The organism is Pseudomonas sp. AC463 (assembly GCF_979253585.1).
Map to the genome: position 1 here is coordinate 1 of NZ_CEEDDZ010000003.1, position 57,671 is coordinate 57,671.

Genomic DNA, 57,671 nt, shown 5'->3' on the forward strand with positions numbered 1-57,671 from the left:
CCCGATGGCAGTGGGTCAGCTGCAGATTTATCAGCTGACACACCCTCATCGGGGGCAAGCCCCCTCCCATAACGTTCAGCGCAACCCCAAAACACCCAATGGCCGCTGCATGAAACCCAACGGAACTTTGCCAGGAAATAACCGCCTGAATCCGGTAGGCTCACCCTTTTTACTCAAGGAGTTACTCCCCATGGCCAAAGCCACCGCCCGTCACATCCTCGTTTCCACTGAAGATAAGTGCAACGAACTCAAGGCCCAAATCGAAGGCGGCGCTGATTTCGCAGAAGTCGCCAAAGCCAACTCCAGCTGCCCGTCCAGCCGCCAAGGCGGTGACCTGGGTTCGTTCGGCCCAGGCCAGATGGTGAAAGAATTCGACACCGTCGTGTTCAGCGCCCCGGTCAACACTGTGCAAGGCCCGGTGAAAACCCAGTTCGGTTATCACCTGCTGGAAGTGACCAGCCGCCAGGACTGATCCTGCCTGTGCTGATGCAATAAACAACGGCCCGCCTTCTGGTGGGCCGTTGTGCATGTGATGACTGGCGACGCGGGTGCCGTTAGCGTACAAATCCCTATTCCTCTTTACCCGGCATGCAAGGCTGATAATGCGATTGGCTTTTTCCAGACTGCTCAGTTCCTCCCTGGCCCTGCTGCTGGCCAGCACCGCCGTGATCGCGGCGCCCCAACCTTCCCTCACGGTGTACGGCGAACCGGCCAAGTACCCCGCCGGCTTTACCCATTTCGACTACGCCAACCCCAACGCCCCCAAGGGCGGCAGCCTGCGGCGCTCGGCGCTGGAGATTGGGCGCTTCGACCATGTGTTGCCGTATATCGACAAAGGCATCGGCGTGTCCCAGGTCGACGGCTGGTTGTATGCGCCCCTGGCGCTGCGCTCGCTGGATGAGCCCTACACGGTGTATGGCCTGGTGGCCGAGAAGATGGAGCGCGCCGACGACGGCCTGTCGCTGCGCTTTTACTTGAACCCCAAGGCGCGCTTTGCCGATGGCAAGGCGATCACCGCCGAAGACGTGCGCTACAGCTTCGACTTGCTGATGACCCAGGGCAGCCTGCGCTTTCGCACCCTGTTTGCCGACGTCAAGCACGTCGAAGTCGAAGGCGAGCGCCAGGTGCGCTTCGATTTTTCCAGCAATGAAAACCGCACCCTGCCCCTGGATATCGCCACCCTGCCGGTGTTCCCCGAGCACTGGTGGAAAACCCGCGACTTCGCCAACGGCGGCGGTTACGAAGCCCCGCTGGGCAGCGGCCCGTACAAGGTCAGCAAGATCGATTCGGGCAGCACCATCACCTTTACCCGCGACCCGAACTGGTGGGGCAAGGACTTGCCGGTCAGCCGTGGCCTCTACAACTTCGATCACCTGAGCCTGGAATATTTCGGCGACACCGAAGTGGCCCGCCAGGTTCTGCGCGGCGGCGCATATGACTTCAACCGTGAGTTTTCCGCCACTGGCTACTCCATCGGCTACAACGGCCCGGCCCTGGACGACGGCCGCCTGCAACGTGCGCACCTGGCCAAGGAAATGCCGCAACCGGCCCAGGGTTATGTATTCAACGTGCAAAAACCGGTGTTCAAGGACCGCCGCGTGCGCCAGGCGCTGGCAATGCTGTGGGATTTCGAATGGGCCAACCGGCAGATGATGCGCAATATGTACATCCGCCAGCAGAGCTTTTTCTCCAACAGCCCGCTGGCCGCCACCCAGTTACCGACCCAGGAAGAACTGGCCATCCTGGAACCCTTGCGCGGCCAGATTCCTGACGAGGTGTTCACTCAGGTATTCAAGGCACCGGTCACCGACGGCAGCGGCATGATCCGCGACAAGCAACTGCAGGCGCTGGCCCTGCTGGAAGAGGCTGGCTGGAAGCCGGACGGCGACAAGCTGGTGAACGCCGAGGGTGAGCCGCTGGAATTCACCTTCCTTAACGCCCAAAGCGGCCTGGAACGCCTGCTGTTGCCCTACAAACGCAACCTGGCGCAGATCGGCATCACCTTGAACATCCGCCGCATCGATTCCTCCCAGTACGTGAACCGGCTGATGGCGCGCGACTACGACATGATCGTCACCGGCTTCCCGGTCACCACCTCACCGGGCATGGAGCTGTACAACTACTTCGGTTCCGCCGCCGCGTTTGACTCGGGCGCCAATAACTACATGGTGCTCAAGGACCCGGCCGTCGACACGCTGATCAAGGGCCTGGTCAAGGCCGACACCCAGGCGCAGATGCTCACCTACGCCCATGCCCTGGACCGCGTGCTCCAATGGAATTACCTGTGGATCCCCAATTACTACCCGCCTGGCACCTCGGCCGCGTGGTGGAACCGCTTCGGTCGCCCGGCCATCGAGGCCAGGAACGACGAAGCCCTGGAAACCTGGTGGGAAATCAGCCCCACGCCGCTGACGAATGAGCAAATGAACGCCGAACTGAAAAAACGCGCGGGGGCCCGCTGATGTTTGCCTATATCGTGCGGCGCCTGCTGCTGATCATTCCAACGCTGGTGATCATCCTGTTGGTGAATTTCGTGATCGTCCAGGCCGCACCCGGCGGGCCGGTAGAACAAGCCATCGCCCACCTGCAAGGCATCGGTGGTGGTGGCGTCGGCGGCGGTTCGGGTGAAGGCCTCAGCAGTGGCTCCCGCGCCAGCCGTGGCCTGGACCCGAAGCTGATCAAAGACATCGAGAAACAATACGGCTTTGACAAACCTGCCCCGGAACGCCTGTGGCTGATGCTCAAGAGCTATGCCCAGCTGGATTTCGGTAACAGCTTCTTTCGTGGCAAAACCGTGATCGACCTGATCCTGGAAAAGATGCCCGTCACCATTTCCCTCGGCCTGTGGGCCACGCTGATCACCTACCTGGTCTCCATTCCCCTGGGGATTCGCAAGGCGGTACGCCATGGCAGCAGTTTCGATGTATGGAGCAGCACCGCCATCGTGATCGGCTATGCCATGCCGGCATTCCTGTTCGCGATGTTTCTGATCGTGGTGTTTGCCGGAGGCACTTCGTTGAACTGGTTCCCGGTGCGTGGGCTGGTTTCGGAGAACTTCGAGGAACTGAGCACGGTCGGCAAGATTGCCGACTATTTCTGGCACCTGGTCTTACCCGTCACCTCGCTGGTGATCGGCGGGTTCGCCACGCTGACCATCCTCACCAAGAACTCCTTCCTCAATGAAATCACGCGCCAATACGTGGTCACCGCGCGGGCCAAGGGCTTGAGCGAACGGCGCGTGCTCTACGGCCATGTGTTCCGCAACGCCATGCTGCTGGTGATCTCGGGCATTCCCCAGGCGTTTATCAGCGTGTTTTTTGCCGGTTCCCTGCTGATCGAGGTGATCTTCTCCCTCGATGGCCTGGGCCGCATGAGCTATGAAGCCGCCGTGTCCCGCGACTACCCGGTGGTGTTCGGTTCGCTGTTTATCTTCACCTTGTTTGGCCTGCTGATAAAACTCATCGGCGACCTCTGCTACACCCTGGTGGACCCGCGTATCGACTTCGCCGCGAGGAACGCCTGATGCTTAATCTGTCTCCGGTGGCGCGTCGGCGCTTCGAGCGTTTCAAGAAAAACCGGCGCGGCTGGTGGTCGCTGTGGCTGTTTATCGGCCTGTTTATCCTGACCCTCGGCGGCGAGCTGATCGCCAACGATAAACCCCTGGTGCTCAGTTACAAGAACGAGCTGTATTTCCCGGTGTTCAAGCGCTACACCGAACAGCAGTTCGGCGGGCAGCTGCCGTTCCAGGCCGATTACCGTAGTGACTACGTGCAAAAGCTGATCAAGCAGGACGGCGGCTGGATGCTGTTCCCGCCCATCCCGTTCAGCGACGACACGCCCAACTACGAACTGACCCGCCCTGCCCCCAGCCCGCCCTCGGCGGTGAACTGGCTGGGCACCGACGATCAGTCGCGGGACGTGCTGGCCCGGGTGATCTTCGGCGCGCGCGTATCGATATTATTTGCCTTGGCCCTCACCGCCATCAGCGCCGCCATCGGTATCGCCGCCGGCGCCTTGCAGGGCTATTACGGTGGCTGGGTGGACTTGATCGGCCAGCGCGTCCTGGAAGTGTGGTCGGGGTTGCCGGTGCTGTACCTGCTGATCATCCTGTCGGGTTTTGTCGAACCGAATTTCTGGTGGCTGCTGGGGATCATGGCGTTGTTTTCCTGGCTGGCCCTGGTGGACGTGGTGCGCGCCGAATTCCTGCGCGGGCGCAACCTGGAATACGTCAAGGCCGCGCGGGCCCTGGGCCTGGGCGACGGCAAGATTATCCGCCGGCATATCCTGCCCAATGCCATGACCGCCACGCTGAGCTATCTGCCGTTTATCCTCACCGGGGCGATTTCGACCTTGAGCGCCCTGGATTTCCTCGGCTTCGGCATGCCGGCGGGCAGCGCGTCGCTGGGCGAGTTGATCGCCCAGGGCAAGCAGAACCTGCAAGCGCCGTGGCTGGGCCTGACGGCGTTTTTCACCCTGGCGCTGATCCTGTCGCTGCTGGTCTTTATCGGCGAGGCGTTACGTGACGCCTTCGACCCACGCTCATGAGTGAACGCGTATGAACCTCATCGAAATCCGCGACCTCAGCGTCGCCTTCAGCGGCCAGACCGTGGTCAGCCAGCTGTGCCTGGACGTGCGCCCCGGTGAGTGCCTGGCGCTGGTGGGCGAGTCGGGCTCGGGCAAATCGGTAACCGCCCATTCGATCCTGCAATTGCTGCCCGAGGCCGGCACCCAAACCAGCGGCTCCATCCAGTATCGCGGCCAGGAGCTGATCGGCGCTTCGGCCGCCACCCTGCAAAAGCTGCGCGGCAATCGCATTGCGATGATCTTCCAGGAGCCGATGACGTCCCTCAACCCGTTGCACAGCATCGAGAAGCAGATCGGCGAAACCCTGCTGCTGCACAAGGGCCTGGGCGGCAAGGCGGCGCAGGCGCGCATCCTCGAATTGCTTGAGCTGGTGGGCATCCAGAAACCCCAGGAACGGCTCAAGGCCTACCCACATCAACTGTCCGGCGGCCAGCGTCAACGGGTGATGATCGCCATGGCCCTGGCCTGCGAGCCAGAGTTGCTGATCGCCGACGAACCGACCACGGCGCTGGACGTGACCGTGCAGCGCAAGATCCTGTTGCTGCTCAAGTCCCTGCAACAACGCCTGGGCATGTCGCTGCTGCTGATCAGCCACGACCTCAACCTGGTGCGCAGCATTGCCCAGCGCGTGTGCGTGATGCGTGCCGGGGAGATTGTCGAGCAGGCCGACTGCGAGGCCTTGTTCACCGCGCCGCAACATCCCTATAGCCGCTTGCTGCTGGACGCCGAACCGTCCGGCGATGTGCTGTGCAGCGATCCGCGCGAGACGGTGCTGGAAGTGGAAGACCTGAGCGTACAGTTTCCCCTCGGCGGCGGGCTGTTTCGGCGCAAGACCTACCTGCGCGCGGTGGACGGCATCAGCCTCAGTGTGCAACGCGGCAAGACCCTGGGGATTGTCGGCGAGTCCGGCTCGGGCAAATCCACGTTGGGCCAGGCGATCCTGCGGCTGCTGGATTCCACCGGCAGCATCCGCTTCCAGGGTGAAGCCCTCGACCCGCTGAACAACCAGCAGATGCGCCCGTGGCGCAAGCAGATGCAGGTGGTGTTCCAGGACCCTTACGGCAGCCTCAGCCCGCGCATGTCGGTACAGCAGATCATCAGCGAAGGCCTGGAAGTGCACGCGCCGTGCAGCCTGGCCGACCGCGATGCGCAAGTGATCCAGGTGCTCAAGGACGTGGGCCTCGACCCCGCCAGCCGGCATCGCTACCCCCACGAATTTTCCGGCGGGCAGCGCCAGCGCATCGCCATCGCCCGCGCCTTGGTGCTCAAGCCGGCGCTGATGCTGCTCGACGAACCCACCTCGGCCCTCGACCGCACGGTGCAGAAACAGGTGGTGGCGCTGCTGCGTGAACTGCAGGAAAAATACGGCCTGACCTACCTGTTTATCAGCCATGACCTGGCGGTAGTGCGCGCCATGGCCCACGACATGATTGTGGTCAAGGACGGAAAAGTGGTGGAGCGCGGCGCGAGCCATGATGTGTTCGAATCGCCGCAGCACCCCTACACCAAAGAGCTGCTGGCGGCGGCCGGCGGGCTGTCGACATGAGCACCAGCCTCACGGACTACCAACAGGTTCGCGGCCTGGCTATCCAGTCGTTGTTCGAGATTATCGAGCAGTCCAGCGAAGGCACGGTGATCGTCGACCGCGACGCGAATATCGTCTGGATGAACGAGCGCTACGCCAAGCGCTTCGGCCTCAACAGCGCCGATGAGGCTATCGGCCTGCCCTGCGAGCAGGTGATCATCAACAGCCTGTTGCGCCAGGTGGTGCGCACCGATCAGCCGATCCTACTGGATATCCAGGACACGCCCAAAGGCCCGTTGGTGGTTATGCGCCTGCCGATCCACAACGACGCCGGCGCGGTGATCGGCGCGATTGGTTTCGCCTTGTTCGATGAGCTGCGCAGCCTGTCGCCACTGATCGAGCGTTACCTGAGCATGCAACAGGAGCTGGCCTCCACGCGCTCCTTGCTGCGCAAGCGCCAGAGCAAGTACACCTTCGCGCATTTTATCGGCACCAGCGCCGCCAGCCTCGAAGTCAAACGCCGGGCACGTCGCAGTGCGAGCGCCGAATCACCGGTGCTGCTGCTGGGCGAAACCGGCACCGGCAAGGAGCTGCTGGCCCAGGCGATCCATGGTGCCTCAAGCCGTGCGCACAAGGCGTTCGTGAGCATCAACAGCGCCGCGATCCCCCACGACTTGCTGGAGGCCGAATTTTTCGGCACCGCGCCGGGCGCGTTTACGGGCGCCGACCGCAAGGGCCGCCCCGGCAAATTCCAGCTGGCTCAAGGCGGCACATTGTTCCTCGATGAAATCGGCGACATGCCGCTGGCACTGCAAAGCAAATTGCTGCGCGTGTTGCAGGAAAAGGAATTCGAACCGGTAGGCTCCAACGAGATGCTGCACAGCGATGTGCGGGTAATCGCCGCCACGTCCATCGACCTGGAGGCGGCGATCAAGCGCGGTGAGTTTCGTGCCGACCTGTATTACCGGCTGAATGTGCTGCCCATCCAGGTACCGCCGTTGCGCGAGCGGCTGGAGGATATTGCGGCGCTGAGCGAGGCGATCCTGGAAGAACTGCGCAGCCAGCATGAGCTGGCCCCTGAAGCCCTGGCGCTGCTGGGCCAGCACGCGTGGCCGGGGAATATCCGCGAGCTGCGCAATGTGCTGGAGCGCGCGGCGTTGCTCAGTGATGACCTGGTGCTGAATGACACTCAGATTCGCGCCGCCATCGGCACGTTCAGCCCGGTGGCGCGGGCTGCGGTGGAGGCGGTCGAGGGTGAGACGTTTGCGGCGGCGCGGGAGCGTTTTGATCGGCAGGTGATTGTGGCAGCGCTCAAGGCCTGCGAGGGGAATGTGGTGGAAGCGGCCAAGCGCTTGGGCCTGGGTCGATCAACCCTGTACAAGAAAATGGTCGCCCTCGGCATCGCCTGATCTCACTTTAGAGACACAATTCTCAATACGCAGATATTCAATGTGGGAGGGGGCTTGCCCACGATGGCAGTGGGTCATTCACCCTATTTTCTGGCTGATGTACCGCTATCGGGGGCAAGCCCCCGCCCACATTGGTTATCTATTTGTCTCTATACCGAGACAAAAATCGGAATACCTAGCCAAGCACAAAGCAACATCCTTATATTTCAATGACTTATAGATATGGCACACATCTCGCTATAGCCCCTTCCTACAGCACCACCCCACAAAAATAACAACTCGTTGGAGACACACCATGAGTGTGATCATTGCCCTGGCAGCCCTGGCGCTGCTGATGCTGGCTGCTTACCGTGGCTATAGCGTCATCCTGTTTGCCCCCATCGCCGCCCTCGGCGCGGTGCTGCTCACCGACCCGTCCGCCGTCGCCCCAGCGTTTACCGGGGTGTTCATGGAAAAAATGGTCGGCTTTATCAAACTGTATTTCCCGGTATTCCTGCTCGGCGCGGTGTTCGGCAAGCTGATTGAGCTGTCGGGCTTTTCGCGCTCGATTGTGGCTGCGGCGATTCGCCTGCTCGGTACCCGCCAGGCGATGCTGGTGATTGTGCTGGTCTGCGCGCTGCTCACCTACGGCGGCGTGTCGCTGTTTGTGGTGGTGTTTGCGGTGTACCCGTTCGCCGCCGAAATGTTCCGCCAGAGCAACATTCCCAAGCGCCTGATTCCGGCGACCATCGCCCTCGGCGCGTTCTCGTTCACCATGGACGCCCTGCCCGGTACGCCGCAGATCCAGAACATCATCCCCAGCACCTTCTTCAACACCACCGCCTGGGCCGCGCCGTGGCTGGGGTTGATCGGCACGATTTTCGTGTTCTGCACCGGCATGCTCTACCTCGCGCGCCAGCGCAACAAGGCCCAGCGCGCCGGTGAAGGCTATGGCACCGATTTGCGCAACGAGCCGGAAACCGCCGAGAACCTGGCCTTGCCCAACCCGTGGGTCGCCTTGTCGCCACTGATTCTGGTCGGAGTGATGAACCTGTTGTTCACCCACTGGATCCCGCAGTGGTACGGCAAGACCCACAGCCTGAGCCTGCCGGGCATGAGCGCGCCGGTGACCACTGAAATAGCCAAGCTCACCGCGATCTGGGCGGTGCAGGCCGCGCTGCTGGTGGGCATCCTCATGGTGCTGGCGTTCGGTTGGTCGGCGATCAAAAGCAAGCTCGCCGAAGGCAGTAAAAGTGCAGTCAGCGGCGCGCTGCTGGCGGCGATGAACACCGCGTCGGAATACGGCTTTGGTGCGGTGATCGCCTCGTTGCCGGGCTTTCTGGTGCTGGCCGACTGGCTCAAGGGCATCCCCAACCCGCTGGTCAACGAAGCGATTACCGTGACCCTGCTGGCCGGTATCACCGGTTCGGCGTCGGGCGGCATGAGCATCGCGCTGGCGGCCATGTCCGAAAGCTTTATTTCGGCGGCCCATGCGGCCAATATCCCCCTTGAAGTGCTGCACCGGGTCGCGGCCATGGCCAGCGGCGGTATGGACACCCTGCCCCACAACGGCGCGGTGATCACCTTGCTGGCCGTGACCGGGCTGACCCACCGCGAAGCCTACAAGGACATTTTCGGCATCACGATCATCAAGACCCTCGCGGTGTTCGTGGTAATCGGTACTTTCTACGCCACCGGCATTGTGTGAGGTTTTCATGACGACATTGAATGGCAAGACCGCCCTCGTTACCGGCTCCACCAGCGGCATCGGTTTGGGCATCGCATTGAGCCTGGCCAAGGCCGGCGCCAACCTGATCCTCAATGGCTTCGGCGACGCCAGTGCGGTGATCGCCCAGGTGCAGGCGTTTGGCGGCAAGGTCGGACACTACCCGGCAGACGTCAGCGACCCGGCGCAGATCGCCGACATGTTCGCCTACGCCGAGCGTGAATTCGGCGGCGTGGACATCCTGGTCAACAACGCCGGCATCCAGCATGTGGCCGCCGTGGAAGACTTCCCCGTGGAGCGCTGGGATTCGATCATCGCGATCAACCTTTCCTCGGTATTCCACAGCACGCGCCTGGGCCTGCCGGGCATGAAGGCCAAGGGCTGGGGGCGTATCGTCAATATCGCTTCGGTTCACGGCCAGGTCGGCTCGGTGGGCAAGGCCGCGTATGTGGCGGCCAAGCACGGCGTGATCGGCTTGACCAAGGTGGTAGGCCTGGAAACGGCGACCAGCAATGTGACCTGCAACGCGATTTGCCCAGGCTGGGTGCTGACGCCGTTGGTGCAGAAGCAGATCGACGATCGCATCGCCACCGGGGTGGACCCCCAGCAGGCGCAGCATGATTTGCTTGCCGAAAAACAACCGTCGCTGGAGTTTGTGACGCCGCCGCAACTGGGTGAGCTAGTGCTGTTCTTGTGCAGTGAAGCGGGCAGCCAGGTGCGGGGCGCGGCGTGGAATATTGATGGGGGCTGGTTGGCGCAGTGAGCCCCGCTCTCCAGGGATAGCGGGGCTTATCAGGCTTATCCGTCAGGAAAAATAACGCGGTTTGTAGGTGACTTTCCGCAACACGCTTCTAGGTGGCTGACCCACTCCCGCTGCGTTCATAAAAATCAGATTGCCGTGGCGCTTCTCAACTTTCACCGTCACCTTGTTCACGAACTCGCGCTGCAGTTGGGTATCCGCCAGCTGTTGTGCCCGTATCGGTGTCAGTTTCGGGTACTTGGCCTGAAAGTCACCCGTCAATTTGAGACGGCGATTGGTGACGGCGGTGGATCCAAGGTCAACGGCCACCGTGCCTTCAAACGCTTTCACCGGGCGGTTGATTTCTTTTTGAAAATGGCTGGCGAAAGAGCTGCTCTTTCCTTCTGCCGAGTGGCAAACCAGCAATCGAACATTGTCGTATTTCGATGGGTCCACGCCTTTACTCCTCAGCAGCGTTGCCAGTGCTTTTGCGTTGTACGGTTTACCATCTACCACCACTTCTGAGCTGTTGAGTAACAGCTTGTCCAACCAATCACGGCTGGTACCGTGGGCCACGATATTGAGCCGGTTTACTCCTTTATACGTGTCGGTGAAGGTATGAATTTCACTGCCGATCAGTTGCAGGTTTTGCATCGCTCCGCCCATCTGTACGATGTTATCCTGACTCAGGCCCTGTTCCAGCAGGCTTGGCGCAACAGGCGTTACGCCGGGGGTGCTAGCGGGAGCGGCAGAGACCTCGGGTGTAAAATCGCTCAACGGGGCGCCGTACGGCTTACCGGCGCGCGCATCGTAGGCATACCATTTTTGCGCAGCCTGATCGTATTGCGCGAGAACAGCCACCGATTCAGTGCCTGCCTTTACTGACCCCACTGCCACGTCCCCACGCTGCGCGAGTTGGCTCAACGCCTCAGGGCCCAAAATGTGTTGGCGATTTATGCCATGCCCCACTGACGACAATTCGCCTGCTCCATCTCCCAGCTTTACCGATGACGCCACTTCACCTTTGGCCCCCGAACTGGCAAGCGATTCGACTTCTCTGCTGCCGAGTTTCGCCAAAGCGCTTCCACCGGCTTCGATCAATTTGAGTTCGGGCGCCAGAAAGCCAAACGCGTCAAACGCAAGGTCTACCGCTGCCTCACCATAATTGCCGGCCTTCGCGTCTTGTGCAGCGGCGACGAGCGGGATCATCCTGATCAGCGTGTCTTTGAGGCTTTTATCAGTCTTCAGTTTTTGTTCATCGTCCTTCGCAGCTTTTGAAGTTTCCTTGACTGCCTCAAAACGCGCGACGAAAAAACCCGCCGCAGCGTTTGCCAGGCTTTTTGTGTGCTGGGTAAAGAAGCTTCTGGGCACACTGCCACTATTGGCGGGTTCATCAGCGGACGTCACCCCTGTGCCAGTTACACCTGAAACAGGCACCCTATCGAGAAAAAGATTGACAGAGGTCTTGCCCGCCTGAGGTCTACCCCCATTCTTATAGGCGTCGAAATCCAGCAAAAACGCATGCCCACCACTGTCACTCGATGGCAATGGATCCGGCAAACCGACGTATTTGCGCAACATCTTCTGGCTCGGGAACAGCTCGTAATCGGTTGGTGGTGACGTTCTTCGAGTACGAACGATCAGGCCAGAATCTCCTCCGCGCACGGCGTAAAGGTCGGGAGTGCCGAACTCGAAGTTCTTACGATCCTCCAGTGGCAACCGGGCGATCAGGTTGCGGATATTCAGGGCAACGCTGTTTTTTAGCCCTGCGCTGTAACTGTCCACTTTCGTTTGATAAAGCTGCTCTATATTTGGCAATGACGTGGCAGCTGCTTTTACGCGGTCGAATGGGATTTTCGGATCGACCGATTCCCACTTCAGCTCCGGCTGATTCAGTTGATCCGACAGGTAGAGCTCCAAAATTGAATATCGCGCATTCGCTTTATCCGTCAGCACGGAATTCGAAACGCCCCGCGTTCTAACCCACTCCACCAGACTGAATGAGCTGTCATGCTTAATTGACTTCTTTTCAAAATCTATATCGTTACCGAGCGCGGCCTTCAATTGCGCTAACGCCAAGCACTTGCGTGACGCAATAGCGGCCTGCTGTGCATCACTGGCCGTCGCCAGTTCGGCGCGCTGCTGATTGAATCGTCCTCGCGCCAATTCGATATCGCCGCTTGAATACACATTGTCCGAACGCTTGGTGATAAAGCCGTTGATGATGCCCCAATCCACAATGGCATCGCGTTGAGCCCCCGCTTGCATGTCATGCTCGCTGACCGAGATCGGCTGAGTGTGACCGAACTTCATGACCTCCTTGTAGGTCATGGACTGTGACGCGCCCGGTGCCATCTTTTCAATGCGCGCCACCGCCACGCTAAAGCTGAACCATGCATGGGAACCATACACAAGGGTGCTGGGCAGCTCGGCAACCAGAAACGCGGGAGCCATGCCGGCCAATAGCAAACGGCTGGCAGCAGGTGCCAGTCTCTCGCTGACTTTGCCTTGGTTGACCAAATGCTGTGTCAGGCCGCTGACGATCGACTGGGGCGTCAATCCCCAGTTGCTTTCCTTGTCCAGGGCGTAGCCTGCCACGCGATTGCGTTGTGTGCCGGCGGCCGGGTCAAGATAAAGCACCATGGCTGCCGCCGCCCAATCTGCGGTACTGGTCGATGTGGATTTGCCTCCCAGTTTCTTTCGTAGCGCTTCACCCACCGCATGCGCCTTCTCGCTGGAAAGTAGCAGTTCAAGCGTTCGCACCGGACCTCGGCTTCCAAGCGATCTATCGTAGCCGCCGAACAGGTCGACTATCCCGTACTTCGATGACCCGAGTGCTTCAGAGTTCGCCGCCGCCACCTGAGCGCGCTGTGTGCTGCTCAACAGGGGCTGGGCCAATACCCGCCAATAATTGCCCTGCTCAGGTGAATTCAACTGGGGGCTGCCCAACACTTCACGCAAGTTCGACAATTGCTCGCGATTTTTCGGGACACTCAAGCCACTGCCCTGAATGAACTGCTTCAGGCTTACGGGTTGACCCGCCCTTTCGGCGTGATGCTGCCCGAAAGATGAATTAGGATGCACCGGCATAATGGTGTTATCGAACAACGTGCTTAAAGCGTTGACTCCCCCTCCAGCAAAGGCCTTTTCCACTTCGATCAGGCGTTGAGTAACGTTATATTTGTCATGCAAGTTGCCTATTGCCAGTTGCTGGGCTTTAAGCGAATCCTCTGTGAGGCTGGCGCCCTTGCTGCCTCTGATGAACAAGTCAGGGTTATTGTCGATCTCATCTGCCGTGGAGGTTGCCCTTTCCTGAGTCTGGTCTACGACGCCATTATGAAAGAACGCCGCCACCACATTCAGGGGAGCAGAGTTTTCAGGGTAGCCAACAGGAGATCTTACGAAGGAGTGCTTGCTGAGTGACGCCACCACCGACGCCGCTCGGACCGACGCCAGCGCTTCTGATCCGCCGTTGTAACTGTCATGGACTGAGTCGTCGTCCCGCCCCCCGAACGTACCGTAGACTTGACGATAGCCAAGGGAAATACGCAACGTCGATATGTCAGCGTCACTCGCCTTAGCCCACGCCTGAAATTGTGGAGTTTCAAAGCTGTCACGATAAAGTTGCCACCATTGCCCAAAGGTCGAGTCTTTCGGTATGTCGGTGACAAGTGTCCTCTCGATGGCATTATAGTTGCCCCAGGGAGCGCTACGAATTACAGCGGCATATCGAGCAGCAAACAATCTATCAGCCTTTGCCCGAGCAGACTTTTCCGGCTGCCCTGTGACAACACTGTGGTGATCGTCAATTTCTGCGAGCACCTGCTGATGGGCCGCAAGTGCCCCTGGTCCACGTGCACCTTGCGAACGCTCGAGGTCGTCGGCCGCAGCTTTTTGGAACACTGCAGTTTTTTTCAGTTCTCGTGCCCGTGCCCGTGCCTGTTCGACGCTCAAGCCGGCATTTTGCTCACCATAAAAGTTACCCACCACCTCAAGCGGAACACCAGCATCGGGGTCTCTCAGGAAAACGGGTGGGTCACGACGCTTTGGCGCGAGTGCTCTCGCCGCAGTCAGGATCGGCCCCGCGACGTCCGACCAATCAGCATTCTTGTCCGGGTGCAGTACCTTGGTTTCACCGTGGAACTTACCCCTTAAAACCCCACTCCTTGGATTCAACCGGATGCTAGCAATGTTGAGGCCCACTTCCTTGCTCCATTGCACAAAAAGGGGGCTGCTCAAGGCATCGCGGTATTGCTGCCACCACAGTCCGAAGGTCGAGTTACTGGGGACATCCACGAGCTTGGTTTGTGCGTAGGAGACCGAATCGGTCCAGCCCGCCGACTCCAACCCTTTTATGTACTTCGCCAACACTACTTTGTCCGCATCCCCTTGTGTCCCCGGAACAGGTACCAAAGGCGCAACGACAGGCCGTGGACGTCGCGCTTCCCGCGTGAACCTTTGTTGAGCAGTAACATCCCCCGCAGATAGCGGGGGCTCAAGTGCAGGAGGATGGCTTGAAGCTGAAGGTTGGCTATTCAAACGATATGACGACAAAGATCCTACGCCGGAGAACGACATGTTACTTGCACCTCAGGGTTATTGACCTACACCTGATTGGTTGCTGACCTGGAAAAGGTTCACGCTAAATAGTACAAAGATATGTAATGCGTCCTACAACTGACCCAGCTTGAGCACACCACAAGAGTTCCCTAATGTCCGACATTCTTTGGCAGCCCAACGCCGAGCGTATCCGCACTACCCGGATGGATCAGTTCCGGCGTTTTATCAATGACCGCCACGCCTTGCAGCTCAGCGACTACCCTGCCCTGCACCAATGGAGCATCGACCAGCGCCCGGACTTCTGGCAGGCCATCATCGCGTTCTTCGACGTGCAATTTCGCACCCCGCCCACCTCCGTACTGATCGAAGACGCACAGATGCCCAGCGCCCAGTGGTTCCCCGGCGCGACCCTGAATTTTGCCGAGCACCTGCTGCGCCGGCGTGATGACCACCCGGCGATGGTCGCCATCGGCGAAGATGGCCAGCGCGAACAAATCACCTACGCCGAGCTGGCCACCCACGTCGCCGGCCTGCAACACAGCCTGCGCTCGGCCGGTGTGGGCCTGGGGGATCGGGTGGCGGCGTGCATGCCCAATACCTGGCAAACCCTGGTCGGCATGCTCGCCACCACTAGCCTGGGCGCGATCTGGTCATGTTCCTCGCCGGACTTCGGCACCCAAGGCGTGATCGACCGCTTCGGCCAGATCGAGCCCAAGGTGCTGCTCACCTGCGCCGGTTACCGCTACGCCGGCAAGACCATCGACCAGACGGCCAAGCTCAATGAAATCCTCGAACGGCTACCGTCCCTTGAGCAGTTGATTATCGTGCCGTACGCCCGGCCCCAGGCACGGGTAGAGGATTACCGGACCCACGCCCGCGTCGCGCTGTGGAACGACTTTTACCAACCCGGCGGCGAGCCTGAATTTGTTGCCGTGCCGTTCGACCACCCGCTGTATATCCTCTATTCCAGCGGCACCACCGGCGTGCCCAAATGCATCATCCATGGCACCGGCGGCGTGCTGCTCACCCACCTCAAGGAACACGGCCTGCATGCCGACCTGACGCGCGAGGACTGCCTGTTCTACTACACCACCTGCGGCTGGATGATGTGGAACTGGCTGGTGTCGGTACTGGCGATTGGCGCTACGGCCGTGCTGTACGACGGCTCGCCCTTTCACCCGGGGCCGGAACGTTTGATCGACCTGATTGACGCAGAAAAAATCAGCGTGTTCGGCACCAGCCCCAAGTTCCTCGCCACCCTGGAAAAAGCCGGGCTGCAACCGCGCCTGAGCCATGACCTGGGCAGCCTCAAAGGGCTGATTTCCACCGGCTCGCCGCTATCGCCGCAGAGCTACGACTACGTGTACCGCGAGATCAAGGCCGAGCTGTGCCTGGCGTCGATGTCGGGCGGCACCGATATCGTCTCCTGTTTTGTCATCGGCAACCCGGTGCTGCCGGTGCGCCGCGGTGAAATGCAGTGCAAGAGCCTGGCGATGGCCATCGAGGTATGGGACGACCAGGGCCGCCCGTTGATCGGTGAAAAAGGCGAGCTGGTGTGCACCCGACACTTCCCGGCCATGCCGATTGGCTTATGGAACGACCCGGAGCAAAAAAAACTGCGTGCCTCGTATTTCAGCCAGTTCCCCGGCGTGTGGGCCCAGGGCGACTACGCGGAGCAACGCCCGAATGGCAGCCTGCTGATCCACGGGCGTTCCGACGCGGTGCTCAACCCCGGCGGCGTGCGCATCGGCACGGCCGAAATCTATCGCCAGGTGGAGAAAGTGCCGCAGGTGTTGGAAAGCCTGGCCATCGGCCAACGCTGGCAAGACGACGTGCGCGTGGTGCTGTTTGTGCGCCTCAACGACGGTGTCGCGCTGGATGACGCCCTGGAGCAGCAGATTCGCCAGGTGATCCGCGCCAATACCACGCCCCGCCACGTGCCGGCCAAGATCCTGGCTGTCACGGATATCCCCCGCACCATCAGCGGCAAGATCGTCGAACTGGCGGTGCGCAATGTGGTGCATGGTGAGCCGGTGAAGAACACCGATGCACTGGCCAACCCCGAGGCGCTAGAGCAGTTTCGCGACCGTGCGGAACTGGCCTGAACATGAAAGGTTTCAGCCCTGATACAGCGTTTTGAAGACAAACCGCCAATGCATGCTATTTTTCCGGGGGTAGTCAGCCGCTTCCCGGACACGGGATAATCGGCTTTGGTCATTTTCAAAGCGTCATGCTCAGGGCTTTTTCATGAATGGAACATCCACCGGTAGCGAAGCTGCTGCATTGATTGCGCAGCTGGACTGGGCCCAAAGCCCCCTCGGTGAGGCCAATGACTGGCCGCAAAGCCTGCGCACGGCCGTGGATATCGTCATCCACTCACCGATGCCGATGCTGCTGCTATGGGGCAGCCACCTCATCCAGCTGTACAACGACGGCTTCGCACGCCTGGCGGGCAACAAACACCCCGACGCACTCGGCCAGCCGGCGCATGCCACCTGGCCGGAGCTGGAGAGCTTCACCGGGCCCGTGTACGACGCCGTGCTCAGCGGCCAGGTGCGTACCTTCAGCGAGCAGCGCTTCGTGCTGCAACGCAACCACCGCGACACTGAAATCTGGCTGGACCTCACCTACAGCCCGGTGCGTGATGAAAGCGGCGCCGTGGCCGGCATCCTGGTCACCGCCATCGAAACCAACGAGCGGCGCAGCAAGACCCTCGAACTGCAACAGCGCTCCGAAGACAGCCTCAAGGCCCAGCACAACACCGAACAACGCCTGCAACTCGCCCTGGCCGCCACCGATGCCGTGGGCACCTGGGACTGGGATATCGGTGAAGACCGCTTTATCGCCGACGCGCATTTTGCCTACCTGCACGGCGTCGAGCCCAGCGACGCCGGCTTGCTGCCGATCAGCGATTACCTGCACGGCGTGCACCCCGAAGACCGCGGCACGGTGGCGCGCAGCATCAAGCATTGCATTACCTTTGGTACCGAGTACGCCGAGGAGTACCGCCTGCAACAGGCCGACGGCCAAGTGCGCTGGGTATTCGCCCGTGGCCGCTGCTACAAGGACGCTCAGGGCCGCCCGGCACGCTTCCTGGGCGCCGCGCTGGACCTCACCGAGCGCAAGCACACCGAGCAGGCCCTGCGCCAAAGCCAGACCGAGCTGCAGCTGATCATCAACGCGATGCCGGTGCTGATCGGCTACGTCGACCACGAGCAGCGCTTTCGCCTGAACAACAGCGCGTACCTGGAGTGGTACGGCATGACGCCCCAGGAGCTGTATGGCAAGACCATCCGCGAGGTGCTCGGCGATGAGGTGTACGCCGGGCGCGCGGACAAGATCGCCGCCGCGCTCAAGGGCAAGGCCTGCAGTTTCATGACCATCACTCCGCACCGCGACGGCCGTGCGCGCCACGCGCTGATGAAGTACCTGCCGCGCTTCAGCAATGACGGCTCGGTGAATGGCTTCTACATCTTTGTGATCGACGAAACCGAACGCAAACTCACCGAAGAAGCCCTGCGCCACCTCAACGAAAACCTCGAAGAACGCGTGGCCCAGCGCACCCAGGCGCTGGCCGAAGCCAACCAGCGCCTGCAAAACGAAATGTTCGAACGCGAGCGCGCCGAAGACGCCCTGCGCCATGCGCAAAAGATGGAAGCGGTGGGCCAGCTCACCGGCGGTATCGCCCATGACTTCAACAATATGCTCACCGGCATCATCGGCAGCCTGGACCTGATGCAGCGCTACATTGCCGCCGGGCGCAGCGAGGAGATCGGCCGCTTTACCGATGCCGCGGTGTCCTCGGCCCATCGCGCGGCCGCCCTCACCCACCGCTTGCTCGCGTTCTCGCGGCGCCAGTCGCTGGACCGGCGCCCGCTGGACCCCAACCAACTGGTGGCGTCGCTCGAAGACCTGTTCCGCCGCACCAAGGGCGCGCATATCACGCTTAACGTGCAGTTGGGCCACGATATCTGGCCAGTGAACACCGACGCCAGCCAACTGGAAAACGCTCTGCTCAACCTGGTGATCAATGCCCGCGACGCCATGCCCGACGGCGGCGAACTGCTGATCGAAACCGCCAACAGCTATCTGGACGGCACCGACATCACCACCCTGGAGCCGGTGCGCGCCGGCGACTACGTGATGCTCGGTGTATGTGACAACGGCACCGGCATGGCGCCGAAGATCCTCGCCAAGGCTTTCGACCCGTTCTTCACCACCAAACCCATCGGCCAGGGCACGGGCCTCGGGCTGTCGATGATCTATGGGTTTGCCCAGCAGTCCGGCGGCCACGTGACCATTCAAAGCGAACCCGGCCAGGGCACCTGCGTGCGCCTGTACCTGCCGCGCCTGCATGGCACCGCGCTGGAAAGCAGCCTGCCCGCCAGCCTTGGCGAAGCGCCGGTGGCCTTGGCCGGTGAGGCCGTGGTGGTGGTCGAGGACGACCCGGCGGTGCGCATGCTGGTGGTCAATGTGCTCGATGAGTTGGGCTACACCGCGCACCAGGCCGCGGATTCACGCACGGCGCTGCCGCTGCTGGAGTCGGATCTGCGCGTGGACCTGCTGGTCACCGACGTTGGCCTGCCCGGCATGAACGGCCGGCAACTGGCGGAAATCGCCCGTCAGCATCGCCCCGGCCTGCGCGTGTTGTTCATGACCGGTTACGCCGAGAAAGCCGCCGAGCGCCAGGGTTTTCTCGAGGACGGCATGGACATGGTGGCCAAGCCGTTTTCCATCGACCTGCTGGCGACAAAAATCCGCAGCATGATCAGCGGCGTCGAATGAGTTCAGGCATAATCGCGCGCCGTCGCATGCACACCTGGTAGAAAACCATGAAAGCCCAAGCCCGTCATATCCTGGTGAAAACCAGCGAAGAAGCCGAACAACTCAAGCAACGCATCGCCAAGGGTGAAGCCTTTGATGTGCTTGCCAAGAAGTACTCCACCTGCCCGTCCGGCAAGCGCGGTGGGGACCTGGGTGAAGTGCGGCCGGGGCAGATGGTTGGGGTGATCGATGCGGTGATCTTCAAGAAGCCGGTGAAGGTGGTGCATGGGCCGATCAAGAGCAAGTTCGGGTATCACCTGGTGCAGGTGTTTTACCGCGATTGAGGGGTTGGTTTTAGGCCGCTATCGGGGGCAAGCCCCCGATCCGCCGAAGGCGGCCATTCACTTGGGAATCAAAGCACCCGGCACCTGAATCACCCGACTGGCCAACCGATGCCCAGCCAACGCCGCCGCCTCCGGTGAACCACCCTTGAGCCGGCTCGCCAGGTAAGCCGCACTGAACGAATCCCCCGCCGCCGTGGTATCCACCACCTTCTCCACCTTCAACGCCGGCACCGCAAAACGCTCGCCATCGCAGCGAATCAAGCACGCATCCGCCCCCCGCTTGAGCACCACTTCGGCAATCGTCGGGTAAGCCGCGAACACCTGCTCGCTGTCGGCATAACCAAACAACGCACGTTCGTCATCCTCGGTCAGCAAGGCGATATCCACCTTGGCCAGAACCTGGTGATACGCCGCGCGCGCCGCCTCGACGCTGGCCCACAGGCGCGGCCGGTAGTTATTGTCGAACACCACTTTGCCGCCACGCCTGCGGGTTTCGAGCAGGGTTTGCAGCAAGCGTTCGCGCCCTGTCTCGCCTAGCACCGCCAGGGTGATGCCGCTGAAATACACCACGTCATAGCCCGGCAACGCCGCCAGGATCGGCTCGGCGGCCGGTGTGGTAAAGCAGTCGCGCACGGCGGCTTCGTTGCGCCAGTAGAGGAATTTGCGTTCGCCGTTGGCGTCGGTCTGGATGCAATACAAACCCGGGAGCCGCCCAGGCAGGCGCTGGACCATGCCCAGCCCCAGGCCTTCGTCGGTCCATTGCTGGCACATGGCATCGCTGAAGCTGTCGTCGCCCAGGGCGGTCACATAGTCCACCGTGCCAAGCGTACCCAGCTCGCGGCGCAGGTACACCGCCGCGTTCAGGGTGTCGCCGCCGAAGCTTTGTTGCAGGCTGCCGTCGGCGCGGTGTTGCAGTTCGATCATGCATTCGCCGATGAGGGCGATGCGCGGTTGGGTGGTCATGCCTGTTTATCTCTGGGGTGGCTTAGGGCCTCATCGGGGGCAAGCCCCCTCCCACACTTGACCGTGTTCGCAATTCAAAATGTGGGAGGTGGCTTGCCTCCGATAGCAGCGACGCGGTCTAGAAGCAGGTATGCAGTGACTCGATCACCTGCAGTTGCTCATCCACCAGGCAACCGACCCGCCATTTGTCGAAGGTCAGGCACGGGTGGGAGGTGCCGAACGAGATGATGTCGCCAATGCGCAGCTCAACGCCCGGTGCAACGGTCATGAACGCATGCTGGTCCATCACGGCCGTGACCTTGCACGCGCTCATGTCATCGCCTTCGGCCGGCAGGATACCGGCCCTGTAGCGCTTGAGCGGCACCGGCAGGCCGGCGTCGTAGGCCACGTCGCGCTTGCCCAGGGCGATCACCGCAAAGCCTGGCTCGGGCAGCGATTGCACGTGGGCCCAGACTTCCAGGGCCGGGCGCAGGCCTTCGGTGAGGTCGCTGCGGCGATCGAGCACGCAGCATTGCGCTTCCTTGTAGATGCCATGGTCGTGGGCCACGTAGCTGCCGGGGCGCAACACGCTGAGGAAACGCCCGGCGGCGTTCTGCTCCTCGAACGACTCGGCGATCAGGTCATACCAGGCCGAACCCGATGCGGTGACGATGGGCTTGGGCAGGTCGAACGAGCAATTGTTTTGCAGGTCGATGGCCAGGCGCACAAGGCTCGCGGCGAAATCGCGGATGCCGCTGATGGCGTGCTCGCCATGGATCACGCCTTCGTAGCCTTCAATGCCGGTCAGGGCCAGCGCGGGCTGGGCCTTGATCGCCTTGGCCAGCTCGCGCACTTCCTGCTCGCTGCGGCAACCGCAACGGCCGCCGACCACGCCATATTCGATCATCACGTTCAGGCGCAGGCCGCGGGCGGCGAAGAACAGCCCCAGGTCCGCGACGTTGTCTGGGTGGTCGACCATGCAGTGAAAGTCGAAATCCGTGTCGGCCAGCAGGTCGGCGATCAACGCCATGTTGGGCGCACCCACCAGTTGGTTGGCCATCAACACGCGGCGGATGCCACCGGCATAGGCGGCGCGAGTCTGTACGGCGTTGGCCAGGGTGATGCCCCAGGCGCCTTGGGCGATCTGGCGCTGGAACAGCGCCGGCATCATGCTGGTTTTGCCATGGGGCGCGAGTTCGGCGCCGCTCTGGCTGACAAAGTCCTGCATCCAGCGAATGTTGTGTTCCAGGGCGTCGCGGTGCAGCACCAGGGCAGGCAGGCTGACGTCGCGGACCAGGTGGGCGCCGACGGCGGCGGCGCCCTTTTCAACGGCATTGATGGCAGACATGCATAAGCTCCTATTCGTTGATGCGACGGGCCAGGTTGTTGGCGCTGTCGATCAACACTCGGCGATAGTCGTTGTAGTTTTTGATCGCATCGGCCCGTGGGGCGACGATGCACAAAGTCGCAATGCTGATGCCTTGCGCATCCCGCACCGGGGCGGCAAAGCAATGGGTAAAGGTGTCGGCCACGCTGTCGAAAGAGAAGAACCCCTCGAGGGTGGCCTGGCGGATCTGGGCCAGGAAGGTATCCAACGCCAGGCGCTGGCCGTCCGGCAGGATGAAGTCGTCGTGGTCGATCAGGTCGATGATCTGCTGGTCGCTCAAGTGCCCCAGCAACAGGCGCCCGGACGCGGTCCAGGGGATCGGTGCGTTTTCGCCGATGTCCGACGAGATGCGAAAATGCCGCTCGCCTTCGCGCATCAGCGCCACCGTGTATTTGCGCCCGTTGAGCAGGCACATCTGCGCGGTTTCGTGGGTCTGGCTGACGATTTCCTGCAAGGCGTGGTCAGCCTCGCGGGTCAGGTCGAAGTGGCGCAGGTGCGCCTGGCCGAGAAAGTACAACTGGCGGCCGAGGTAGACGTGACCGTCCTTGCCCACGGTTTCCAGGATGCGCCGTTCCAGCAGCGACGCGACCAGTTCGTAGACCGTGGATTTGGGGCTGCCGATGCCGCTGGCGATATCATTCGGGCGCAGGGGCTGGCCGATTTCCTTGAGAAAATCGAGGATATCGAACGCACGGTCCAGGCCTTTGGCGCGGCGTTTGATGGTGTCTTCGGTCATGGCAGTTCGGTCCGGTCGAAATTCTAGGGTCTGGCAGAGATTACTTGTGGGAGGGGCGGTGCGACGACTCGACTTGCCCCCGATGAGGGAATGTCAGTGAATGCATCTGTAACTGACCTACCGCTATCGGGGGCAAGCCCCCTCCCACATTGGATTTGCTGGGGTTTCAAGATCCCGGCAATTTAGCCTTTTTTCTTGTAGGCCACGCAATCAATCTCGACCTTGCAGTCCACCATCATGTTGGCCTGCACACAGGCGCGCGCCGGGGCGTGTTCGGGGGTGAAGTATTCGCCGAAAACCTTGTTGAAACTCCAGAAGTCCCGAGGGTCTTCCAGCCACACGCCCACACGCACCACGTCTTTGAGCTCGTAGCCGGCTTCTTCGAGGATCGCCACCACGTTGCGCATGGTCTGGCGGGTTTGCTCGATGATGCCGCCGGTGATGATTTCACCGTCCACCGCCGGTACCTGGCCCGAGACGTAGAGCCAGCCGTCCGCTTCCACCGCACGAGCGAAAGGACGCGGCTGGCCACCGCCGGCAGTGCTGCCGGCACCGTAACGAGTAATGCTCATAAAAATATGCTCCTGATTAAAAACGAATGTTCTTGAGAAATTCCGCCAGGCGCGGCGATTGCGGGCGTTCGAAGATGTCCTTCGAGGTGCCCTGCTCTTCGATGCGCCCCTGGTTCATGAAAACGATTTTGTCCGAGACTTCATAGGCAAAACGCATTTCGTGGGTGACCAGCAACATGGTCATGCCCTCCTCCGCCAGACCCTTGATCACGCTGAGTACTTCGCCGACCAACTCCGGGTCGAGGGCCGAGGTCACTTCGTCGAACAGCATCAGGCTGGGGTTCATCGCAATCGCCCGGGCAATCGCCACACGCTGTTGCTGGCCGCCGGATAACTGGCCGGGGAAGTGGTTGCGGCGCTCCAGCAGGCCGACGCGGTCCAGCCATTTTTCGGCGAGGGCCACGGCTTCGTCCTTGCCCATCTTCTTGACCTTGAGCAGGCCGAGGGTCACGTTTTGCAGCGCAGTCAGATGCGGGAACAGGTTGAATTGCTGGAACGCCATGCCGGTCATGGCGCGGTGCTGGGCAATCACGCGCTCGGGATGACGCACACGCTTGCCGGCGATTTCGCTGTAGCCGATGGACTCGCCGTCCAGAGTGATCTGCCCGCCCTGGAACTCTTCCAGCAGGTTGACGCAGCGCAGCAGCGTGGTCTTGCCCGAGCCGCTGGAGCCGATCAACGTAACCACGTTGCCACGCTGCATGGACAGGTCGACGCCCTTGAGCACTTCGACCTGGCCATACTGTTTACGCAGGCCGCGAATGTTCAGCAGCGGTTGGGTTGTTTGAGGTTGGTTCATGGCAAGGCCACCCGCTTTTCAATGTAGCGCCCGAATAATTCGATGGCGTAGTTGATGACAAAGAACAGAAACCCGGCGAACAGGTAGAACTCCAGGGTCATGAAGGTGCGCGCGATCACTTGCTGGGTGCTGAGCAGCAACTCGGCCACGCCGATCACCGACAGCAAGGTCGAGGCCTTGACGATTTCCGTGGAGGAGTTGACCCAGGTCGGCAAAATCTGCCGCAGCGCCTGGGGCAACAGCACGTAGCCCAGGGACTGGTAGAACGTCAGGCCAATCGCCTTGCCCGCTTCCAGTTGCCCACGGGGAATGGCTTGCAGCGCGCCGCGCACGATTTCCGAGACGTGGGAGCCGCAGAACAGCGTGAGCCCGACCGCACCGGCCTGGAACGCGGTGATCTGCCAACCGAGCGCCGGCAGCATGTAGAAACACGCCAGCACCAGCACAAACACCGGCGTGCCACGGATCAAATCGACATACAGGCGAAACGGCGCGCGCATCCAGAATTTGCCGTAGGTGAGGATCAACCCGGCGACGATGCCGATCAGGGTGCCAAAGATAATCGCCAGCGCCGACACATACACGCTGGCCTGGAAACCCGCCCAGAGGGTGTCCCGGGCGATCCACAACTCATGCAGCCAGCTTGGGGATTCGTACATGGAAACCTTCCTTAACGACGGATCGCCAGACGCTGTTCCAGGTAACGGAGCAGCATGGCAATGAGGTAACAGGCGGCCACATAGAGCGCGGTCGTGACCAGCCAGGTTTCAATCACCCGGTAGCTTTCGACGTTGATCTTGCGGGCGTAATAGGTCAGCTCCGGCACTGCAATCGCAGCGGCCAGCGAGGTGTCCTTGAACAGCGAGATAAAGTTGTTCGACAGCGCGGGCAGCACGTTGCGCAGCATCACCGGCACGGTGATGTACGCGCGGATGCGCCACTCGCCCAAACCGATGGCCAACCCGGCTTCACGCAGCCCCTTGGGAATATTCAGCAGCCCGGCGCGGAACACTTCGGTCATGTAGGCACCGGCGTACAGCGACAAGGTGATGATGAACGAGGGGATCTTGTCCAGGCGGATGCCCAGGCTCGGCAAGGCGAAGTAGATCAACAGGATCAACACGAGGATCGGCGTGTTGCGCACCACCGTCACGTACACCGAGGCGAAGATGCGCAGCGCGCGATGCTTGGACAGCATGGCAAACGCCATCAACATGCCGATGACGCAACCGATGGCGATCGAAATCAACGCCAGCGTCAGGCCCAGACCGAGCCCCGCCAGCAAGGTGTCGAAATCGCGCCACACGGCGGCAAAGTTCAACTGATAGTTCATGGTCAACAGTACCTGAAACGGGCGCCGTCAGCGGCGCCCCGGCTTTTACGAATTACTTGAACTCAACCGGAAAGCCGATCGCAGGTTCCGGCAGGTCCACACCGAACCATTGCTTGAACGAGGCCTTGTAGGTGGGGAACTCCACACCGGTCATGGCTTCATGCAGCGCGGTGTTGACGAAGTTCAGCCAGTCCTGGTCGCCACGCTTGACGGCGCACGCGTAGGTTTGCGGGCTCCAGGCGTAGGCCGGGCTGCGGTAGCGGCCCGGGTTCTGCACCATCAGGTATTTGACCGAGGACTGGTCGGTGGCGGCGGCATCGGCGCGGCCGGAGTTCACGGCCTGGTACATCAGGTCGACGCTGTCGTACTGGTCGACCTTGGCCTTGGGCAGCGCCTGGTGCACCAGCTCCTCGGCGTACACGTTTTGCAGCACGGCCACGGTCACGCTGTCGCCTGCGGCTTGCAGGTCTTCGATCTCTTTGTACTTGCTGTTGTTCGGCAGCAGCAGGCCCACGCCTTCGCGGTAGTACGGCAGGGTAAAGGCAACCTGCTGCGCACGGCTGGCGGTGACGGTGATGAACTGGCAACTCATGTCGACCTTGTCGGTCAGCAGGTTGGGAATCCGCGCGTCGGAAGACTGCACCACGAACTCGACCTTGCTCGGGTCGTTGAACAAACCCTTGGCCACAATGCGGCCGATGTCGATATCAAAACCCTGCAACTTGCCATCCGCTCCCTGGAAGTGCCACGGCGCATTGGTACTGCCTGTACCCACGATCAGGTGCCCACGCTTGAGCACATCATCGAGCTTGCTGTCCGCCGCGTGCACGACGCTTGCGAGGGAAGCCGATGCGGCGAAGAGAAAAACACACGCTTTGAATACGGAAGGTCGGTGATGCATGACAAGCACTCCAGGAGTTGTGTATTCCGCTATACCGGAACTTAGTATGTAACAACGGAATAGACAGCAGAAAGTGTGCCACACGCGGTAACGGAAAAATATGCTTTGAATAAATTCGTTTTAAATCAGACGGATAAAAATTTCGATGGGATAAGGCGTTGCGCCAGCACCGAGGATTACTCTGCTACCCAAGGCCCCACACGGGGGTGACAGCCCTGTTTGCATGCACCAACCCGGCGTTACCGCGCACCACGCCAGTGCCAGCTCACCACAAAAGCGTTTGGGGTTTGGCAGGATCGTGGGGCTGGGCTAGCCTTGGCACATTCTTGTCGACAAGGACCTGTCCTGATGAAATTTCGTCTTACCCTGGTTTTGCTTGGTCTGCTGGCAGCCGGCAGCGTCTCGGCCAGTAACGACCGCCGTGAATGCAAAGAAGAACTGCGAAAACTCAATGAAGCCTTGAGTACCAACTACACCAGTCAGAACCACCACGGCTATCGCCAGGCAAAAGCCTCGAGGGACAACCTGGAATACAAGAAATGCGCGGGGCAGGCGCGCAAGGCCCGCGAACGCGTGGAGCGTGATAAAAACGCGTGAGCGCGTCTACCTGTCAAGGTTGACAGTAGACGCTGAGGATCTGCCGATTTAGCGTACCCGAAAGTGCCATCGGGCCTACGCAAGGAGATCGTCATGGGTGTTGCCAACACGGTTATCAATGATAAGGACGAGTACAAGCAGATACTGAATCAACACCCGCTGGTATTCGCGCTGTTCGTTTCCGAGGACTGCCCTGCGTGCCTTGAGGCTGGCCCAAACTTCAAACGCATCGCGGATAAATACACTGGTCGGGCGAAAAGCATGGTCCTGGATACCGCCCAGACCCCGCGAATCGATGGCGTCACCGGCACGCCCACGCTGATGGTGTACAAAAATGCCCTTGAGGTCGAAAACCTCAAGGGCATTGGTTACCCGGACGAGCAGGAAGAAATCCTCGAAGACCTGTTTAAGCGCTATGCGCCATAGGCGCCAGCAGCACCTGAGTCACCCGCCGCTCCTCCACCACAGCCACCGTCAGGCGCCAGCCCTCATGTTCCAGGCTGTCGCCGACCACCGGCAAGCGGTCCAATAAGCTCATCACCAGGCCCGCCAGGGTCTGGTAGTCCTCGGTGGCCACCGCCTTGAAGCCGGTACGCTGGCGCACCAGGTTCAGGTTCAGTGCACCGTTGGCGCGAAAGCCCTCGCTCTCTTCGACGATATCCGGCCCTTCGATTTCGCTGGCATCGGGCAACTCACCGGCGATGGACTCAAGGATGTCGGTCATGCTCAACACGCCCATGAAGTCGCCAAACTCGTTGATCACGAAGGCGATGTGCGTCGACTCCTGGCGCATCTGCTCCAGGGCGTTGAGGATCGAAAAGCTCTCCAGCAGGTTGATCGCCCGGCGCGCCAGGTGTTCCAGGTTCGGCTCGTTACCGGCCAGGTATTCCTTGAGCAGTTCCTTTTTGTGCACAAAGCCTAATGGCTCATCAACAGCACCGTTGCGGATCAATGGTAGCCGCGAGTAAGACGAATGCATCAGTTTCAGGCGGATACTGTCGGGATCGTCCGCCAGATCTATGCAGTCAACCTTGGCCCGCGGCGTCATCAAGGTGCGGATCGGCCGTTCGGCCAGTTGCAGCACGCCACTGATCATCACCCGCTCACGCCGGTCGAACAGCGGGCCTTGGGCAGCGTCCGGCTCGCCCAGCAGGTCGGCCACTTCGTCATCCACTTCTTCCACCGCCAGGCTGCGACCGCCGAGCAAACGCATGACCGCGTGGGCGGTGCGCTCACGCACCGGCAGCACGCCCTGGGCCGACTTCTTGCGCCGAGCGCGGGCAATCTGGTTGAACACTTCGATCAGGATCGAGAAGCCAATCGCCGCATACAGGTAGCCCTTGGGAATATGGAAGCCCAGACCTTCGGCCGTCAGGGCGAAACCGATCATCATCAGGAAGCCCAGGCACAGCATGATCACCGTGGGGTGGGCGTTGACGAAGCGGGTCAAGGGTTTGCTCGCGACGATCATCAGGCCGATGGACACGATCACCGCAATCATCATCACCGCCAGCTCATCGACCATGCCCACGGCGGTAATCACCGCGTCGAGGGAGAACACCGCGTCGAGCACCACGATCTGCGCCACGATCGGCCAGAACATCGCGTACGCCACATTGCCGGAACGCTGAGCCACGTGGCCTTCCAGGCGTTCGTGCAGTTCCATGGTGGCCTTGAACAACAGGAACACGCCACCAAACAGCATGATCAGGTCACGGCCGGAGAAGCTGTTGTCGAACACCTCGAACAGCGGCTGGGTGAGGGTCACCAACCACGAAATACTCGCCAGCAAGCCCAGGCGCATCAGCAACGCCAGGGACAAACCGATCAACCGCGCACGGTCGCGCTGCTCCGGCGGCAACTTGTCCGCCAGGATCGCGATAAACACAAGGTTGTCGATGCCCAGCACCAGTTCCAGCACAATCAAGGTCAACAGGCCGAGCCAGGCCGTTGGATCCGCTAACCATTCCATTTATTGAGTCTCTGTATAGATTTCAGAACGCCGGACACGGCAAAGCGCGGTCAGTGGACCGGGACAAGGTTAGTAGACGGAATACGGGATGTTTCAGCGGCGACAAAGAATGTCTTGGGGAAAGACGACTGGGAGGCTCCGAGAGGGTGTTCATGCAAGTCCTGCAGTGAGAAAAGGACTTGAATCGTACAACCGAAACACAAATTTCCTACAACGCAAAACTATTACAAAACCTGTCCTCTTAACCAAAATACAAACAATGTGGGAGGGGGCTTGCCCCCTCCCACATGTTGATTATCTACATGCTCGGAACCAAATTACCAAAACCGCTGCTGCGTCAACCGGCTCCACCAGGTCAACAACACCCGGTCCACCGAACCACTGGCCGCCAAACCCACCCGCTCCTGCAGGCTTTTGCGCTCGGCATAGTGCAAGTGGAACACTTCGGCAGTCTTGGCCTTGGTGGCCAGGTATTCATCACTGGTTTGCAACTCATCCACCAGCTGCTTATCCAGCGCGGCAACACCCAGCCACACTTCCCCGGTCGCGACATCATCGATCGCCAACTGCGGGCGATAACGCGAGACAAAGTTCTTGAACAGCTGATGGGTGATATCCAGGTCTTCCTGGAACTTCTCGCGGCCCTTCTCGGTGTTTTCGCCAAACACCGTGAGGGTGCGCTTGTACTCACCGGCGGTCAGCACTTCAAAGTCGATATCGTGTTTTTTCAGCAGGCGGTTGACGTTAGGCAACTGCGCGACCACACCGATGGAGCCGAGGATGGCGAAGGGTGCGCTGATGATCTTCTCGCCAATGCACGCCATCATGTAGCCGCCGCTGGCCGCGACCTTGTCGATGCACACGGTCAACGGCACGCCCGCCTGGCGGATACGCGCCAGTTGCGACGACGCCAGGCCATAGCTGTGGACCATGCCACCGCCGCTTTCCAGACGCAGCACCACTTCATCTTTCGGCGTGGCCAGGCTCAGCAAGGCGGTGATTTCGTGGCGCAGGCTCTCGGTGGCCGAGGCCTTGATGTCGCCGTCGAAATCCAGCACGAACACCCGTGGCTTGGCCTCGGGCTTGGTTTTGCCTTTCTTCTTTTCGGTCTTGCTTTCGGATTTGCGCAGGGCTTTGAGCTGGTCCTTGTCGAGCAGGCTCGATTCAAGGCGCTCACGCAGGCCTTTGTAAAAGTCATTGAGCTTGCTGACCTGCAGCTGCCCGGCGTTTTTGCGGCGGCCTTTACTGCGCAGTGCCGCAAAGCTGATCAGTACCACCAGAATAGCGACCACCAGAGTGACGGTCTTCGCCAGAAAGCTCGCGTATTCGGCCAGAAAATCCATGTTGCTCCTTACAAGTGCAGTGCGCCAGGCGCGGATTGGCCCAGCATACCGACGGCACTGCCTTGGGGCCAGTGCTCAAACCGCCAGCAGGCGGGCTCTAACGCGCTTTTAAAACAAGCGTATGTTTTTTCATTGACAGCTCCCTGGCATCCTCATAACCTCGCCAGACTTTCAACGTACCGGGAAAACGGACGTGGGCAGCATTTATCTGATTCGACATGGCCAGGCCTCCTTCGGTGCAGACGACTATGACGTCCTGTCGCCCGTCGGCGTGGAACAGGCGCAAGTGCTCGGCCGCCACCTGGCGGACCTGGGCCTGGTGTTTGACCGCTGCCTGTCGGGTGACCTGCGGCGCCAACAGCACACGGCCACCGCTGCGTTCGATCAATACCGTGCCCTCGGTTTGCCGGCTCCCGCACTGGAAATCGACACCGCGTTCAACGAGTTCGACGGCGAAGCGATCATTCGCGCGCTGCTCCCCGACCTGCTCACCACCGAGCCCCATGCCCTGGATATTTTGCGCAACGCTGCGCAGAACCGCGCCGAGTTCCAGCGCATCTTCGCGCTGATCATCGAGCGCTGGCTGGCCGGCACCTATGACCCGCCGGGGCTGGAAAGCTGGCTGGGGTTTGTGGAGCGCGTCCAGGGTGGCCTGCAACGTATTCTTGAAGCGGCGGACAACACGCAGAAGATTGCGGTGTTCACCTCCGGCGGCACCATCACCGCCCTGCTCCACCTGATAACCCGAATGCCCGCTGCCCAGGCCTTCGAACTGAACTGGCAAATTGTTAACACCTCGCTCAACCAGCTGAAATTCCGCGGTCGCGAGGTGGCACTGGCTTCCTTCAACAGCCATACCCACTTGCAACTGTTGAAGGCGCCGCAGCTCATCACGTTCCGATGAACTGCGGCCAACCGTGACCCCAAGGTCACTGGACTCTACCCAAAAGGATCGAAACCATGACTGACGTAGCCAAAGCTGTAGAAGCAATGAAAGCCAAATTCAACCCAGCCGCTGCCGCCGGCCTGGACCTGGTGTTCGGTTTCCGCGTCGACGACGACCAGAACTTCTCGCTGATCGTCAAGGACAGCACCTGCGAACTGCAAGAAGGCGTAAACCCTGACGCCCAAGTGACCCTGGTCACAGACGGCGAAACCATGGAAGGCATCGTCAGCGGCGAAACCGACGGCATGCAAGCCTTCATGAGCGGCAAACTGCGCACCGAAGGCGACATGATGCTGGCCATGAAGCTGAGCGAGCTGTTCCCAGGCTGATTCTCGGGCAACCTGCAATCCCTGTGGGAGGGGGCTTGCCCCCTCCCATATTAGTTTTTGGGTTGCAGCAACAACGCCACCAACGCACTCCACCCCGTCTGGTGCGACGCGCCCAAGCCCCTGCCGGTTTCCCCATGAAAATATTCATGGAACAACACCAGGTCTCGGCTCAGCGGATCCGCCTCCAGCTGCGCATACCCCGCCATCGACGGTCGCAGGCCGTTTTCATCCCTCAGGAACAGTCGCGTCAGCCGTTGACTCAGGCTGTCAGCCACGTCCTCCAGGGACGCCAGATACCCACTGCCCGTGGGGTACTCCACCGAAAAGTTATCCGCGTAGTAGCGGTGAAATTCACGCAGCGATTCAATCAGCATGTAGTTCACCGGCATCCACAGCGGCCCGCGCCAGTTGGAGTTGCCGCCGTACAAGCGCGAGTCGGATTCACCGGGCTGGTAACGCGCGCACAGCGTGTCGCCGTTCATCTTCAACGCCAGCGGCTGTTCGGCGAAAGCCTTGGACAGAGAGCGCACGCCGAACGTCGACAGAAACTCATCCTCATCGAGCATGCGCCGCAGCAAGTCCTTGGTGCGCTCGCCACGCAGTAATGCCAGCAGCAGGCGATTGCCCTGCCCCGGTTCGTTCCAGCGCGAGACCAGCTTGGCCAGGTCCGGCCGGTGGTGCATAAAGCCCAACAAGCGTTCACGCAGGCCTTCCAGGCCTTCATGCTCACGTTGCTCCAGCACCAGCACGGCAAACAACGGCATCAGGCCGACGATGGAACGCAGGCGGACCGGTTCGTTGTGGCCGTCGGGGCGGTGCAGCACGTCGTAGAAAAACAGGTCCTGCTCGTCCCACAGGCCTTCGGCGCTGTCGTCGACGCGGTTGATGGCGCCGGCGATATACAGGAAGTGCTCAAAGAACTTCACTGCGATATCCACGTAAACCACGTTGCGCTTGGCCAATTCCAGGCCGATACGCATCAAGTCCAGCGCATAGGCCGCGACCCACGCGGTGCCGTCGGCCTGGTCCAGTTGGTAACCCGGCGGCAGCGTGGCCGAGCGGTCGAACAAGGCAATGTTGTCCAGGCCCAGGAAACCGCCCTGGAACAGGTTGCGTCCCTCGGCGTCCTTGCGGTTGACCCACCAGGAAAAATTCAGCAGCAGCTTGTGGAAGATTCGCTCGAGAAAATCCAGATCGCCTACACCGGTGAGCGCCTTGTCCTGCTGATACACCCGCCAACTGGCCCAGGCATGCACCGGTGGGTTGGCATCGTCGAAGCGCCATTCGTAGGCAGGCAGTTGGCCATTGGGGTGCATGAAACGGTCCTTCACCAGCAGCAATAACTGTTGCTTGGCATACCCCGGGTCGATCAGCGCAATGGCCACCGCCTGGAAGCCCTGGTCCCAGGAGGCGTACCACGGGTATTCCCAGGTGTCGGGCATGGACAGGATGTCGAAGTTAGACAGATGCCGCCAATGGGTATTGCGGATGTGCAGGCGCTCGGGCGGCGGCGCGGGCTGGGCAGGGTCACCGTCGAGCCATTGGTTTACATCAAAATAGTAGAGCTGCTTGGACCACAGCAAACCCGCCAATGCCTGGCGCTGTACGTTGCGTGCATCGTCGTCGGTGATGCCGTGTTGCAAGGCGGCGTAGAAATCATCGGTCTCCTGGCGACGTTGCTCGAACAGCTTGCGCGCATTGACTTCGGGCGCATCCGTTGGCGCAAAGCGCAGGTACAGGGTGCGGCTTTCCAGGCCCGCCAGTTCAAGGATGAAACGCGCGGCGACCTTGGTACCCGCATCGCGGCGAATCGCCCCTTGAACACCGCCCACCACATAATCGTTGATCCCATCCTTGAACGGCCCCGGCGCCGGCTGCCCGTCCAGCCTGGGGAAGTTGGTTTCGTTCTCACAGAACAGCCATTCGACACCATCCTGGCCCCAGGCGCTGAGATAACAATCGCCCAGCTCATGATGACGGGCCAGCACGCGGTCACCCTCCAGCGCCAACCTGGGCTTGGGCGCATCGAGGGTCCAGCTCCAGTCATTGCGCGCCCACAGCTGCGGCAATACCTGCAAGCGCGTCGGTTGGTCCGAGCGGTTGTGCACGGTCACGCGCATGAAGATATCGTCGGGCTGGTGCTTGGCGTACTCGACGCTGACGTCGCAATAGCGGTGGTCTTCGAACACGCCGGTATCGAGGATTTCGTACTCGGCGTCGCGCAACCCGCGTCGCGCATTTTCGGCGATCAGGTCAGCGTAGGGGAAAGCGGCATGGGGGTATTTGTAGAGCATGCGCATGTAGGCATGGCTCGGTACACCGTCGAGGAAAAAGTACAGCTCCTTGACGTCTTCACCGTGGTTGCCCTCGGCGTTATTCAGGCCGAACAGGCGCTCCTTGAGGATCGCGTCATGTTCGTTCCACAGGGCCAGGCCCAGGCACCAGCGTTGGGCCTTGTCACTGAAACCGGCCAGTCCATCCTCACCCCAGCGATAGGCGCGGCTGCGTGCATGTTCATGGGGGAAGTAAGCCCAGGCGTCGCCATCGGCGCTGTAGTCTTCGCGCACCGTGCCCCATTGGCGTTCGCTCAAATACGGGCCCCACTCGCGCCAGCGCTCGGCCTCTTGAGTGGCCAGGCGTTGACCTTCAATCGTTGCAAGTAACCGGGCCGTCATTGAGTCTTCCATCGCCTGTCAGGTGACTGGCAGTGTAGAACCCAATGACGCCCCGTTGCACATGAAGACTTAGAAGATCGCGTAGGTGTAGTTGAAGATCAGGCGAGTCTGGTCCTGGTCCGCCGTGCCGGTGTTTTTACCGTGGTAGGTGCCGGTACGCAAGGTAGTACCGAAACCCTTCAGAGGACCGGCCTGCACCACGTAGTCCAGACGGAAGTCAGCCTCGTTTTCTTTCTGGTCAGGGCCACCGGCCACTTTCGCCTTGATATCCGAGCCGTCCAGATAGGCCACGGACGCCTTCAGGCCAGGCACATAGGCCTTGAAGTCATAGGTGTATTGGCCAAAGTTGACCTGCTCGCCCGCACGCGAGAACTGGCCGACCACAGCGTCGGTGAACAGGTAGAAGTCGCTGCCGCCGGCGCCTTGTGCGTGCGGGTCGGCAATGCTGCCCTGGTTGACCCACACGAAGCCGCCATCATCGCCCACGCCAATATGGCCGAGCATCAGGCTGCTGCCGCCCAGCTGGTAGGTAAAGGCCGCACTGTAGGTTTTGTTGTCCACTTCGTTGGCATGCTTGGCATAGCCACCGTTGTTATTGAACTGGTAACCGGACTCGCCATTCTTGCCGTCGCTGCTGCTGTCGAAATAGCGCAGGTCGGTCTTGAACGACTGGTCATTGCCCAGCGGCAACACGTGGACCAGGCCAAAGTAGTTCTGTTTGTAGAAGTCTTGCAGTTGGGCGTAGTAGTACTGCAGCGTCAGGTTTTTCGCGATGACGTTGTCGGAAGAACCAAACGGTTTGTAGTCCACGCCACCGAACTTGAAGCTGTCGCTGTCACGTTGGCCACCGGCCACGCTCAAGCCTGTGGAGTTGCTGGAGGCACGGCCTTCGGCGCGGTTCAACTCACCGCCGGTGAAGGTCACGTTGGGAATGTCATTGGAGGTCAGGATGCCGCCGTCAAAGGTCTGCGGAGCTACACGGCTGTCGTTGGACACCAGGATCGGCAGCACCGGCGCCAGGCCGCCACCGACGTGCAACTCGGTCTGAGAAATCCGGAACTTCACGTTGCCCGCTGCACGGCCGAAGGAGTCGGCAGGTTCAGTGCCGTTGTTCTTGGTCGGGAAGAAGCTGTTGCCGTTACCCGACAGGCCTGGGCCCGCCGTGTGACCATCGCCACCGTCCAGGCGCAGGGCACCGAAGGCCATCACGTCGAAGCCGACGCCGAGGGTGCCTTGGGTGTAGCCGGATTTGTAATCGAAGCGCAGCGCTGTCGCGGCTTCACGCAGATCGTTGTTGGTCCCCGAGCGGTTGTCCGCGCTGTAGTACATGGTCCGCGAGCTCACAGCCGCATGGCTGTCTTCGAGGAACCCGCTGTGACCGTTGCCCGTGCCCAGAGAGCCGAGCCCGAAATCATCAGCGTAAACCTGTTGTGCAAGAACGGCGGCGGCGATTGACAGCGCCAGTGTAGAAATTTTCATTAACGACGGCCCCTAAACATATTTTTATGTGTGCGATGTGCGAAACGACGTTTTCATCCTTGCAAACGTGACGATTCTTTCATGGCGGGTGGGGCCGACTCCGTGAAGAATTAGTTAGTAAAACCGGGCAAAAATGAAACTTGCGACTGGCTGATTTTTGTCACACTCACGTCATCCCATTCATTTGCAGAATGAAGTCCAGAGGAATCTTCGTTTGCAAGCGCCCCTGGCGCCCAACAGAATCCGGAAAAAGGCCAACTTCATCGCCATAGCCATCAGGAATTTTTCTATGCATACCACCGCACATGTCAGCCCCGATGAGATCCGCAAGGGCTTCTCCAAGGCCATGTCCGCTATGTACCGAGATGAAGTTCCCTTGTATGGCGCACTGATGGAGCTGGTCGCCGAGACCAATGCCCACGTGCTCGACACCCAACCGGGTGTGGCGCAACAGCTGCGGCGCACCGGCGAGATCCAGCGTTTGGACCTGGAACGCCACGGCGCCATCCGCCTGGGTACCGCCGAGGAACTGGCGACCATCAGCCGCCTGTTTGCCGTGATGGGCATGCACCCGGTGGGTTACTACGACCTGACCCCGGCCGGCGTGCCGGTGCACTCCACGGCGTTTCGCGCGGTGCATGAACGCGCGCTGCAAACCAGCCCGTTTCGGGTGTTCACCTCGTTGCTGCGCCTGGAACTGATCGAAAACCCCGAACTGCGCGACTTTGCCGAAACCGCCCTGGCCAAGCGCAGGATCTTCACTGCCGGCGCCCTCGCACTGATCGAACAAGCGGAAAAGGACGGCGGCCTCAACCCGCCGGACGCCGAAGAGTTTATCCGCCAGGCCCTGGAAACCTTTCGCTGGCATCACACCGCCACCGTCACTGGCGCGCAGTACCAGCAACTCAGCGACCAGCACCGCCTGATTGCCGATGTGGTGGCTTTCAAGGGCCCACATATCAACCACCTGACCCCGCGCACCCTGGACATCGACCAGGTGCAAGCCGCCATGCCCGGCAAAGGCATCACCCCCAAGGCCGTGATCGAAGGCCCGCCCCGGCGCAACTGCCCGATCCTGTTGCGCCAGACCAGCTTCAAGGCCCTGGACGAGCCCATCGCCTTCACCGACGCCAAAGGCAGCCACAGCGCGCGTTTCGGCGAAATCGAACAGCGCGGCGTCGCCCTCACCCCCAAGGGCCGTGCCCTCTATGACCAATTGCTGAACGCCGCCCGCGATGACTTGGGCGCGTTCCCCAATGAAGGCAATGCCGCGCGCTATACGCAACTGATGGAGCAACACTTCCAGGCCTTCCCCGACGACCAGGCACAGATGCGTGAACAGCAACTGGCCTACTTTCGCTACTTCGCCACCGAACAAGGGTTGGCGGCGCGCGGCCAGGCCGATCAACCACATTCCCTGGACGCATTGATCGCCGCCGGCCACGTGGATGTGGAACCGTTGGTGTATGAGGATTTTCTGCCGGTGAGCGCGGCGGGGATCTTTCAATCCAACCTGGGGGATACAGCGCAGAGCCACTACGCAGGCAATTCCAATCAGGCGCAGTTCGAGCAGGCGCTGGGGCGCGAGACCCTGGATGAGTTGAGGCTGTATGGCGAGACGCAGCAGCGTTCGATCGATGAGTGCATTCAAACACTGCGGGGGTAAATGAGGGTGCCCACCCGGCTCAGCAGCGCAATCCTTGCGCCGTAAAAGCCCCAAGAGCCGGGTGGGCGGGCGGCATCATAGGCAGTGAAATGCGCCCTGTCTCTCAGATAAATCTGAATAAATATTACGACGTTTCGTAGGACGGCCCCTTTAGCCTAATCGCCCCACAATCTCGTCTTTGACCAACAAGCGTTTCTTCTTCAGCTTCTCCACATCCTCATCGCTGGCACTCGCCGATTCCGCCTTCAGCACCTCGGCGTCGGCAGCGTCGTATTGAGTGAGCAGCGAGTCCAGGCGTTTGTCGCTTGCCCTGCGTTCGTGAACGACTTCCTTGCTCAACCCCAAGTCCTGATACAGGTCGTGTTTCACTGGCATGGCGTACCTCCGCAAGTTGATCAATGGCTTACGCCCTTGAAACTAGACCATTGCGAGGGGTCTTGTCATGTCCGTGATCAAACCATCCCCGTTCGTCGCGGCGCGGCCGATGGGATCAAACCTTTGCCGCCCCCTGCCCTCCACTGTAGATCGTCACTCACGGGGGACCGGTTTCATGACTCACGCTGCCACTGCTGTCGACACTCAATGCATCAACACTATTCGCACCCTGGCCATGGACGCCGTGCAGAAGGCCAACTCCGGCCACCCGGGCACGCCCATGGGGCTGGCGCCGGTGGGGTATGCGCTGTGGAGCCGCTTCCTGCGCTACCACCCGCAGCAGCCCGACTGGCCCAACCGTGACCGTTTTGTGTTGTCGGTGGGGCATGCGTCGATGCTGTTGTATTCGCTGCTGCACCTGGCCGGCGTGGTCGAGATCGATGCTCATGGCCAACGCACCGGGCAGCCGGCGATCAGCCTGGACGACATCAAACAGTTCCGGCAGATGAGTTCCAAGACCCCGGGCCATCCCGAGTACCGCATGACCACCGGCGTGGAAACCACCACCGGCCCCCTCGGCCAGGGCTGCGCCAACAGCGTCGGCATGGCCATGGCCGAGCGCTGGCTGGGCAAGCGCTTCAACCGCGACGGCAAGGTGTTGTTCGACTACAACGTCTACACCCTGTGCGGCGACGGCGACATGATGGAAGGCATCAGCAGCGAAGCGGCGTCGATGGCCGGCCACTTGCAGCTGGATAACCTGTGCTGGATCTACGACAACAACACCATCAGCATCGAGGGCCACACTGAGCTTGCGTTCAGCGAAGACGTGATCAAGCGCTTCCAGGCCTACGGCTGGCACACCGTGCACGTCACCGACGCCAATGATTTACAAGCGCTGAGCGCCGCCCTGGAAACCTTCCAGGCGAACACCGGCGCGCCAACCCTGATCGTGGTCGACAGCGTGATCGGCTACGGCTCGCCACACAAACACAACACCGCCGCCGCCCACGGCGAACCCCTGGGTGACGAAGAAATTCGCCTGACCAAAGCCGCGTACGGCTGGCCCCAGGACTCCAGCTTCCTGGTGCCCGATGACGCCCGCACGGTCCTGCGCGACGCACTCCTGGCGCGCAGCCAGCCGTTGTACGAAGAATGGAACCAGCACCTGTCGCAGCTCGAACAATACGAGCCAGAGCTGGCCGATGAACTACGCCGCATGCGCGCCGGGGAAATGCCCGAGCATTGGCAGGACGACTTGCCCACCTTCGACACCGACGCCAAAGGCGTGGCCAGCCGTGCCGCCGGCGGTGAAGTGCTGAACGCCTTCGCCCAGCAGATCCCCTGGCTGCTCGGTGGCTCGGCGGATTTGTCGCCGTCCACCAAGACCAACCTCACCTTCGACGGTGCCGGGCGTTTCAGCGCCGACGACTACAGCGGGCGCAACCTGCACTTCGGCATCCGTGAACACGCCATGGGCGCGATTGCCAACGGCATGGCGCTGTCCTACCTGCGGCCGTACACCTCGACGTTCCTGGTGTTCAGCGACTACATGAAACCGCCGATCCGCCTGGCGGCAATCATGGAGTTGCCGGTGGTGTTCGTGTTTACCCATGACTCGATCGGCGTGGGCGAAGACGGCCCGACCCACCAGCCCATCGAGCACCTGACCCAACTGCGCGCCACCCCCGGGCTGCTGACCCTGCGCCCCGGTGATGCGAATGAAACCCTGGAACTGTGGAAGGTTGCCCTGGCGCAAACCCATCGGCCGAGCTGCGTGGTGCTGTCGCGCCAGCCGTTGCCGACGCTGGACCGTACCCAGTACGCCGCCGCATCGGGTGCAGCCAAGGGCGCCTATGTACTGGCGCGGGCGGATAAGCCTGAGGTGATCCTGATTGGGACAGGCAGCGAGGTCAGCCTGGCCGTGGCCGCCTATGAGCAGCTCAAAGCCGAAGGAATTGCCGCCCAGGTCGTCTCCATGCCCAGCTGGGAACTGTTCGAAGACCAGGACCAGGCCTACCGCGACAGCGTATTGCCTCCGGCGGTGAAAGCCCGTGTGGTAGTCGAACAGGCCGGCCCCCTGGGCTGGGACCGCTACGTCGGGCAAACCGGCGCCAAAGTGGTGATGAACAGCTTTGGCGCCTCGGCGCCGCTGGCCAAGTTGCAAGAGAAGTTCGGGTTTACTGCGGAGCACGTGGTTAAGCAAGCCAAGCAACAGATCCAACTGACTAAAACACAGTAATAAATGTGGGACGGGGCTTGCCCCCGATGGCGGTGTATCAGTCCACTTATTCAGTGACTGACCCACTGCTATCGGGGGCAAGCCCCCTCCCACACTGGACCTCACCGTTATAGTATTTATTCGATTTTTTCCTCACGCGCTAACAATGCTGGGCAGCGCTTGGCTCAAATGTAAAACTGTTGGCCAATACCACTACTCAACGCCGAAGAAACCCGATGATGCTCAGTATTCTGCATTGGATTAATAACCATCGGGTGGCGGCGCGTTACGCGGTCATACTGTTTGCCGCGCTGGCGGCGTGGGGCACCGGGCAAGCCTATCAGTGGAATATAGAATCAAAGGCCAAAGCAGAGCTGGATGAGAGGGCGATACACGAGGCGGCCGACCTCGAAGATGTGCTGCTCAATGGCAAGGCAATGGGCACGCTATCATTGGCCGGCAAAGCCGACGTGGACATCAAATGCTCAGCGATGGAACTGGACAACCCGAGTTCGCCCGTCGACGGGCAAGCACTTACGAATAAAGCGCTGCAAACCATTGCTTCCAGTGTCGGCGCATCGCAAGCATTTACCGTCAATGCAAACGGCAGGATCAGCGCGGCCTGGGACAGAAATGGCGTTTCGCCCGTGGGCACAGACGTCGGCTTTCGGCCCTATTTCGTGCAAGGCATGAAAGGCAAGGAATCGGCCTTCGCCGGTATCAGCATCACCACGCACCGAAGAGTGTTCTGGATCAGCGCCCCGGTCTATGCAGACTTTTCCGTTTCGAAATCGACCTTGGGCGTAGTGGCTGCGCGCTTCAATGCGGAAATAATGGACCGGTACCTGGACCGAATTCCGAATGCGATCGGCCTGCTAACCACACCGGCAGGTATCGTCTTCGCCTCCAGTGATGAGAAATGGATAGAGCGCTCGATCAAGAAACTCGATGAGCGGGCCCTGGAAACGGTCAGAACGACACACCAGTTCAACCTGCCCTTTTTTGGTCACCAGCCCTTCCCTATCACCGAACTGCATGCCAGGAAAAACACGGTACTGCTGGAGGGTACGCGCTACATCGTTGCCCGTGCGGCAGTGGATTGGAACGATCCCGCCGGCGACTGGCATATCTACTTCCTGGTCAATCTGGATAAAGAAAACCCTGCGTCAATGCTATGGGCAGTGATGCTGTGCGTCTTCGCGGTATTGACCTCGCTGTTGCTGCTCCTGCTCCGCCGGCTGAATGACTACCTGTACAACAAGCGGCGCAGCGTGGAACTGCAGTCGGCCAAAGAGCAAGCCGAAACCGCCACCCAGGCCAAGTCTGTATTCCTGGCGAACATGTCCCATGAAATCAGAACGCCGATGAATACCATCATCGGCATGTCGGGCCTTGTGCTGCAAACCGATCTCGACGAGAAACAGCGCAACTATATTCAAAAGGTCAATCAGTCCGGCGAGCACCTGTTGGAGGTCATCAACGAAATATTGGACTTCAGCAAAATAGAGGCCGGCAAGCTGGAGCTTGAAAACAGCTTGTTTCATGTGAAGGATGTTTTTGAACGCCTGGAGAACCTCACCGGCTTCAAGGCGCAGGCAAAAGAGGTGGCCTTGACCTTCCAGATCAACAGTAATGTGCCTGATGCGTTGTTTGGCGACCCGTTACGCATTGTGCAAGTACTGACCAACCTTACCGATAATGCGATCAAGTTTACGCATGCCGGTGCCGTCACCGTCGGCGTTGATTGCATCGAGTACAGCCAGGGTCTTGCGACGCTGCACTTTTGGGTAAACGACACCGGTATAGGCATCAACAAAAATAACTTTCACAAGCTGTTCGAAAGTTTCAGTCAGGCCGATGCATCAACCACGCGAAAATTTGGCGGTACGGGACTGGGGCTAGTGATATGCAAGAGCCTGGTCACCATGATGGACGGAAACATTTGGGTCGAAAGTGATTTGGGTCAAGGCTCGACGTTCCACATCAACCTGCCGCTACGGGTGGCTGGAGATTGCATATCCAGCTCGGCCAGCAGCGGCATGGAAGAACAGCCGCCCACAGGCGCCTTGAGTTTTGGCACTGAGCTGCGCGGTGCACGGATCCTCCTGGTCGAAGACAACAGACTCAACCAGGAACTGGCGGTTGAAATACTCTCAAGGGCGGGGATCAGCGTTACCGTTGCGCACAATGGCCAGGATGCCATTTCCACCCTGGAGAGAACCCATGACTTTCACTGCATCCTGATGGACTGCCAGATGCCCGTGATGGATGGCTATGCGGCGGCCAGAATCATTAGCCAGAACGCGAGTTTCAAACATATTCCCATCATCGCGATGACAGCGAACATGTTGAAAGGCGACAGGGAAAAATCGCTTGCCGCCGGCATGTGCGATCACCTCGGTAAACCGCTGAGGATCAATGATCTGTTCACGGTGCTGCTGAAGTGGATCACGTTCCGCGGCAACCCCACACCGCAATCAGCCATGAACACAAGGCTCGCCATCGCACATCAAGCGGTTCCCAGCATAGACCTGAAGGCGGGGGTGGAAATAGCCGGCACGCTGGAGCTCTATAAAAGACTGCTCGGGATATTCAGGGAGAACTTTGCCAGCGCCGATCAGCTTGTGGCGGCGCATGCAGCCAAGGATTATGAAAATCTCTTGCAGCAAGCCCATGAGTTAGTCGGCGTAGCCGCCAATATTGCCGCCGCCCCATTGAAGCAGCTAGCAGCCGGCTTGGAAACGGCCTGCGTGCGACGTGATTCGTCAGCGATCAGCCTGATACTTCCAGCACTGTACGGCGAGTTGGAAAGCGTTAATCTGGCCATCACCCAACTGTTGGACTCACAGTCGAGCAACCCGACGCCATGAGGTTATTCCGACCCCATGGATACCCGCGAAAAAGCCCAGGCCATACGGAAAAGAGCGCCGCGGTCAACCCTTCCAAGGCGCTGGTACAACTCAACAAGCCTTAGCAGTTCAGGGTTCACCTCTTTTGAGATCACTTTTTTACGCTCTCCCATCAGTACGTAATAACTATCGACACCCACACTTATCAGATTGGATAGATACCGAACGCTTGGATTAAACGCATGATTCTCATAGCACCATTGTGTGTTACGGGTAATGCCACCCGCCTTGGCCAGTTGCTCTTGGGTCAACTCCAGGCGTTGACGCTCCTCCCTCAACCGCTCGCTACTCCCTGGGATGTTCTTTTTACCCATTGGCTTTCACCCATGCCAATCCCGCGTGCATCAGCAGATTGCGCCCCGCACGGTTAAGGGCCTTGGTATTATCCATAAACTCAGAAACCTCGACTAACTCACAATCGGCCAGCGTAATACCGCGCTCGCCCGTCAGCACATAAAACACGTCGACGCCGAGTTCCGCAGCCTGGTTTAAATACACCGCATCCGCCCTGCCAAGTTCTTTCTCATACTTATATTGTGTATTTCTCGACACGCCTGTCTTTACTGCAAAAACAGACTGACTTATCCCCAGCCGCTCGCGTTCTTTTTTCAAGCGCTCACCAAGCAACATTGCAGCCTCCCATTCTAAACAATCAGTATTGACTGTAAGTTTGTAGGCAAATAGGCAGGAAATCGTTAGAGAAAAAACTAAAAATTATGTTGGCGAACATTAAGCCCCCACACAGACTGTAATCACGCGCGCCGCATGGCAATTAGCAGTTCGGCGCGAAAGGCCGCCAGCAGTTCATCAATACGGCTGTTCCATACCGTCGCTTCTTGTACTTCAGCCTGCACTTCATGGCACAGGTCAAGCAAACCAGATGCCCCGCTACAGGCGAGCCCACCTGACACCCCATGCAACCAATCCCTTAAAGGAGCCAGGCGTTTATCGACCCGTAGTTCCGCCAGCACATTCAAGTCTTCATCCATCTGCGCCTTGAATACCGGCAGGTGCCTTTGTTCCAGTTGGGGAAAATTTGACGTGAGGGAATGACGCGGGTGACCGCACGCCTGTTGCTCAACCACCCTGTCCAATAACCCCGCCAGTTGCGAAAGCGTAATGGGCTTGAGTAGATAATCGGTAAATTCCCAGGCCCCACGCTCTCGAAAGTCACCATCGCGCAGGCTGGCACTGATCGCGTAAACGGGAATCTGTCGATCGATGGCCTTGATGAGCGACAGCACGTCGTAGCCACTCACCCCAGGCATATTAATGTCGGTTATCACAAGGTCCGGCGTCACGCCTTCGAGTAACGCCGCAACCCGCGCGCCACCTCGCGCCGGCACCACCAGAGCACCCAATTGGGTCAGCTGCTCCTGCAGCAATAACAGGCTCAGGGCGTTGTCTTCGACAATCAACACCGTGATGTTTTTCGGGCTATCGGTGGCCACCCTTACACCAGCCCTTCTGCCGTCGCATAGCGGATAAGGTCAGCATTGCTTTGCATATTCAACTTTTTCATGGCGGACTGTTTTTGTGTGGCGACCGTAGTGATCGCCCGGTTCAATCGCTTGGCAATATCGGTAAGCGAAAGGCCTGACGCAAACAAACGGACCACCTCCAATTCCTTCTTACTCAACACGCCCGCCATCTTGGCCTGCGGCAATTCGCGAGTGCCCAGGCGTTCAGCAATAGAAGGGCTGAGCAAGGGAGGTTTATGCCCGCTTGCCAGGCGCCTGCAAATACTCAACAGCGATGCTGCCGCTTCATCTTTGCCGACAATGGCCTGAACGCCCATGTCGACAATCTTGCTCAACACCCCGCCATTGGACACCATGCTGAACACCACAATCGGGATATCCGGGTATTGGCGCCGAATAAATGCCAGCAACGGAAACCCATCATCGCGCGCACTGCCCGCCCCCGGCTTGGACATAACGAAATCCGTCACGACCATATCAACCTCGCCGGTGGCCAGCAGCTGCAGCAGTTCCTCGCCACAACTGGCAGCCCCTACGACAGTAAACTCCCGGGCCTCAGACAGTGATTTTTCCATAGCCAGCAGCACTAAGGGATGGTCGTCGGCGATGACAACACGTAACGGCGCCCGGTTATAAGACATGGATAATTTCACTCATCAGAACATCTAATTGCCAAGGAAACAGGCCACTCATTCGGCCCTCTGTCTTGCGCAGCACTCTGCTTTTGAATGCCTTTAATTATTCGACTCCAGTATAGATAGGTTCTGGCTTGCCATAAAAATTTCCTTGTACGGCCCCACCTGCAAACTTCCCCAACCATACGTCTTGAAGCTGGCTTTCAACTTGCTCGACCACCAGGTCGATTTCCAGAAGCGTGCAAAGAAACCAAGTAGCTTCGATGATACAGCGCTGTTTTCGCCCATAGACTCCTGCCTGAGAGACTGGACAAGCGGGGCTAATCTTTAGCCCGTCGACCTCCAGAAACAGCAATTTCTCCATCGCCATATGTCCGCAAAAAAAATCGTCGAGCACCACGCGGACCCCTCGGCCACGAAGTGCACGTACCACGCCTGGAAGCCCGCCTTGAACGTCCCATGGCATACTTTCGGTTATCTCAAGTTGTAATTTGTCTGCCGGAATGCCGTGCAAACGCAGCTGTGCCAGCACCCCGTTTACAAAATTATCAGGGTCTGCGGCCACCTGACCGGGAGAAAGATTGATCGACATAAACAGGTCATGCATGCCTCGACGGCGAAATGCTGCCAATTGTGCACACGCACTTTTCAACACGTAAGTCCCCAACGCACCGATGCGCCCGGTTCGCTCTGCGAGGGTAATGAACACATCTGGACGGTGCAGGTCCTTTCCACCCCGACGCCAACGCAACAGCGCCTCAAACCCCAGCACCTGTCGCGTAACGGGTGCACAGATAGGCTGATAGAACACAACGAATTCGCCGTGTTTGAGTCCATCATCAATGTCTTGTTCAGTGGGGCCGCCAAGCCTGTTTACAGCCAGCAAAACTTTAGCACTCTCGTTTAAATCACTCATGGCCACGCATCCAATTTCTTACATTTGTATGCCTAACGTATCGCGAATCATGCACGGCCAGAATAGTACTAATTCTAATTAACAAACTTTCACAGCAAAGTTCCAGCAATGACTTTTTTTAGAATTAGTACTATGTCACCCCGCCACAAGTAACGATTGAATAGTCGAGCAACTACTCACCACTAAATAACAGTGTGAGTCCCATTTAATACTTGATTAATACTTGGATTGGTCGACACTATGAACTCGCACAAACACTTAAACCCAACGCATGCTTTCACTTTTGCACGGCATGCACTTAATCGCTTAATTGGCGACAAGCATTCGATCAAACCCCATCAATCATCGACATTTTCAAACCATCAAAAGCCTGTCATTCAATTCAAGTACAGCACGCAGGCATGCACTCTTTCTGTTGTAGGCTTTCTTTTCCTGATCTTTAACGTTTCCAGCGTACAGGCCGAGTCCGTCGTTGAGTACGGGCATTCCGTCCATGCTGAAAATAACTCGACATCCGTCGGAAATAATTCCAGCGCGTATAACAAATCGGTCGTTTTGGGGAGTAACAACATTGCTTATAACGAGTCGATCGCTCAAGGCATTAACAACATCGCTGACCACCAGTCCAGCGCTCATGGCAATAGCGCCAGTGCTGACAGACAGTCCATCGCCCAAGGCAATGACGTCTACGCTGACAACCAGTCCAGCGCCCACGGCAATAAAGCCAATGCTTACAACCAGTCCAGCGCCCACGGCAATGATGTCTACACTGACAACCAGTCCAGCGCCCACGGCAATAAAGCCAATGCTTACAACCAGTCCAGCGCCCACGGTAATACGGCCGACGCTATCAACCAGTCCAGCGCCCACGGCAATGACGTCTACGCTGACAACCAGTCCAGCGCCCACGGCAATTACGCCGACGCTGACAACCAGTCCAGCGCCCACGGCAACCTCACCGCCGCCGACAACCAATCCAGCGCCCACGGCAATCTCGCCGCCGCTGACCACCAGTCAAGCGCTCATGGCAATGTAGTCGGCGCTGACAACCAGTCGATTGCTCAAGGAAATGTAGTCGGCGCTGACAACCAGTCGATTGCTCAAGGAAATGTAGTCGGCGCTGACAAGCAGTCGATTGCTCAAGGAAATATAGTCTCCGCTGACAACCAGTCGATTGCTCAAGGAAATGAAGTCGCCGCTGACAACCAGTCGGTAGCGCTGGGCAATCAAGTAAAAGCAGACAAACGCTCGGTAGCAGTGGGTGAAAAGGCCACCGCCACCGGCGAAAGCAGTCTCGCGCTGGGCAAAAATGCCAAGGCTACTGCCAATAACTCCACCGCGCTGGGCAGTGATTCCGTGGCCGACCGTGCAGACACAGTGTCCATCGGCAGCACAAACCGTGAGCGTCAACTCACCAACGTGGCTGCCGGCACCCAGGCCACCGATGGTGTGAACGTCGCGCAGTTGAACAAGACCGTGGGCCAGGCCAGGGATTACACCGACACGCGCTTCAACCAGCTGAAAAAGGACCTGCACAAACAGGACGATACCCTCAGTGCAGGCATTGCCGGCGCCATGGCGATGGCCAGCCTGCCACAACCGTACGTCGCCGGGGCCAGCTTGACCGGTGTGGGCGTGAGTAACTATCGGGGTCAATCCGCCATCGCGGCAGGTGTCTCGCACGTGTCGGACAATGGTCACTGGGTGAGCAAACTGCAGGCGTCCACCAGCACTCAGGGCGACACAGGGGTGAGTGTAGGGGTTGGCTATCAGTGGTAAGCACCTCTGCCAGCCTGTTGGAAGGCTGAACGGTAAAAACCTGCGAGCTACTTGGCTCGCAGGTTTTTTTGTTTAGCCCAGCTCTCGCGCCAGAAACGGCGCGGTGCGGCTGGTTTTGCTCTTGGCGACTTTTTGTGGCGGCCCACTGGCCACCACCTTCCCGCCCAAATCCCCTGCCCCCGGCCCGATATCGATCACCCAGTCACTCTGGGCCACCACGCGCATTTCATGTTCCACCACGACCACCGTGTGCCCGGCGTCCACCAAGTGGTTGAGTTGGCTGAGCAAGCGGTCGACATCCCGTGGGTGCAAGCCTGTGGTCGGCTCATCCAGCACATACAAGGTGGCGCCGCGGGCATTGCGTTGCAGCTCGGTGGCCAGCTTGATGCGCTGCGCCTCGCCGCCGGAAAGCTCGGTCGCCGGTTGGCCCAGACGCAGATACCCCAGGCCGATATCGCGCAGCGTCTGCAACGAGCGCAGCACGCCAGGTTGTTCGGCAAACACCTCCACCGCCTGTTCCACCGTGAGCCCCAACACTTCGGCGATGTTCAGGCCTTGCCATTTGATCGCCAGGGTCTCGGGGTTATAGCGCGCGCCGTGGCAGGTCGGGCATGGCGCGTACACGCTGGGCATGAACAGCAATTCAACGCTGACAAAGCCCTCGCCTTCGCAATTCGGGCAGCGGCCCTTGGCGACATTGAAGGAAAATTGCCCCGCGTCGTAATCGCGCTTTTTCGCCGCAGCCGTGGCTGCGAACAGTTTGCGCACGTTGTCGAATAACCCGGTGTAGGTCGCCAGGTTCGAGCGCGGGGTGCGGCCAATGGGCTTCTGGTCCACCTGCACCAGGCGGCGGATGTGCTCAAGGCCTGCGCTGATGTGCCCGCCGCTGGTTTGCGGCGCATCATCTTCCAAACTCGGCTCTTCGTCATTTTCCACGCGGCTGCCGAGGCCGCTGCCCACCAGTTCCAGCAGCGCCTGGCTGACCAGGCTGGACTTGCCCGAGCCGGAAATCCCGGTGACGGCTGTAAAGCAGCCCAGAGGGAATTCCACATTCAAATTCTTGAGGTTGTTGCGCGTTACACCTTGCAGGCTCAGCCAGCCGCTGGGTTCGCGGCGCGCCGGGTTCAAAGCGCGCCGTTCGGCAAACAGATATGCCCGGGTTTGCGACGCCTCAACGCCCGCCAAACCGGCCGGCGGCCCGCTGTACAGCACTTGCCCGCCATGCTCGCCGGCGGCCGGGCCGACGTCGATCAGCCAGTCGGCGCGGCGCATGGTTTCCAGGTCATGCTCCACCACAAACAAGGAGTTGCCTGCCGCCTTCAAACGCTCCAGCGCAGTGAACAGCGCTTCGCCATCCGCCGGGTGCAGCCCCGCCGAGGGCTCATCCAGCACGTAGATCACGCCGAACAGCTGCGAGCCCAATTGCGTGGCCAGGCGCAGGCGTTGCAGCTCGCCGGACGACAGGGTCGGCGTGCTGCGCTCCAGGGACAGATAACCCAGGCCCAGCTCGGTCAAGGTGCTCACGCGCTCGAGCAAATCCTCGGCGATACGCTGGGCGGCCAGGCGCTTTTCCACCGACAGTTTCATCTTGTCCTGACCCGCCGCCACCGGCCGCAGCACCTCGGCCAGCCGGGTCAGCGACAGTTGCGCCAACTCACCAATGTCCAGCCCGGCAAACTTCACCGACAACGCGGCCTTGTTCAACCGTTTGCCCTCGCACAACGGGCAGGCGCTGCCCTGCATGAACTGCGACACGCGCTTTTTCATCAGCGCGCTTTGGGTGTGGGTGAAGGTGTGCAGGATATAGCGCCGCGCGCCGCTGAACGTGCCCTGGTAACTCGGCTCCAGCTTGCGCTTTACCGCGTCGCGGGTCTGTTCGGGGGTGAAGCCGGCGTACACAGGGGCGGTGGGGGTTTCTTCGGTGAAGAGAATCCAGTCGCGCTGCTTTTTCGGCAGGTCGCGCCAGGGGATGTCGACGTCATAGCCAAGGGTTACCAGGATGTCGCGCAGGTTCTGCCCCTGCCACGCCAACGGCCAGGCCGCCACGGCGCGTTGGCGAATCGTCAGCGACGGATCCGGCACCATCAGCGCCTCAGTCACCTCATACACGCGGCCCAGGCCGTGGCATTGCGGGCAGGCGCCCTGGGGCAGGTTCGGCGAAAAGTCCTCGGCGTACAGCATCGCCTGCCCCGGCGGGTAGCTGCCGGCGCGCGAATACAGCATACGGATCAGACTCGACAAGGTGGTCACGCTGCCCACCGACGAACGCGCGCTCGGCGTGCCGCGCTGCTGTTGCAGGGCCACGGCCGGTGGCAGGCCTTCGATGGAGTCCACATCCGGCACGCCCACCTGGTCGATCAGCCGCCGTGCATAGGGCGCCACCGACTCGAAATAGCGGCGCTGGGCCTCGGCATACACGGTGGAAAACGCCAGGGATGACTTGCCCGAGCCGGACACGCCGGTAAACACCACCAGGGCATCCCGAGGAATGTCCACATCGACGTTACGCAGGTTGTGTTCGCGGGCGCCACGTACGCGCACAAAACCTGGGCGCTGGGCAGTGATCGGGGGGATGTCGCGCTGTGAAGTCATGGGCAACCTTGATGGGCCGAGAGCACGCTGCGCACCCGTTGCGCCAGGGCTTCGGGGCTGTAGGGCTTGCTCAGCAGGTGAATATCGGGGCTTAGCAGATGGTTGGTCGACAGGATGTCGCGGGTGTGGCCAGAGGTGAACAGCACCGCCACGGGGGGAGATTGCGCGCGGGCCCACTCGGCCAGGTCGGTGCTTTTGGTGCGCCCGGGCATCACCACATCGGTGAAAATCAGCTCCGGTTGCAGGCCGGCTTGCAGCTTGGACATGGCCTGGTCGCCGTCCTCGGCGGTGACCACCGTGTAGCCCGATTCTTCGAGCACTTCCACCACGGTCAGGCGCACGCCTTCATTGTCTTCAACCACCAGGATGGTTTCCTGGCCGCCCACCGGCGCCACAGGCTCGGCCGGCTCTTCCAGGCTTTCTTCGCCAAGGCTGCGCGGGAAGTACAACTGCACCACCGTGCCCTGGCCGACTTCGCTGCTGACCTCCACATGCCCGCCGCTTTGGCGCACAAAGCCGAACACCATGCTCAGGCCCAGGCCGGTGCCATGGCCGTCACGCTTGGTGGTGAAAAACGGTTCGAACACCTTCGCGCGGATCGCCGGCGGCATGCCCACGCCGGTGTCGGTCACCGCCAGGCGCACGTACTCGCCGGGGCTGACGCTTTTGCCCACGCAATCGTCGGGGTTGAGGATGATGTTTTCGCCGCTGATGCGAATCACGCCCTCGCCTTTCATGGCGTCGCGGGCATTGATCGCCAGGTTGAGCAGCGCGTTTTCCAACTGGTTGCGGTCAACGTTGATGCACCAGGACTCAACGGGCAATTGCACATCGATATGAATGGTTTCGCCCAGCGCACGTTGCAGCAGTTCGCCGAGGCCGGCGTAGATGCGCTGCGGGTTATACACCGCCGGCGACAACGGCTGGCGCCGTGCAAACGCCAGCAGTTGCGCCGACAGCTTGGCGCCACGCTCCACGGCCGCAATGGCGGCACTGACGCGGCGCTGCACCTGGGCGTTATCCGGCTCGTGGCGGGCGAGCAAATGCAGATTGCCGGAGATCACTTGCAGCAGGTTATTGAAGTCATGGGCCACGCCGCCGGTGAGGCCGCCGATGGCTTCCAGCTTCTGCGACTGGCGCAGTTGCTCTTCCGCGGCAGAGCGCGCCTGTACTTCGGCGGCCACGCGTTGTTCAAGGTTGTGGGTGAGTTCCTGACGCACGCGCTCGGAATGCACGTGCTCGGTGGTCTCCACTACGATCGCCAGCACCCCGGCCGGTTGCTGGTTATCGCCGGCGACGGGGCTGTAATACAGGTCCAGCCACACGGTTTCAGGCTTGCCGTTGCGCAGCAGCACCAGGTCCTTGTTGTTGAACGACAAGGTGCCGCCGGCCAGGCAGGTGTCCATCACGTGGCGGTTGAAATCAGCCACTTCCGGCCAGCCCAGGGCGACTTGCGTACCCAGCAAATACGGGTGCCGACCGCCGGCAAACACCGAATAGCTGTCGTTGTAGATCATGTAGCCCATCGGCCCCCACAACATCACCATGGGCACCGGCGAGGCCAGCATCAGTTGCACGGTACAGGCCAGGCTGGTGGACCATTGATCGAGTGGGCCGAGGTCGGTAGTCGACCAGTCGAACGCGCGAATCCGCTGGGCCATTTCGCCGGCCCAACCTTCACAGCCATGGGGGTTGGATAAAAATTGCATCGTTTGACTCTGCGCAAAAGAGAAGACAGCCGCAAAATTTGGAGCGCGCCGAAGGCGAATCGTTTCATCTTGTATAACTTAGGGGCAGTCGTCGTACAAGTCACTGACGTCAGTGAAAATCCCGGCTGCGCACGTTGATCCCTTCCAGCAGCGGCGTCAGGTCGGTGAGGCGCCCGGCGATCAGGTGTCGCACCTCGCCCACCGCCTCCCAGCGCCCATCCACCTTGAGCAGCCGCGAGCCCACCAGCGCCTGGCGTTGGCGCTCGGCCAGGTCGCGCCAGACCACCACATTGAGGTTGCCGAATTCATCCTCCAGCGTAACAAAGGTCACCCCGCTGGCCGTGCCCGGGCGCTGCCGACCGGTGACCAGCCCGGCCACGCTGACATTGCGCCCATGCTCCACCGCCATCAGCTCCACGGAGCTGCGGCAACGTCGCTTGCGCAACTCGGCCCGCAACAACGCCAGCGGATGCGGGCCAAGGGTGGTGCCAAGCATGGCGTAATCGGCCTGCAAGTCCTCACCCACCGTGGGCGACGGCAGTTCCACCACGGCTTCGTCGGGGCTGGGCAGGCCCGCGAACAAGCCCAACTGCTTATGCACCCCCGCCACTTCCCAGCGTGCCGAATGCCGGTTGCCGGCCAACGCGCGCAAGGCCCCGGCATCCGCCAGCAATGCCTGGGCGCGGGCATCCAGCCCGGCGCGCGCGTCGAGGTCGGCAATGTCGCTGAACGTGCAGCGTTGACGCGCCGCTTCGAGGCGCCGCCCATCCTCTTCGCGAAACCCGGTGATCATGCGCAAGCCCAGGCGAATCGCCGGTTGCGCACCGTCGATGGGCTCCAGGCTGCAATCCCAGTCACTGGCCAGCACGTCCACCGGGCGAATCTGCAAGCGATGGCGCCGCGCGTCCTGCAGGATCTGGTCCGGGCTGTAGAACCCCATAGGCCAGCTGTTGATCAGCGCACAGGCGAAGGCCGCCGGTTCATGGCACTTGAGCCAGCAACTGGCGTAGGTCAGCAGGGCAAAACTGGCCGCGTGAGACTCGGGAAAACCATAGCTGCCAAAGCCCTTGATCTGCTCGAAGATCTGCGCAGCAAACGCTTCGGTGTAGCCATTTTTCAGCATGCCGGCGCGCAGGCGGGCCTGGTGCGGTTCCAGGCCACCGTGGCGCTTCCAGGCGGCCATGGAGCGGCGCAACTGATCGGCCTCGCCGGGGCCATAGTCGGCGGCGACCATGGCAATCTGCATCACCTGCTCCTGAAACAATGGAATGCCCAGGGTGCGTTTAAGCACCGTTTCCAGCTCTGGCGACGGATAAGTGGTCTCCTCCTCCTTGTTCCGCCGCCGCAGATACGGATGCACCATGCCGCCCTGGATCGGCCCCGGCCGCACAATCGCCACTTCGATCACCAAGTCATAAAACGTCTGCGGCTTGAGCCGGGGCAGCATCGACATCTGCGCCCGCGACTCGATCTGGAACACGCCGATGGTGTCGGCCTTGCTGATCATCGCGTAGGTGGCCGGGTCTTCCTTGGGGATCGTCGCCAGGGCCAGGTCCTGGTTGCGATGGCGGCGCAGCAAGTCGAAACAGCGGCGGATCGCACTGAGCATGCCCAGGGCGAGGATATCCACCTTGAGCAGGCCTACGGCGTCGAGGTCGTCCTTGTCCCACTGGATGATGGTGCGCTCGGCCATGGCGGCGTTTTCCACCGGCACCAGAGTGTCCAGCGGGTATTCGGAAATCACGAAGCCGCCAGGGTGCTGGGACAGGTGCCGCGGGAAGCCGATCAGTTGCTGGGTCAGGGTAAGCACGCGGCGCAGGATCGGGCTGTCGGGGTCGAAGCCGCCTTCACGCAGGCGCTCCAGGGGCGGCGCGTCATCGCTCCAGCGCCCGCAGCAGTCGGCCAGGGCGTTGATCTGGTCTGGCGGCAAGCCGAGGGCCTTGGCCACATCGCGCACCGCACCGGCCGCGTGGTAACTGCTGACCACCGCCGTCAGCGCCGCGCGGGTGCGGCCGTAGCGCTCGAACACGTATTGCAGCACTTCTTCGCGGCGTTCGTGTTCGAAATCCACGTCGATGTCCGGCGGCTCGTTGCGCTCGCGGGAGAGAAAGCGCTCGAACAGCATGTCGCTCAGGCTGGGGTCGATCTCGGTGATGCCCAAGGCAAAACACACTGCCGAGTTGGCCGCCGAGCCCCGGCCCTGACACAGGATCGAACGGCTGCGGGCGAAGCGCACGATGTCATGCACCGTGAGGAAATAACTTTCGTAGCCCAGCTCGCTGATCAACGCCAACTCCTTGCTGATCTGCTGCAAGGTCTTGGCATCCACCCCTTGCGGCCAGCGATGGGCGATACCTTCTTCGGTCACGTGGCGCAGCCAGGATTGCGCGTCATGGCCGGTGGGCACCAGCTCGCGGGGGTAGTGGTAGCGCAACTGGCTGAGGTCGAAGGTGCAGCGTTGCGCGATGGCCAGGGTTTCGTCGCGCAGCGCGGGCGGGTACAGCGCGGCCAGGGCATCGAGGCTGCGCAGATGCCGCTCGCCATTGGGGTGCAGGCGCGTACCGGCTTCGGCCACCGGCACGTGATGGCGGATGGCGGTCATGGTGTCTTGCAGCGCCCGGCGACCGCGCGCATGCATGTGCACATCGCCGCAGGCCACCGCCGGAATGTTCAAACTGGCGGCCAGTTGCAGGCGTTGCTGCAGATGGCGCGCATCATCCTGGCCGCAGTGCAGGTGCACCGCCAGCCACAGGCGTTCGGCGAAGGTTTCGCGCAGCCATTGGATCTCGGCCTGGGTGTCGCGATCCTCCGCCACCCATAGCGCCAGCAGGCCGGGCATGGGTTGGTCGAAGTCTGCCTGCAACAGGCGATAGCTGCCCTTTTCGGCGCGCCGCCGGGCCAGGGTAATCAAGCGGCACAGGTGTTGATAGCCGCTGAGGTCTTCCACCAGCAGCACCAGTTTCGGGCCGTTTTCGAGGCGCATCTCGCTGCCGATAATCAGCGGCAACTCCACCGCCTTCGCCGCCTGCCAGGCGCGCACGATGCCTGCCAGGGTGCATTCATCGGTTATAGCCAGCGCGCTGTAGCCCTGGCGCTTGGCCCGTTCGAACAACTCCAGCGCGCTGGAGGCGCCGCGCTGGAAACTGAAATTGGACAGGCAATGCAACTCGGCATAACTCATGCGAACCAGCCTTGCAGCCACAGCCCGTCGCTTTGGCCCACGCTGCGATAGGCCCAGCCTTGCTGGCCGGCGCGGGTCTGGATCAGGTAGTAATCGCGGCGGACATCGGCGCCGTCCCACCAGCCGGATTCGATCCGCTCCGGGCCCATCAATATCTGCACGCCCTGCTCGGCCAGCAAGGTCGGTTCATGCAGCAACCAGCCGGGGCGCTGCACCTTGTTCAAGGTTGGGCAGGCGCGGCTGTCGGCCGCGGCTTGCCAGGCGCATTCGGGGCGGTGGTCGGCGTGAAAGCGCAGGCCTTGCACGGCCTCGTCGCCCAGCCTTGCACGCAGGCGTTCGCGCAGTTGCTCCCAGGGCAAGGTCTGTTGCGGGCGGTCGTCGAACAGGTCCTGGCGTTGCGGCACGAACACCGGCAGGTCCTGGGCCACCAGGCGAAAGCCGCGCACGGGTGAGCTGACTTGCACCTGTTCCAGGCGCCCTCGGGCCAGTTCGAACAGCATCGCCGGTTCACGCTCGGCACTCAGCAGGCCAACCTTGATCACGCTGTCCGGCGCCTGGGCATGTTCCAGGTGCAGGTCGAAACACTGCACGCCACTGTCGCGCCCGCAGAGGAACGCGGACAGATCGCCGGTCAAGCGGCGTAAGGGAAACAACAAGGCCTGGTGGGATTGCACATCGAAATTCAACTCGATGCGCACGTCGAACTGGTCCGGCGGCTGGTAGAACGCCAGTGCCAAGGGCCGCTGCCCGGCCAGGGCATCCAGGTGTTTGAGCAGCGTGGCGTCAAAGCGCCGCGCCAGGGTATGCCGGGGCAACGCCTGCACTTGGGCCAGGGTGCGCAAGCCCATGCGCGCCAAGGCCGTGGCGGCCTGCGGTTCAAGGCCGGCGCGGTCGATGGGCAGCGGCGCCAGGGCCGGCATCAAGGCCTCATCGTCGACGGCCAGGCCATCGTAGATATTCGCCAGCACCCGTGCGGCCGCCGGGTTGGGCGCGGCGACGATGCGGTGGCGAAAACCCAGCTCGGTCAGCTCCTTGCGCAAGCGCGCCTCGAACTGCGGCCAGGGCCCGAACAGGCCCAGGCTCGACTCGATCTCGAACAGCAACGCACGCGGGTAATACACGCTGACCTGGGAGCTGAAACGGTAGGCCCAGGCGGCTAGAAACTGCTGCCAGCGCTCGATATCCACGGGGTCGTATTCGGCGCAGGTAAAGGTCTTGGCCAGGGCCTGCGCCGCCGTCAGGGACTGCCCGGGGCGCAGGCCCAAGGCACGCGCAGCCTCATTGACGGTTTGCAGCACGCGCCGCTGCGGCGTGCCGGCCAGCAGTGCCAGCGGCTGATCCGGTTCAGGGTGCAGACGCTGCACCCCGTTCAGCGCCAATTGCGGGAACACAATACACACCCAGCGCATGGCAACCTCAGTGCCCCGCCAGTGCAATCGGCGCCGGGTGGGCCAAACCGCCCCGGCACTTGAGCACGCGCACTTGCGCAGGTTTTGTCTCGACCGCCAGGCGCAAGGCGGCGGGCGATGCGTTGATCGCTTCGCCCAAGGCACGCCAGGCAAACGCCAGGGTCTGGCCGGTTTCGGCGGCCACCTGCAAGCGCCGCAGTGCGCGGTCATCGGCCTTGCGCGGCCAGCACAGCACCGCGCCGCAACTGCCCGAACGCAGGCATTGCTCCACCGCCCACAGTGCATCGCGCTCCTCGGCCTGCACCACCGACAGCTGGCGCAAGTCCACCCCGGCGTTCTGCCAGGCATGGGGATACGGCGTGTAGGGCGGCGCCACCAGCACAATGCGCTCACCGGCCTTTGACAAGCGCGCCAGGGTCGGCAGCACCAGTTGCAACTCGCCCACGCCCTCCCTGGCCATCAGGATTTCGCTCAAGGCCGCTTCCGGCCAGCCGCCCGTGGGCAGCACCGCGTCCAGCGCCGCCAGCCCGGTGGGGTGCACACTGGCCGGCGGCGCGGCAGGCCGGCCCTTCCAGACGCGGCCGCCGTTGAACAGCGTATCCAGCGCAACCACGGCGCCCATCACCCTTGCCTCACCAGGCCGCAGAACACGCCTTCGATGGCCAGGTCCTGGTCAGGGCCCACCACGATGGGTTGGTACGCGGGGTTGCGTGGCAACAGGCGCACATGGTCGCCGTGGCGTTCGAAACGCTTGATGGTGACTTCGCCGTCCAGGCGCGCCACCACGATCTGCCCGTTCAAGGCCTCGGCGCTGCGGCGTACGCCGACCAGGTCACCGTCGAGGATGCCGTCCTCGATCATCGAATCGCCCTGGACCCGCAGCAGGTAGTCCGGGGTTTTCGCGAAAGTGGCGGGGTCGAGTTGCAGGCGGTTGTGCACTTCGGCATCGGCGCCGATGGGCAGGCCGGCGGCGACTCGGCCAAGCACGGGGATATCCAGCCATTCGGGGCGTGGAGGTTGGTTGAGCAGGCGGATGCCGCGCGCCTGGTTGGGGTTGACCTCGATAAAGCCGGCTTCGGTCAGGGCCACCACGTGTTTACGCGCAACGCTACGCGAGGCGAAACCAAACGCCTCGGCGATCTCGGCGAGGCTGGGGG

44 protein-coding genes (1 of these 44 running past the window's edge) are annotated in these 57,671 nt (G+C 60.9%); 19 read left to right on the forward strand and 25 right to left on the reverse strand.

What is annotated here, in order from left to right; all coding sequences use genetic code 11:
* Positions 1 to 190 precede the first annotated feature (190 nt).
* The 8 genes from AC0IYH_RS04035 (at position 191) to AC0IYH_RS04070 (ending at position 9,986) form a co-directional block, all read left to right on the forward strand.
* On the forward strand, positions 191 to 472 hold the full coding sequence (locus tag AC0IYH_RS04035) for a peptidylprolyl isomerase (RefSeq protein ID WP_003174386.1): 282 nt from the start codon (positions 191 to 193) through the stop codon (positions 470 to 472).
* A gap of 130 nt (positions 473 to 602) precedes the next feature.
* A complete protein-coding gene (locus tag AC0IYH_RS04040; RefSeq protein WP_471833020.1) occupies positions 603 to 2,462 on the forward strand; it encodes an extracellular solute-binding protein in 1,860 nt (619 codons plus the stop codon).
* Positions 2,462 to 3,523 (forward strand): microcin C ABC transporter permease YejB, encoded by a 1,062-nt coding sequence (locus tag AC0IYH_RS04045; RefSeq protein ID WP_101271307.1) that lies wholly within the window; start codon positions 2,462 to 2,464, stop codon positions 3,521 to 3,523. The genes AC0IYH_RS04040 and AC0IYH_RS04045 overlap by 1 nt, the downstream gene beginning before the upstream one ends.
* The gene (locus tag AC0IYH_RS04050) at positions 3,523 to 4,545 is read left to right on the forward strand and encodes an ABC transporter permease (RefSeq protein ID WP_003174389.1); all 1,023 of its coding nucleotides are present in this window, start codon (positions 3,523 to 3,525) and stop codon (positions 4,543 to 4,545) included. Before AC0IYH_RS04045 ends, AC0IYH_RS04050 begins: the two co-directional genes overlap by 1 nt.
* 10 nt (positions 4,546 to 4,555) lie before the next feature.
* Positions 4,556 to 6,130: an ABC transporter ATP-binding protein gene (locus AC0IYH_RS04055; RefSeq protein WP_471833021.1), complete on the forward strand. Its 1,575-nt coding sequence runs from the start codon at positions 4,556 to 4,558 to the stop codon at positions 6,128 to 6,130.
* Positions 6,127 to 7,518 (forward strand): sigma-54 interaction domain-containing protein, encoded by a 1,392-nt coding sequence (locus AC0IYH_RS04060; RefSeq protein ID WP_471833022.1) that lies wholly within the window; start codon positions 6,127 to 6,129, stop codon positions 7,516 to 7,518. Before AC0IYH_RS04055 ends, AC0IYH_RS04060 begins: the two co-directional genes overlap by 4 nt.
* A gap of 295 nt (positions 7,519 to 7,813) precedes the next feature.
* Complete coding sequence (locus AC0IYH_RS04065; RefSeq protein ID WP_116628909.1) at positions 7,814 to 9,205, forward strand: GntP family permease; 1,392 nt, start codon at positions 7,814 to 7,816, stop codon at positions 9,203 to 9,205.
* 7 nt (positions 9,206 to 9,212) lie between these two features.
* The gene (locus AC0IYH_RS04070; protein WP_471833024.1) at positions 9,213 to 9,986 is read left to right on the forward strand and encodes a 3-hydroxybutyrate dehydrogenase; all 774 of its coding nucleotides are present in this window, start codon (positions 9,213 to 9,215) and stop codon (positions 9,984 to 9,986) included.
* A 42-nt stretch (positions 9,987 to 10,028) separates the two neighbouring features.
* Here the strand turns inward: AC0IYH_RS04070 and AC0IYH_RS04075 are convergent, their stop codons facing one another.
* Positions 10,029 to 14,333: a hypothetical protein gene (locus AC0IYH_RS04075; RefSeq protein WP_471833025.1), complete on the reverse strand. Its 4,305-nt coding sequence runs from the start codon at positions 14,331 to 14,333 to the stop codon at positions 10,029 to 10,031.
* Between the two features lie 341 nt (positions 14,334 to 14,674).
* On the opposite strand from AC0IYH_RS04075, the gene AC0IYH_RS04080 reads away from it, so the two are divergent.
* The 3 genes from AC0IYH_RS04080 to AC0IYH_RS04090 all read left to right on the forward strand — a co-directional run bounded on the left by AC0IYH_RS04080 (position 14,675) and on the right by AC0IYH_RS04090 (position 19,630).
* On the forward strand, positions 14,675 to 16,627 hold the full coding sequence (locus AC0IYH_RS04080; protein WP_471833026.1) for an acetoacetate--CoA ligase: 1,953 nt from the start codon (positions 14,675 to 14,677) through the stop codon (positions 16,625 to 16,627).
* A 142-nt stretch (positions 16,628 to 16,769) separates the two neighbouring features.
* The gene (locus tag AC0IYH_RS04085; protein ID WP_471833027.1) at positions 16,770 to 19,307 is read left to right on the forward strand and encodes a hybrid sensor histidine kinase/response regulator; all 2,538 of its coding nucleotides are present in this window, start codon (positions 16,770 to 16,772) and stop codon (positions 19,305 to 19,307) included.
* Positions 19,308 to 19,354: 47 nt separating this feature from the next.
* Positions 19,355 to 19,630: a peptidylprolyl isomerase gene (locus tag AC0IYH_RS04090; RefSeq protein ID WP_010564624.1), complete on the forward strand. Its 276-nt coding sequence runs from the start codon at positions 19,355 to 19,357 to the stop codon at positions 19,628 to 19,630.
* Between the two features lie 57 nt (positions 19,631 to 19,687).
* Here the strand turns inward: AC0IYH_RS04090 and AC0IYH_RS04095 are convergent, their stop codons facing one another.
* The 8 genes from AC0IYH_RS04095 to AC0IYH_RS04130 all read right to left on the reverse strand — a co-directional run bounded on the left by AC0IYH_RS04095 (position 19,688) and on the right by AC0IYH_RS04130 (position 26,300).
* Positions 19,688 to 20,593 (reverse strand): sugar kinase, encoded by a 906-nt coding sequence (locus tag AC0IYH_RS04095; protein WP_471833028.1) that lies wholly within the window; start codon positions 20,591 to 20,593, stop codon positions 19,688 to 19,690.
* Between the two features lie 118 nt (positions 20,594 to 20,711).
* Positions 20,712 to 21,920 (reverse strand): amino acid deaminase, encoded by a 1,209-nt coding sequence (locus tag AC0IYH_RS04100; protein WP_471833029.1) that lies wholly within the window; start codon positions 21,918 to 21,920, stop codon positions 20,712 to 20,714.
* A gap of 10 nt (positions 21,921 to 21,930) precedes the next feature.
* Positions 21,931 to 22,695: an IclR family transcriptional regulator gene (locus AC0IYH_RS04105; RefSeq protein WP_116628902.1), complete on the reverse strand. Its 765-nt coding sequence runs from the start codon at positions 22,693 to 22,695 to the stop codon at positions 21,931 to 21,933.
* Positions 22,696 to 22,877: 182 nt separating this feature from the next.
* On the reverse strand, positions 22,878 to 23,267 hold the full coding sequence (locus AC0IYH_RS04110; RefSeq protein WP_010210958.1) for a RidA family protein: 390 nt from the start codon (positions 23,265 to 23,267) through the stop codon (positions 22,878 to 22,880).
* A gap of 16 nt (positions 23,268 to 23,283) precedes the next feature.
* Positions 23,284 to 24,066 carry an amino acid ABC transporter ATP-binding protein gene (locus AC0IYH_RS04115; protein WP_101271330.1) on the reverse strand — a complete coding sequence of 261 codons (783 nt, stop codon included), beginning with the start codon at positions 24,064 to 24,066 and terminating at the stop codon, positions 23,284 to 23,286.
* Positions 24,063 to 24,725, reverse strand: coding sequence for an amino acid ABC transporter permease (locus tag AC0IYH_RS04120; RefSeq protein ID WP_025857548.1), 663 nt, complete (start codon positions 24,723 to 24,725; stop codon positions 24,063 to 24,065). Before AC0IYH_RS04120 ends, AC0IYH_RS04115 begins: the two co-directional genes overlap by 4 nt.
* Positions 24,726 to 24,736: 11 nt before the next feature.
* On the reverse strand, positions 24,737 to 25,399 hold the full coding sequence (locus AC0IYH_RS04125; RefSeq protein WP_471833030.1) for an amino acid ABC transporter permease: 663 nt from the start codon (positions 25,397 to 25,399) through the stop codon (positions 24,737 to 24,739).
* A gap of 52 nt (positions 25,400 to 25,451) precedes the next feature.
* Positions 25,452 to 26,300, reverse strand: coding sequence for a transporter substrate-binding domain-containing protein (locus AC0IYH_RS04130; RefSeq protein WP_116628901.1), 849 nt, complete (start codon positions 26,298 to 26,300; stop codon positions 25,452 to 25,454).
* Positions 26,301 to 26,648: 348 nt separating this feature from the next.
* On the opposite strand from AC0IYH_RS04130, the gene AC0IYH_RS04135 reads away from it, so the two are divergent.
* Positions 26,649 to 26,897, forward strand: coding sequence for a hypothetical protein (locus AC0IYH_RS04135; RefSeq protein WP_116628900.1), 249 nt, complete (start codon positions 26,649 to 26,651; stop codon positions 26,895 to 26,897).
* 93 nt (positions 26,898 to 26,990) lie between these two features.
* Positions 26,991 to 27,323 carry a thioredoxin family protein gene (locus AC0IYH_RS04140; protein ID WP_471833031.1) on the forward strand — a complete coding sequence of 111 codons (333 nt, stop codon included), beginning with the start codon at positions 26,991 to 26,993 and terminating at the stop codon, positions 27,321 to 27,323.
* On the opposite strand, the gene AC0IYH_RS04145 is transcribed toward AC0IYH_RS04140, so the two are convergent.
* Positions 27,304 to 28,869 (reverse strand): TerC family protein, encoded by a 1,566-nt coding sequence (locus AC0IYH_RS04145; RefSeq protein ID WP_471833032.1) that lies wholly within the window; start codon positions 28,867 to 28,869, stop codon positions 27,304 to 27,306. The genes AC0IYH_RS04140 and AC0IYH_RS04145 overlap by 20 nt on opposite strands.
* 317 nt (positions 28,870 to 29,186) lie before the next feature.
* Complete coding sequence (sohB, locus tag AC0IYH_RS04150; protein ID WP_122771856.1) at positions 29,187 to 30,212, reverse strand: protease SohB; 1,026 nt, start codon at positions 30,210 to 30,212, stop codon at positions 29,187 to 29,189.
* Positions 30,213 to 30,405: 193 nt separating this feature from the next.
* Between sohB and AC0IYH_RS04155 the strand changes: the two genes are divergently transcribed.
* Entirely contained in the window at positions 30,406 to 31,116 is a 711-nt protein-coding gene (locus AC0IYH_RS04155; protein WP_116628896.1) for a histidine phosphatase family protein, read from the forward strand.
* 56 nt (positions 31,117 to 31,172) lie between these two features.
* A complete protein-coding gene (locus AC0IYH_RS04160; RefSeq protein ID WP_116628895.1) occupies positions 31,173 to 31,487 on the forward strand; it encodes an SCP2 sterol-binding domain-containing protein in 315 nt (104 codons plus the stop codon).
* 50 nt (positions 31,488 to 31,537) lie between these two features.
* Here the strand turns inward: AC0IYH_RS04160 and AC0IYH_RS04165 are convergent, their stop codons facing one another.
* Complete coding sequence (locus AC0IYH_RS04165) at positions 31,538 to 34,162, reverse strand: MGH1-like glycoside hydrolase domain-containing protein (RefSeq protein WP_471833033.1); 2,625 nt, start codon at positions 34,160 to 34,162, stop codon at positions 31,538 to 31,540.
* Between the two features lie 69 nt (positions 34,163 to 34,231).
* On the reverse strand, positions 34,232 to 35,641 hold the full coding sequence (locus tag AC0IYH_RS04170) for an OprD family outer membrane porin (protein WP_471833034.1): 1,410 nt from the start codon (positions 35,639 to 35,641) through the stop codon (positions 34,232 to 34,234).
* A gap of 289 nt (positions 35,642 to 35,930) precedes the next feature.
* Between AC0IYH_RS04170 and hglS the strand changes: the two genes are divergently transcribed.
* Positions 35,931 to 37,307, forward strand: a complete 1,377-nt coding sequence (hglS, locus tag AC0IYH_RS04175) for a 2-oxoadipate dioxygenase/decarboxylase HglS (RefSeq protein WP_471833035.1) — start codon at positions 35,931 to 35,933, stop codon at positions 37,305 to 37,307.
* Between the two features lie 150 nt (positions 37,308 to 37,457).
* Here the strand turns inward: hglS and AC0IYH_RS04180 are convergent, their stop codons facing one another.
* Positions 37,458 to 37,682: a DUF465 domain-containing protein gene (locus tag AC0IYH_RS04180; RefSeq protein WP_116628891.1), complete on the reverse strand. Its 225-nt coding sequence runs from the start codon at positions 37,680 to 37,682 to the stop codon at positions 37,458 to 37,460.
* 175 nt (positions 37,683 to 37,857) lie between these two features.
* On the opposite strand from AC0IYH_RS04180, the gene tkt reads away from it, so the two are divergent.
* The gene (gene tkt, locus AC0IYH_RS04185) at positions 37,858 to 39,924 is read left to right on the forward strand and encodes a transketolase (protein WP_471833036.1); all 2,067 of its coding nucleotides are present in this window, start codon (positions 37,858 to 37,860) and stop codon (positions 39,922 to 39,924) included.
* Between the two features lie 218 nt (positions 39,925 to 40,142).
* Positions 40,143 to 42,773: an ATP-binding protein gene (locus AC0IYH_RS04190; RefSeq protein ID WP_471833037.1), complete on the forward strand. Its 2,631-nt coding sequence runs from the start codon at positions 40,143 to 40,145 to the stop codon at positions 42,771 to 42,773.
* Positions 42,774 to 42,775: 2 nt separating this feature from the next.
* Here the strand turns inward: AC0IYH_RS04190 and AC0IYH_RS04195 are convergent, their stop codons facing one another.
* The 5 genes from AC0IYH_RS04195 to AC0IYH_RS04215 form a co-directional block, all read right to left on the reverse strand.
* Positions 42,776 to 43,126 (reverse strand): helix-turn-helix domain-containing protein, encoded by a 351-nt coding sequence (locus AC0IYH_RS04195; RefSeq protein WP_471833038.1) that lies wholly within the window; start codon positions 43,124 to 43,126, stop codon positions 42,776 to 42,778.
* Complete coding sequence (locus tag AC0IYH_RS04200) at positions 43,119 to 43,442, reverse strand: helix-turn-helix domain-containing protein (protein WP_122771849.1); 324 nt, start codon at positions 43,440 to 43,442, stop codon at positions 43,119 to 43,121. The genes AC0IYH_RS04195 and AC0IYH_RS04200 overlap by 8 nt, the downstream gene beginning before the upstream one ends.
* A gap of 122 nt (positions 43,443 to 43,564) precedes the next feature.
* Entirely contained in the window at positions 43,565 to 44,263 is a 699-nt protein-coding gene (locus tag AC0IYH_RS04205) for a response regulator (RefSeq protein WP_122771848.1), read from the reverse strand.
* Positions 44,264 to 44,265: 2 nt separating this feature from the next.
* Positions 44,266 to 44,934 carry a response regulator transcription factor gene (locus tag AC0IYH_RS04210; RefSeq protein ID WP_122771847.1) on the reverse strand — a complete coding sequence of 223 codons (669 nt, stop codon included), beginning with the start codon at positions 44,932 to 44,934 and terminating at the stop codon, positions 44,266 to 44,268.
* A 97-nt stretch (positions 44,935 to 45,031) separates the two neighbouring features.
* Entirely contained in the window at positions 45,032 to 45,844 is an 813-nt protein-coding gene (locus tag AC0IYH_RS04215) for an EAL domain-containing protein (protein ID WP_122771846.1), read from the reverse strand.
* A 240-nt stretch (positions 45,845 to 46,084) separates the two neighbouring features.
* Between AC0IYH_RS04215 and AC0IYH_RS04220 the strand changes: the two genes are divergently transcribed.
* Complete coding sequence (locus AC0IYH_RS04220; RefSeq protein ID WP_471833039.1) at positions 46,085 to 47,623, forward strand: YadA family autotransporter adhesin; 1,539 nt, start codon at positions 46,085 to 46,087, stop codon at positions 47,621 to 47,623.
* Between the two features lie 72 nt (positions 47,624 to 47,695).
* On the opposite strand, the gene uvrA is transcribed toward AC0IYH_RS04220, so the two are convergent.
* The 6 genes from uvrA to lexA form a co-directional block, all read right to left on the reverse strand.
* Positions 47,696 to 50,215, reverse strand: coding sequence for an excinuclease ABC subunit UvrA (gene uvrA, locus AC0IYH_RS04225; protein ID WP_471833040.1), 2,520 nt, complete (start codon positions 50,213 to 50,215; stop codon positions 47,696 to 47,698).
* Positions 50,212 to 51,924 carry an ATP-binding protein gene (locus AC0IYH_RS04230; protein ID WP_471833041.1) on the reverse strand — a complete coding sequence of 571 codons (1,713 nt, stop codon included), beginning with the start codon at positions 51,922 to 51,924 and terminating at the stop codon, positions 50,212 to 50,214. The genes uvrA and AC0IYH_RS04230 overlap by 4 nt, the downstream gene beginning before the upstream one ends.
* Before the next feature lie 109 nt (positions 51,925 to 52,033).
* Positions 52,034 to 55,126, reverse strand: coding sequence for an error-prone DNA polymerase (locus tag AC0IYH_RS04235; protein ID WP_471833042.1), 3,093 nt, complete (start codon positions 55,124 to 55,126; stop codon positions 52,034 to 52,036).
* Complete coding sequence (locus AC0IYH_RS04240) at positions 55,102 to 56,514, reverse strand: Y-family DNA polymerase (protein ID WP_471833043.1); 1,413 nt, start codon at positions 56,512 to 56,514, stop codon at positions 55,102 to 55,104. Before AC0IYH_RS04240 ends, AC0IYH_RS04235 begins: the two co-directional genes overlap by 25 nt.
* Positions 56,515 to 56,521: 7 nt before the next feature.
* Complete coding sequence (gene imuA, locus AC0IYH_RS04245) at positions 56,522 to 57,136, reverse strand: translesion DNA synthesis-associated protein ImuA (RefSeq protein WP_116628885.1); 615 nt, start codon at positions 57,134 to 57,136, stop codon at positions 56,522 to 56,524.
* A protein-coding gene (gene lexA / locus AC0IYH_RS04250) for a transcriptional repressor LexA (RefSeq protein ID WP_471833044.1) crosses the window boundary here: on the reverse strand, positions 57,136 to 57,671 show its 3' portion. The gene runs 82 nt beyond the window's last position; the window shows 536 of its 618 coding nt (coding positions 83-618); the start codon falls outside the window, past its right edge — the gene reads right to left on this strand; its stop codon occupies positions 57,136 to 57,138. Before lexA ends, imuA begins: the two co-directional genes overlap by 1 nt.

What these genes read in the sequence shown, in the direction of transcription:
- AC0IYH_RS04035 (WP_003174386.1), top strand. Translation starts at nt 191, where the DNA reads ATGGCCAAAGCCACCGCCCGTCACATCCTCGTTTCCACTGAAGATAAG.
- AC0IYH_RS04040 (WP_471833020.1), top strand. Translation starts at nt 603, where the DNA reads ATGCGATTGGCTTTTTCCAGACTGCTCAGTTCCTCCCTGGCCCTGCTG.
- AC0IYH_RS04045 (WP_101271307.1), top strand. Translation starts at nt 2,462, where the DNA reads ATGTTTGCCTATATCGTGCGGCGCCTGCTGCTGATCATTCCAACGCTG.
- AC0IYH_RS04050 (WP_003174389.1), top strand. Translation starts at nt 3,523, where the DNA reads ATGCTTAATCTGTCTCCGGTGGCGCGTCGGCGCTTCGAGCGTTTCAAG.
- AC0IYH_RS04055 (WP_471833021.1), top strand. Translation starts at nt 4,556, where the DNA reads ATGAACCTCATCGAAATCCGCGACCTCAGCGTCGCCTTCAGCGGCCAG.
- AC0IYH_RS04060 (WP_471833022.1), top strand. Translation starts at nt 6,127, where the DNA reads ATGAGCACCAGCCTCACGGACTACCAACAGGTTCGCGGCCTGGCTATC.
- AC0IYH_RS04065 (WP_116628909.1), top strand. Translation starts at nt 7,814, where the DNA reads ATGAGTGTGATCATTGCCCTGGCAGCCCTGGCGCTGCTGATGCTGGCT.
- AC0IYH_RS04070 (WP_471833024.1), top strand. Translation starts at nt 9,213, where the DNA reads ATGACGACATTGAATGGCAAGACCGCCCTCGTTACCGGCTCCACCAGC.
- AC0IYH_RS04080 (WP_471833026.1), top strand. Translation starts at nt 14,675, where the DNA reads ATGTCCGACATTCTTTGGCAGCCCAACGCCGAGCGTATCCGCACTACC.
- AC0IYH_RS04085 (WP_471833027.1), top strand. Translation starts at nt 16,770, where the DNA reads ATGAATGGAACATCCACCGGTAGCGAAGCTGCTGCATTGATTGCGCAG.
- AC0IYH_RS04090 (WP_010564624.1), top strand. Translation starts at nt 19,355, where the DNA reads ATGAAAGCCCAAGCCCGTCATATCCTGGTGAAAACCAGCGAAGAAGCC.
- AC0IYH_RS04095 (WP_471833028.1), bottom strand. Translation starts at nt 20,593, where the DNA reads ATGACCACCCAACCGCGCATCGCCCTCATCGGCGAATGCATGATCGAA.
- AC0IYH_RS04100 (WP_471833029.1), bottom strand. Translation starts at nt 21,920, where the DNA reads ATGTCTGCCATCAATGCCGTTGAAAAGGGCGCCGCCGCCGTCGGCGCC.
- AC0IYH_RS04105 (WP_116628902.1), bottom strand. Translation starts at nt 22,695, where the DNA reads ATGACCGAAGACACCATCAAACGCCGCGCCAAAGGCCTGGACCGTGCG.
- AC0IYH_RS04110 (WP_010210958.1), bottom strand. Translation starts at nt 23,267, where the DNA reads ATGAGCATTACTCGTTACGGTGCCGGCAGCACTGCCGGCGGTGGCCAG.
- AC0IYH_RS04115 (WP_101271330.1), bottom strand. Translation starts at nt 24,066, where the DNA reads ATGAACCAACCTCAAACAACCCAACCGCTGCTGAACATTCGCGGCCTG.
- AC0IYH_RS04120 (WP_025857548.1), bottom strand. Translation starts at nt 24,725, where the DNA reads ATGTACGAATCCCCAAGCTGGCTGCATGAGTTGTGGATCGCCCGGGAC.
- AC0IYH_RS04125 (WP_471833030.1), bottom strand. Translation starts at nt 25,399, where the DNA reads ATGAACTATCAGTTGAACTTTGCCGCCGTGTGGCGCGATTTCGACACC.
- AC0IYH_RS04130 (WP_116628901.1), bottom strand. Translation starts at nt 26,300, where the DNA reads ATGCATCACCGACCTTCCGTATTCAAAGCGTGTGTTTTTCTCTTCGCC.
- AC0IYH_RS04135 (WP_116628900.1), top strand. Translation starts at nt 26,649, where the DNA reads ATGAAATTTCGTCTTACCCTGGTTTTGCTTGGTCTGCTGGCAGCCGGC.
- AC0IYH_RS04140 (WP_471833031.1), top strand. Translation starts at nt 26,991, where the DNA reads ATGGGTGTTGCCAACACGGTTATCAATGATAAGGACGAGTACAAGCAG.
- AC0IYH_RS04145 (WP_471833032.1), bottom strand. Translation starts at nt 28,869, where the DNA reads ATGGAATGGTTAGCGGATCCAACGGCCTGGCTCGGCCTGTTGACCTTG.
- sohB (WP_122771856.1), bottom strand. Translation starts at nt 30,212, where the DNA reads ATGGATTTTCTGGCCGAATACGCGAGCTTTCTGGCGAAGACCGTCACT.
- AC0IYH_RS04160 (WP_116628895.1), top strand. Translation starts at nt 31,173, where the DNA reads ATGACTGACGTAGCCAAAGCTGTAGAAGCAATGAAAGCCAAATTCAAC.
- AC0IYH_RS04165 (WP_471833033.1), bottom strand. Translation starts at nt 34,162, where the DNA reads ATGACGGCCCGGTTACTTGCAACGATTGAAGGTCAACGCCTGGCCACT.
- AC0IYH_RS04170 (WP_471833034.1), bottom strand. Translation starts at nt 35,641, where the DNA reads ATGAAAATTTCTACACTGGCGCTGTCAATCGCCGCCGCCGTTCTTGCA.
- hglS (WP_471833035.1), top strand. Translation starts at nt 35,931, where the DNA reads ATGCATACCACCGCACATGTCAGCCCCGATGAGATCCGCAAGGGCTTC.
- AC0IYH_RS04180 (WP_116628891.1), bottom strand. Translation starts at nt 37,682, where the DNA reads ATGCCAGTGAAACACGACCTGTATCAGGACTTGGGGTTGAGCAAGGAA.
- tkt (WP_471833036.1), top strand. Translation starts at nt 37,858, where the DNA reads ATGACTCACGCTGCCACTGCTGTCGACACTCAATGCATCAACACTATT.
- AC0IYH_RS04190 (WP_471833037.1), top strand. Translation starts at nt 40,143, where the DNA reads ATGCTCAGTATTCTGCATTGGATTAATAACCATCGGGTGGCGGCGCGT.
- AC0IYH_RS04195 (WP_471833038.1), bottom strand. Translation starts at nt 43,126, where the DNA reads ATGGGTAAAAAGAACATCCCAGGGAGTAGCGAGCGGTTGAGGGAGGAG.
- AC0IYH_RS04200 (WP_122771849.1), bottom strand. Translation starts at nt 43,442, where the DNA reads ATGTTGCTTGGTGAGCGCTTGAAAAAAGAACGCGAGCGGCTGGGGATA.
- AC0IYH_RS04210 (WP_122771847.1), bottom strand. Translation starts at nt 44,934, where the DNA reads ATGTCTTATAACCGGGCGCCGTTACGTGTTGTCATCGCCGACGACCAT.
- AC0IYH_RS04215 (WP_122771846.1), bottom strand. Translation starts at nt 45,844, where the DNA reads ATGAGTGATTTAAACGAGAGTGCTAAAGTTTTGCTGGCTGTAAACAGG.
- AC0IYH_RS04220 (WP_471833039.1), top strand. Translation starts at nt 46,085, where the DNA reads ATGAACTCGCACAAACACTTAAACCCAACGCATGCTTTCACTTTTGCA.
- uvrA (WP_471833040.1), bottom strand. Translation starts at nt 50,215, where the DNA reads ATGACTTCACAGCGCGACATCCCCCCGATCACTGCCCAGCGCCCAGGT.
- AC0IYH_RS04230 (WP_471833041.1), bottom strand. Translation starts at nt 51,924, where the DNA reads ATGCAATTTTTATCCAACCCCCATGGCTGTGAAGGTTGGGCCGGCGAA.
- AC0IYH_RS04240 (WP_471833043.1), bottom strand. Translation starts at nt 56,514, where the DNA reads ATGCGCTGGGTGTGTATTGTGTTCCCGCAATTGGCGCTGAACGGGGTG.
- imuA (WP_116628885.1), bottom strand. Translation starts at nt 57,136, where the DNA reads ATGGGCGCCGTGGTTGCGCTGGATACGCTGTTCAACGGCGGCCGCGTC.